We start from the raw sequence: 56,953 nt of genomic DNA on the forward strand, positions 1-56,953 counted from the left end.
TCCGCACCCCCCCCCCCCCCGCCCCCCCGACCCCCCCCCACCCCCCCCCCCCCTCCCCCCCCCCCCGGGGGGGGGGCCCCGCCCCCCGGCCCCCCCCCACTCCGCTGCCCTGCCGCCCTGCGTACGTCGTTGCCATTCCGCCGGAAGGACCGTTGTAGCTCCTGCGAAGCAACACCGAAGAACGGTGTCGCAGGACCAAGGGGAAGAACCATGGCAGCGGACCTGAACATCTCCGCACATGATCTGAGAGCCTCGGCCGGGGCGGCGGACGACCTGGTCACGGCATTGCAGCCGACGCTGCGCACGGCACTGGACGATCTGACGGCGGCTGCCGCGGCCTTTCGCCACTGGCCGGCCGGGCCCAGGATGGAGCAGACCGGCGAGGGCTGGGGAACAGCGCTCGGCATCCTGCGCGACAACCTCTCCCGGCACGCGCACGGTATGCGCATGCTGGCCAACGGCCGCGATGTCATGGAGCAGGACGTACTCGACTCCTTCCGGGGCTGGTGACGGCCGGAACCATGCCGGAGAACTTCACACGGCTCCTCACCCAGGACTTCTCGGACCTGGACGCGGCTGTCTCCTCGTGGAAAAAACTGGCCGAGACACTGGGCAGGACCCGGACGGAGAGCGACACAAGAGTCACCGGGCCACTGCGCAAAGCGGGCTGGAGCGGGATCAGTGCCGACTACGGCTTCGAGGCGATGGAAGCCACCAGCATCAAGCTCGGCACAGGACGGCTCGACACCCAGCTGATCAGCAGCACACTGGACACACTCCAGACCAGAATGCGGTCCGCCCAACGGGAGTTGCGCGACGCGGTGGCCGACGCCGAGGAGGCGGGACACCGGGTCCGGGACGACGGCTGGGTGGAACACCGACAGGTGGTGGACCCCGAGCACCACAACGACCCGGAGTACGAGACGCTCCAGCAGCGGGCCAACGCGGGCCTCGACGGCTTCCGGAGCCGTATCGAATCAGCCCTCCACAACGCCTCGACCGCCAGCTACCGAGCAGGCGAACTCCTGCACCAGATCGACCCGTTCGACCTGGACAAGCGCTACGGCGAGGCCAACGCCCGGAAGGACGCGGCCCTCGTCGCCGATTTCGCCGGGATCACCGAGAACGACATCCCCGCCAACGGAAACCCGGAGCACACGGCGGAATGGTGGGCAGCCCTGGCCCCGGACACCCAGCGCGTCTACCTGACCGCCTTCCCCGAACAGATCGGCGCGGCGGACGGCCTCCCAACAACCGTACGGGACCAGGCCAATCGGTCGGTCCTCGACATGAGACTGAACGACTACGCGCTACGGGAAAACAGCCTCGGCCACCAGGAGCGAACCCACTTCCGCTCCCTCACCCACCTCAAGGCCCGCCTGGACAGGTCAGCCCTCGGCCCCGAACAGAAACGGATGTACCTGCTCGGCCTGAGCACCAGAGGAGACGGCCGAGCGATCGTCGCCCTGGGCAACCCGGACACGGCCAAACACACGGCGGTGCAGGTGCCGGGAACGGACAACGAGTTGGAGAACTACGGAGGGCAGATCGCCCGGATCAATAAATTGCAGGACTCAGCTGCCGACTGGGCTGCGGGAACGGGCAAGGACGTTTCAGTCGTCGCCTGGCTGGGCTACGACGCTCCGGAGATCAACTTCAGCGTGACGGGCACGGGCCGAGCGATGGACGGCGCTGAAGATCTCCGTAATTTCACCCACGGCCTCCGCACATCCCATGAAGGGGAACGCGGTCATCTGACCGTCCTCGCCCACAGCTACGGCTCCACGGTGGCGGGAGCCGCGGACGCGGGAGGGAACGGTCTCGGCGCGGACGACATGGTCGTCCTGGGAAGTCCGGGACTGACCGTCGACCATGCGAGCCAGCTCCATTCCGACGCTCGCCACCTGTGGGTGGGTGCCGCCACCGACGATCCCATCTCCAACTTCACATCCGGCCTCACGCTGGGCTCCGACCCCAAAGATTCCGAGTTCGGCGCTCAGCGGATGTACGTGGATACGAGCGGCCACAGCGGCTACTGGGACGACAACAGCCAGAGTCTCGAAAATCAGGGCCGCATCATCGCGGGCAAAGCCCCTGTGAAAGAAAGCGCGGGCCGATGACTCGGAAACGACTTGCTTTCCCGTCCCTACTACTTCAGGGCACCACAGCCCTGGCTCTGGCCCTGTTTCTGGGAGGCTGCGGAATGTCCGACGATGGAATCAATGATCCCCTGCCTCGCATGAGCAAGCCCAGAGCCGAGGAATGGGCCAGGCACTGGGCCCAGTCCATGGCCCGCACCGCCAAGGCTGAGATTCAGCCCGAGACCGATCCGGAACTGCCTGCCGCACATTTCACCGAATGTATCGGCAAGAACAACGAGATCACTGACGACGGCCGGTTCACACTCCGTTACAGCGTGCGCGCCAAGCTGGCCAGGGCACAGCACGCGGATGCCATCCGCGCGATCAGGGATACCCTCGAAGAGAAGGGCTTCGAGATCGTCGGTTACCGGTCGGATCCCAGCAAGGACCCCGCCAACCTGGTGGACGCCAAGCACCCGAAGGACCGTCAGTTCGTCTCGGCCGGTGATGTGAGCGACAACCTCCTCACACTGATCGTCTCCACCCCCTGTCTCCTCCCGCCCGGCGCCGAACAGCAGCAGTGGTGATCGTGTGCTCAGTGATCAGAATCACCCGCGGCGGGGGAAACATTGAGTGTTCAAGGTTGACCGCGATGAAAGTGTCCTGAAAAAATCAAACAAATATGGACACTGTTCGTAACACTTACGGACGCAAAGCCTCCGAAGGCTTCGTGCCCTGCTCGCACCCTCGTGCCGGTGTCCAGGCACACCCCGAGTCACATCCGTCCCGTCGTCCGCCTGCCGGACGACGGGATCCCCCACCGCGCTCCCACCTGAAAGAAACACCATGCCGAAGAAGAAGTCCGCGACAAGGGCAGCAGTCGCCAAGAGCTCCGCTCTCGCAGCCGGCCTGGCGGTGGTGGCGCTCGCCGCCTCCACCAGCCCCGCATCGGCGGCCAACGGCTTCCATCAGCTCGCTCTGCGCTCCTCGACGAATGTCCAGTCCGTCTATGTGACCGGAGTGGGCATCTCCAACTGGAGGGCGGGCGGCAATCGCGGCACCATCCGCGGCCCGATCACCGTCTGCTACACGTACATCAATCGGAACAACGGCGACTGGGCGACGCTCGACACCGGCCTTCGCGCCCACACCAACGAGGCTCCCGGAAGCCAGGGAACCGGTCCGAACAACCAGATCTCCGCCGTCAACTGGTCGGACAACGTCTCGATGAACGTCATCGCCTTCACCTCGCGCGACTGCTCCAACGGAGAGGTCACCAGGCGCACCCTCACCATGCCGAACAGCCCCCTCACCAACTTCTGGCTGGACCTGAGGTAACACCGGTCACCTCTGGTTCAAGTGCTCGCGCAGCGTCTCGCCCTCGTATTCCGTGCGGAACGCGCCGCGTTCCTGGAGCAGTGGTACGACCTGGTCGGCGAAGTCGTCGATGCCGCCGGGGACGAGGTGGGGGAAGAGGACGAAGCCGTCGCAGGCATCGGTGCGGACGAATTCGACCAGTTCGTCCGCGACCCGGGCCGGGGTGCCGACGAACGACTGGCGGGCGGTGACCTGGATGACCAGTTCCCGGATGGACAGGCGTTTCTCCTCGGCCAGGGCACGCCACTTCGTGGCGATGGCGAGCGCGTCGGGTGCGTTACGGCGGATGCTGGCCCAGCCCTGTGCCCTGGTGTTCTCGCCCACCAGGGGGTCGATGCCGGGGAGCGGTCCGTCGGGGTCGTAGTCGCTCAGGTCCCGGTTCCACACCTGTTCCAGCTGCTTGATCGCGGTCGGGCCGCTGACCTGTTGACGGCGGATGTGGGCGGCGCGCTCGCGGGCCTCCGCGTCGGTGTCGCCCAGCACGAAGGCGGCCCCGGGCAGGATCTTCAGGTCGTCGGGGGCCCGGCCGTAGGCGCCCAGGCGGCGCTTGACGTCGGCGTAGAACGCCTGGCCCGCCGCCAGGGTGCCATGTCGGCAGAAGACCGCCTCGGCGGTGGAGGCGGCGAACTCCCGGCCCTCCTCCGAGTCCCCGGCCTGGAAGATCACCGGGCCGTTCTGCGGGCTGCGGGGCACATTGAAGTGGCCGCTGATGTCGAACTGCTCGGTCCGGACGGCGAATCGTCCGGGCGCCGGGAGGCCCAGGAAGGCGCCGGCCTCCTGGTCGGCCACCGGTTCGCCGACCGGCCAGGAGCCGAACAGTTCCCGGGCCGCGGCCAGGAACTGCTTGGCCCGTTGATAGCGGTCGGCCTCGGCGAGATAGCCGCCGCGCCGGAAGTTCTCGCCGGTGAAGGCGCTCCAGGAAGTGACCACGTTCCACCCCGCCCGCCCGGCGGAGAGATGGTCCAGGCTCCCGAACTGCCGGGCGACCTCGTACGGTTCGTTGAACGTCGAGTTGACCGAGGCGACCAGCCCGAGCCGGTCGGTGACGGCGGCCAGCGCGGCCAGCACGGTGAAGTTGTCGGGCCGCCCGCACACATCGAGGTCGTACAACTCCCCTGCGGCTTCCCGCAGTCGCAGATCCTCACCGAGGAACAGGAAGTCGAACCGGGCGCGTTCGGCGGTGCGGGCGATGTGCGCGAAGGAGCTGAAGGCGACCTGACTGCCCGCCTCGGGGTCACTCCACACGGTGGTGCTGTTGACAGCGGGAAAGAGGACACCGAGGTGAATCTGCTTGACGGGCTCGTTCGTCGGCTTGGCCATGGGGAATGTTTCCTTCCTGCTCGGGCGCCTGGGGAAGGTCCGGCGCCGGTCAGCGCTCGGCGTAGCGGTTGACGGGGCGCGGCAGCCCGAGGAGACCGCGCAGGGTGCCCGCGGCCGGATACGCGGTACGGAACGCACCGCGCCGTTGGAGTTCCGGCACCAGCCGCCGGGTGATCTGCTCCAGGTCGTGGGGCAGGGTGGCGGGGTGCAGGCGGAAACCGGTGAGTCCGGCGCGCTGCCGGTCGAGGAGCAGGTCGGCGAGTTGGGACGGCGTGCCGGCGAACACCGGTAGAGCGCTTGCGGCTTCGCCGTTCGCCTGTTCGTCGAGGCGCGCCCGGCGGCGGGCGGCTGCGGCGGGGCTGTCGTCGAGAAGGACGACCAGGTCGCCGAAGACGTGCACGGTGTCGTCCGCGCGACCCGCGGCGGCCTGCGCGGCACGGATGCGCGCGAGGGAAGCCGCTACGCCACCGGCGCCTGCGCCTGTGTCGGTGTCGGTGTCGGTGTCAGCGCCTGTGTCGGTGCCGGACAGCGCGACGAAGCCTATATCGGCGCAGGCGCCGACGAGTTGGGCCGCGTGGGCGTCGTGGGCGGCCACGGCGACGACGGGCTGTCCCTGGGGCGGGCGCGGGGTGATGGCGGGGCCGAGCACACTGAACCGGCTGCTCTCGAAGCGTATGTAGTGCAGTTTGTCGCGGTCGATGTAGCGGCCGGTGGCGGTGTCACGGATCTCCGCGTCGTCCTCCCAGCTGTCCCAGAGGCGGCGCAGCACCTCGACATAGTCGCCCGCCTCGCCGTACAGCTCCGCCATCGCCTCCTCGCCATGGCCGGGGGGCGTACGGCGGCCGAAGTTCCCGAACTCGTCGGTACGGTGGGAGATGCGGACCTGTACCCCGGCCCGGCCCTCACTCACGAAGTCGAGGGTGGCGACGGCCCGCGAGAGGTGGAACGGCTCGGTGTGGGTGACGACCGCGACCGGGACCAGCCCCACGTGCCGGGTCAGCGGTGCCACTCTGGAGGCGGTCAGCATGGCGTCCAGCCGCCCCCGTACCCGATCCGTACGATCGTCCGGCGCGGCGGGGTGGGTGGACTGGAGGCTCAGCGAATCCTCGACGGTGACGAAGTCCAGCAGTCCCCGCTCGGCCTCGGCCACCAGATCCGCCCAGTACCCCGCAGAGAACAACTCGCCCGGCCGGGCTCCTCGTTCACGCCAGGCGGCGGAATGCCAACCCGCACCGTCGAGAGCCACGGACAGATGAAGCGGAGGCGACGGGGACTGGAACGGGGACGGGGCCATGGGCGTGGGCATGGGCTCGGATCACTCCCTACGGGTCCGGGTCATGCGATGGCAGGGCCCTTCAGTGTGCCGAGGGGGAACAGCCCCGAACAATACGGTCGATCCCCCTAACCCACCCCTGTTCTAAGGGACTTCAACTCCTCATGCTCCGGCCGGTGGCGCGGCAGGAGCGGCAGGGGACGAGTACGACCCGCTCTCGCCACGGAACCCGGAGCAGCCGATTGCCGTGGCAGTTCCCACATACTCCGGCACCCGGCGCCACAGCGCTCTGCCGGTGAAGCCTGGCGATGGCCGCGAGCTGACGCTCCCGATCGGTCGCGGGCCGCACGGAGGTCCAACGGGACACCCAGGCAAGCCCGGTGGGGCGCTCCAGGAAGACCAGGGAACCCGCAAACCCTGTGACCCGGCCCGGCCTGTCGTACGCGCTGTCGTACACAACCATCCCGATGATCAGCCCGCCCGGGTACGCCACGCGCCCTCACCGTCCCACCGGGAACCGCGCCCACACGCACTTCCCGTACTCCAGCCCCCGGCATCCCCAGCCATCGGCCACCGCCGCGACCAACCACAGCCCACGCCCGCCCTCCCCGTCGTCGGGACACCCCTCCCCGGGCGCGGATGCCGGTCGCGGTCCGGGTCGGAGACCTCCAGCACCAGGTCGCCGTCGTCGACGCGGACACCGATCTCGATCTCCGCAAGAACCACCCGGCAGTGCACAACGGCGTTGGTGACGAGTTCGGAAGCCACCAACTCCACGTCCGGGACCAGATGTTCGAGCCCCCACCTCTCCAGCGTCTCCCTGACCCGCGCCCGCACCGCCGGCACATGCCTTCTGTGCTTCGGAATACGGAAGGTCTCACGGAGCGGCTCCGCAGAAAGGGTTACGGACATGGCGGTACCCCCAAGCTGACGCAGGTCATTTTTACACCGTGTAGCGAGACGCTCACGATGTGCCCATGAGGCTAGATCGGGCTCACCAACTTCCGCAACCCGCACTCGCTGCACAAGTGCACGGTTAGCTCTATCGTGTGACGGTCCCCCAAGAGATCTCCCGCGAGGCAGACTTGGCGGCGAACAGAGAGGGAGGCAGCAGATGCCCGCAGGTGGTAAGCCGACTGTGCGTAGCAGGCGTTTCGGCCGCAAGATGCAGCGGCACAGGCTCGGCGCGGGGTTCGACCAGTCGCAGGCAGCGGAGTTCATCTACGGGTCGAGATCCAAGATCAGCCGCATGGAGGACGGGATCACCACGGCCAAGCCCGCGGAAGTCCTGCTCCTGCTGGACTGGTACGGCGTCACGGACGAGGCCGAGCGCGGTCACCTGGTGTGGCTGGCGAAGAACTCGACTCATCGCGGCTGGTGGCTCAACTTCCCAGAACTGTCAGAGGGTTACCGCAACCACATCTCGCTGGAGGACGACGCCACCTTCATCCGCGAGTGGCAGACGGTACTGGTCCCTGGCCTTCTGCAAACGGCTGCGTACGCAGAGCAGACGTCCGTGCTCGCCCCGAAGCGCGTACCGCCCGATGTCGTGGCCCAGTTCGTCAAGGTTCGAGAGGAGCGACAGGCCAAGATCGAAGAGGGCGGCGCCCACTACTCGGCAGTGCTCTGGGAACCCATCGTGACGCTTCCGCTGGTCCCGGACGACGTACACCACGAGCAGTTGGAGCACCTGCTCAAGGCGGGGAGGCGGAACAACGTATCGCTTCAGGTGCTCCCCGTGTCCGCCGGTGTCAAGGCAGGCATCACTTACCCGTTCTCCTCGTTCTCCTTCGACAGTCATCCCACCGTGGAGGCGGTCGCGATCGACAATCTGCGAGGGGCCTCGATCCTTGAAGGCATGGACGATCTGACCGCTTACGCCAGTGTGTTCGACCGACTACGATCGGAAGCACTGTCACCGGACGCGAGCGCCCGGCTCATCCGGCGTGTACTACGAAGCAGCAAGGAAGACTCGTGAACCCTGAGGTCGTAGGCCCCTACCGGACGTCGTCCTACTCGGGCCATGACAACAACTGCGTCGAGGTGGCCCCCACCGCCAACGGCGGGCGTGCCGTACGCGACACCAAGGACCGGGTCCGCCCGGCCCTGCGCTTCGCCCCCGCCCCGTGGCAGGCGTTCCTGACCGGCGCGGCCCTCGGCCGGTTGTCCTCGTAGACGCGGCGGGCAGGCCGGACACCTCATCGGTGTCCGGCCTGCCCGGGTGCTCAGGTCATGCGCGCGGTTTCTCGGGGTCGGGGCTGCACAGCCAGCCGTTGATGGCGAAGCGGCTGTCCGCGTGTTGTCTGCTGGGGCAGTTGACCGGGCGTACCTCGTGCCAGGCGGTGGGGCGGAAGAACACGATGCTGTCGTGTTCGGGCTCCCAGTCCCGCCAGGTGCGCTCCTCCCACTTTCCGGTCGCGTCGGTGTGCAGGGGCAGCGCTACGTCGAACACACGCAGCGCGCCCCCGTCGAAGGGCCTGGGTGTGCGGTGCAGGTAGTACACGAACGTGAGCAGGCGCCGGGGGGCGAACTCGGTGCTGGTGTCCTGGTGCGGACGGTAGAAGTCGCCGTCGTTGTGCACGTTGAGGCTGTAGCTGGGTTCGGTGTGACGGCAGGAGACGCCCAGAGTGTGTTCGACCGCCTCCGCCACCTCGTCGATGGCCGCCAGCAGTTCGGGCGCGGCGAAGTCCTGGCGCGAGCGGGAGCGGCGGAAGTCGGGGTCCAGTTCCTGGTCCCGGATCATGGAGGGCTTCAGTGTGTCGTCGGTGGAGGCGATGGCGCGTTCCAGCAGGGCTCCGGAGGTTCGCCCGCCCAGGAACTGGGTGATGCGGCAGACCGTCACCGGCTGCCGCCAGATCGCGTCCGTACACACCGGTGACCGTGGGTCCGTCGCCTCGGACGGCTCCGTCGCGGTGTCAGGTCGTGCCACGGTGTCCTGCCTTCCGGATGGGTGTGTTCCCGTTCGTGGCCGCTCGCAGGCGGTCCACTTCGGCCGTGAGTTCCTCGACTCGGCGGTTCAGCGCCTGGACGCACACCAGGGCCACACCGAGGCCGTCCACGACGGGGATGGTGGTGTCGTCCCGGTTGAAGCCGAAGGCCGCCTGCCAGTCCTGGGCCATCGGCCCGAGGTGGCGTACGTCTTCGGGTTCCCAGAGGTAGCGCCAAGTGCTGACGGGCAGCGCGGCTACCGTCTCCAGGATCTCGTAGCCGTTGACCGCGCCCACCGGGGCCGCACCGGAGCCGATGCGGTCCGCGGCGCTGGGGGTGTCCGGCCTGGGGCGTCTGCGGAAGAGCCGCATCCCTACCGGCTCCAGTCGACCGGGACCACGTCCTGCTTGAGCCCCCGGTCGCTGCAGATGCTGCACGGTGCGCCCGGGACACCCGGGCCCTGGTCGATGCCGATGGTGATCGCGCCGTGGGCCCCGGCCGGGGCGTGGATTCCGTCGCCGATCATCGCGGCGTCGTAGCCGCCCAGCAGCTCCTGGAGGGTGCCGACGCCCAGGTTCTCCGGGGCGGTGATCGCGGCGATGCCGTCGTAGTCGGTGTAGGCCGCGCCCAGGGTCCGGCCGCCGATGGTGGCGAACACGATCTTCGCGCCCCGGATGGGCTCTCCGGTCACCGCGTCGACCGCCATCGCGTTGATGTTCTCCAGCTGCATCTGGGTGACGTTCAGGCTGGCCTGGCTGGTCGTGAGCCTGGTCGGCTTCAGATATACGGGGCACTCCGCCCCGATGCACGACGCGGCCGCCGGGGTGGCCGCCGTCGCGGTGGCACCGCTCCCCGCGCCGAGCGACGCCAGAGCCGCGGCCATCACCGCGACGGTCTTACGGCCTACAGAACTCATGTCCACTCCCCTGGGAACCGCCGAGCGCGCCATCCGTGCCGGTGCCGTCCCTCGGACGACGCGACCGACCGTATCCACGCCCATCCGGCCCGACCAGCCGACAATCCCGAGTTCGCGCGATCTGATGAACGGACAGCAGGATGGTGACGAACGCGATCGAGGCGGGCAAACCCATGAGCGACCACAGACAGGGGAGAGCACAGACAGGGGCGAGCACAGACAGGGGAGACCACGGACAGGGTGACCACAGACGGGGCGACCACGGAGCAGACGCCACGCAGCAGACGCCGCGCAGCCTCAGCACACGCTCCGGTAGCTCACATCCGGGATGTACGTGTTCCACTCCTCGCGGGTGATGTCCCTGCCCACCCGGGTGCACACCGAGGCCGTGAGCCGGCCCGGGGTCAGGTCGAGGGTGTGTACGCGGTCGGCGCTGAGGGTGCGCAGGGAGTCGCCGTCGAAAGACATCCCGTCGATATGACGGCCCGTCAGTTCGATCGGCTCGGGCATGGCCAACTTCTGCTGTGTGTCCCAGAGTTGTACGGAGCTGTCGCCCACGACGGTCGCGAGCAGCTTGCCGTCCCGGGAGAAGGCCAGCCCCCGCGCGCCGTCGCCGAAGTGCGAGCCGCCCTGGGCCGTACTGCTCGGCATCCGTGCCGAGCGCTCGCGCGCCTCCCCGTCCCACAGCTCGACCCAGCCGGACGCCTTGAGCACGGCGAGTGTCCGGCCGTCGGAGGAGAAGGCGAGGTCGGTGTTGGCGCCGGGGCCCAGCGCCGAGGCGCGGGTGAGGCCGGTGGTCAGGTCGAGCACATCGCCGCGGGTGGTGAGGTGGTGGCCGCTGTCGGGGCTGAACAGCCCGTACCCGTCGAGTTTCTCGTACTGGTGGATCTTCCGGTTCTCCCGCACGTCCCAGACCTGGAGTGTGCCGCCCTCCCCCGAGGCGAGGCCGGGCGCGTCGGACGAGAGCGACAGGTAACGGCCGTCCGGGGACAGTGCGATGGCGTTGACCTGGCTGTCCTCGGGGTACGGGATACGGCCCGCCTCCGCGCCCGTGCCGGTGTTCGTCACGACGATGTCCGCCGTGAACCCGCCCTCCTCGTCCCCCTTCGCCTTCAGGTCGTTGTACGCGAGGAAACGGCCCCGGTCGGAGAGCGCGCCGAGGCGGTCGCCGATCTCGGGCACGGTGTGCTGGGTGACGGATCTGCCGCGCTTGGCGCCGGTGCTCAGGTCGATGAGGCGCTGGGCGGGGTTCTCGCCGTCGCTCATCCGGAGCAGGCCGGTGCCGCCGTCCGGCGAGAGGGCGACGGCCCGCACCCCGGCGGTGGCGGGCTTTCCTTCGAGGACGGTGGTGAGGTCGAGGCGCTGGACCTGGTTGGTGCTGCCGGAGATGTACGAGAGCGTTCCGGTCTCCTCGTCCAGGGCGGCCTGGCCGATGTCGGTGCCGCTCCGGTCCGTCCGGCCGCTCCCGTGGATCCGTACGAGCGGCGCGGCGCCCGATACGGCGTCGCGCGGCCAGACCTCCAGCCCGGACGCCTCGGAGGTGCCGACGAGGTAGCCGCCCCCGGAGCTGAAGGTCACCCGGTCGAACGCGGTGTCGGGGCGGCCGACGACGTCCTTCGCGTCGAGGCCCCAGAGCGTGGGCGCGTCACCCTGCGAGGCGATGAGCAACGTCCGCCCGTCCGGGGAGAATTGGAGGGTTCCGGGGCAGCCGGCGCCCTCGGTGGTGAGGAACGGGTCGGGGGTGAACACGGGCGCCTGCGCCTGCGGCGGTGAGCCCGCGCCGTCGGAGCGGAGCGACCGTACCCGTACGCGCTTCTCCGTCCCGTCGCCGTCACCGCTCCCGTCACCGTCACCGCAGATCGCGACCGCGCGGCCGTCCGGGGAGAGGCCGGCCGTGTCGCCCCGCAGGCCGGTGAGGAGGGTGGTCCCGGACGGGTCGACCACGCGCCACCCGGCGTCGTCCGGTTCGGCCAGCAGCAGATGGCCGGTGTTCGCCATCGCCTCGGGTACGGACTCGCCGAGGTCCTCGATCACCTTGCCGACGCGCTTGCCGGTCCGGGTCGAGACACGCTGGTACGAACCGTCGCCATCCCCGTCCCCATCCCCGTCTCCGTCCTCGTCCGGGGCCAGGGCCGTGGCGCCGTCCGGGCTGATCAGCGGCTCGGTGGCGTCGCCCGGCGCGAGGGAGCGGGCCAGGGTGAGGGGCTTCCGCACGCTCCCCCGGCCCGTTCCGAGGTCCCGGAACGTGGTCTCCGAGGGTGTGTACGTGGTGACCGCGCGCCCGTCCGAGGAGAGGATCCGGCCCGCGTCGGTGCCCAGCTTCTGGTCGGGCAGCTCGATCGCCTCGCTCTCGCGCTGGGTCGCCGCCGAGCCGAGCGCGGCCCGCGACTCGGCGGTCTGCGCGATGTTCCAGGCGGCGAGGCCGAGCAGCATCGCGGTGTCCGGTTCCGTACCGCGCAGGCTGCCCGCGGCCTGCGCGACGCTCCTGGCGGTCGCCTGGTCCGCCCGCCGCCCGGCCTCGACCCCCTGCGACCAGGCGACCCCGCCCGCCGCCAGCGCGGCCACCGTCAGCGCGGCGACCCCGGCGATCAGCCTGCGACGGCGCTTGGCGCCCCGGGTGGCCTGGGCGCGGGCCGTCTCCAGGAAGCGCGTCTCCAGCGGATTGGGGCGCAGCGGGAAGGGGGCGGACCCGGCCAGCCAGTCCAGGCAGGTGCGCAGGGTGGTGCCGTGCGGCAGGTCGTCCCGGCGTTCGCCGTGGGCGTCCCAGAAGCGGGCCGCCGCGCCGATCCTGCGCAGCATGACGAGGCCCGCGCGGTCGGCGCCCGTCCACTCCCGCAGCCGCTGCCAGGCAGGCAGTACGGCGGCGCTGACCAGCCGTACGGAACCGTCGTCCGCGACGGTCAGGACCCCGGCGGCGGCGAGCCCCTCGACCGCCCGGCCGATCGCCTTCCGCTCCTCTTCGGGCCGTCCGGCGTACAGCTCGTCGGAGCTCGCGGTCCTGATGGAGTCCTCGGCGCCGTCGGGGTCCTCGCCGGGGGCGACCAGCCGTAACAGGACGTCCCTGGCCGCGTGCCGGGCGGTCGGCGGCAGCTCGACGAAGGCGGTCTCCGCCCGGTCGCCGAGGGCGGGCAGGACCATGGTGGCGGCCAGGCCGTCGGCGCGCTCCTCGGGGGTGGCGGCCCGGCGGGCGCCCGATTCGAGCAGGGCGGTCAGCGGGACGGTCCGCGGCGGCTCGACCCCGACGTCCACCGCGTCCGCCGTGTGCCAGGCGGGCACGGACGCCAACTCCCCCTCCTCCCCAATGAGTCCGGCCAGCAGCTCGAACGCGGTGGGCCGCAGCTCGGGATCCTTGGCGAGGGCGTCCGCGATCAACGATCGTACGGACAAGGGTAGTACGGACAGATCGGGGTCCACCGTGGCCGTACGGTAGGCGACTTGGCCGAGGTTCGAACCCCGGAAGGGTTCGTCGCCGGTCGCGGCGAAGACCACGACGGCCGCCCAGGCGAAGATGTCGGAGGCGGGTGTGGCGCGCTGTCCGCGGAGGACCTCGGGGGCCATGTAGCCGAGGGTGCCCATGAGCGCGCCGGTCACGGTGAGCGACATCTCGGGGGCGCGGGCGATGCCGAAGTCGATGATGCGGGGGCGGTCGGGGGCGAGCAGGATGTTGCCGGGCTTGAGGTCGCGGTGGATCACCCCGGCCTGGTGGATGGCGGCCAGGGCGGTGGCGGCGCCGGTCGCCAGCCGCAGGACCGCGTCCTTGTCGAGCGGCCCGTTCGCCCGTATCTCCTCGGCGAGGGACGGCCCGTCCACGTACTCGCTGACGAGGTACGGGACTTCCTCGTCCAGGCCCACGTCCAGGATGCGCGCGGTGCAGAAGGAGGCGACCAGACGGGCCGCGTCCGCCTCCTTGCCGAACCGCTGCCGGACGTCCGCCGAGGAGCCCTGGTGGAGCACCTTCAGCGCGACCCGGTCACCGCGCGCGTCGTACGCCTCGTACACCACGCCCTGACCGCCTGCTCCGAGGCGCGAGGCCAGCCAGTATCCGCCGACCCGCTCGGGGTCGTTCGTCGCGAGCGGGGTGCCCAATGGGGTTGCTCCTCTGCGCGGTTGCTCCGGTGTGCACCGGCCGCCACCGGAGCGGCGCCCCGGGAACGACCTCCCCCGAGGGGGGATCGTATCCGCAGCTACCGGGGGCTCCGCCCTAGGGTCCCTCCACCACCGTCGCTCCCCGCGCCGGGGAGTCCGCGACCCTGGCCGTACGGCAAGTGCCCGAGCCCAGCAGAGAGTTGGCCACCAGGGCCGCTTCGGCGGCGGACTTGACCAGGAACGCGGTGGTCGGTCCCGAGCCGGAGACCAGGGCGGCCAGCGCGCCCGCGGCGGTGCCCGCGGCGAGGGTGTCGGCCAGGGACGGGCGCAGGGCGAGGGCCGCGGGCTGGAGGTCGTTGGCGAGGGTGGCCGCGAGGGCGGTGGGGTCGCCGGCGCGCAGGGCGGCCAGGAGGGCGGGGGCGGCGGTGGGCGCCGGGATGTCCGTCCCTTCGGCGAGCCGGTCGAACTCGCGGAAGACCGTAGGGGTGGAGAGGCCGCCGTCCGCGACCGCGAAGACCCAGTGGAAGCCGCCGTCGACGTCGATCGGGGTGAGGTGTTCGCCCCGGCCGGTGCCGAGCGCGGCCCCGCCCAGCAGGCTGAACGGTACGTCACTGCCCAACTCGGCGCAGATGTCGAGGAGTTCGTCCTGCGAGGAGCCCAGCCCCCACAGGGTGTCGCAGGCCAGCAGCGCGCCCGCGCCGTCCGCGCTGCCGCCCGCCATGCCGCCCGCGACGGGGATGTCCTTGGCGATGTGGATATGGACGCGCGGGTCGATGCCGTGGCGTGCGGCCAGGGCGATGGCCGCGCGGGCCGCCAGGTTCGTCGCGTCGAGGGGGACCTGTGCGGCGTCCGGCCCTGTGCAGGTGATCCGGAGCGCGTCGGCCGGGGTCACGGTGATCTCGTCGTAGAGGCCGACCGCCAGGAAGACGTTGGCCAGGTCGTGGAAGCCGTCGGGGCGGGCCGCGCCCACCGCGAGCTGGACATTGACCTTGGCCGGGACCCGGACGGTCACGGACGCGGCGCCACCGGGCGCGCTCACGTGCCCGTCCCCTTCGGCCGGCTCCCCTTCGGCCGTCGGCACGCTCATGCCCCCGCCCCCTTCGCCTCGGCGATCCGCGCGAACTCCTCCACCGTCAGCGACTCCCCCCGCGCCTGCGGCGACACACCGGCCGCGACCAGCGCCGCCTCCGCCGCCGGGGCGGAGCCCGCCCAGCCCGCGAGAGCCGCGCGCAGGGTCTTGCGGCGCTGCGCGAAGGCCGCGTCGACGACCGCGAAGACCTCGGCCCTGGCGGCCGTCGTCTTCACCGGCTCCGTCCTGCGGACGAGCGAGACGAGCCCGGAGTCGACGTTCGGCGCGGGCCAGAAGACGGTGCGCCCGATGGCCCCGGCGCGCTTGACGTCCGCGTACCAGTTGGCCTTCACCGAGGGCACCCCGTACACCTTGCTGCCCGGCGCGGCGGCCAGCCGGTCGGCGACCTCGGCCTGGACCATGATCAGGGTCCGCTCGATGGTCGGGAAGTGCTCCAGCATGTGGAGCAGCACCGGCACGGCGACGTTGTACGGGAGGTTCGCGACCAGCGCGGTCGGCGCGGGGCCCGGCAGCTCCCGTACCCGCATCGCGTCGGAGTGCACCAGCGCGAAGCGGTCGGCGCGCTCGGGCATCCTGGCCGCGATCGTCGCGGGGAGCGCGGCGGCGAGGACGTCGTCGATCTCGACGGCCGTCACCCGGTCCGCCACCTCCAGCAGCGCCAGCGTCAGCGAGCCGAGCCCGGGGCCGATCTCCACGACGACGTCGTCGGGGCGCACCTCGGCGGTGCGGACGATCCGGCGGACGGTGTTGGCGTCGATGACGAAGTTCTGGCCGCGCTGCTTCGTGGGGCGTACACCCAGCGCCGTGGCCAGCTCACGGATGTCGGCGGGGCCGAGGAGCCCGGGGAACTCCGGCCCGGAGGTGTCGGAGGCGCCGGAGGGCGCCGCCTCGGGCTCGGCGGATACGGGCTCGGCGGACACGGCCTCGGGGGCGGGTCCTGGTGCGTCGGGGACGTCGGGGTCAGTGGTGCTCACCCGGTCAGCCTACGGCCGCAGTGCGGCCAGGGGCTCGCCCCCCGCTGTACGTAGAGCTTCTTCGCGCGGTACGTCTGCTCCCCGGCCGGGGCGTCCTGCGGGCGGCCCGCGCCGCCGAGGGAACGCCAGGTGCCGGTGTCGAACTGGTAGAGGCCGCCGTAGTTCCCCGACGGGTCCACGGCCGTGGGGCGGCCGCCCGACTCGCAGGCGGCGAGCGCGCTCCAGTCGAGGCCGTCCGCGCCCGCCACGGAGGCCGGCGCCGTCCTCGTACCGAATCTGACGCGCTGGGTGACGGGCGCGCGCAGCCTCTCCTCGGCGATCCGGCGGGGTTTCTGGCGGACGCCGTTGACGGTGCGCAGGGCGTACGTGAGCCGGCGCGCGCCCTGGACGCCGGGCCGGTCGACGATCTCGGTGCCGGTGAGGAGGGCCGCGTCGGGGGTCCTGACCGTGTCGTACGGGATGGGCTCCTCCCGTACCTCCTCGCTCTCCGTGATCCGCATGACGGTGACGGTCTGGCCGTCGCGCGGGAAGCTGTCCGGCGGTACGGAGGTGGTGTCCGCGCCGCGCAGGGTGATCCCGCTCTCGGCCAGGGCCTCGCGGACGGTCGCCGCGTTGGTGCGGACGGTGCGCTCGCGGCCGTCCGCCATGAAGGTGACGGCGCGCTCGGTCCGTACGTCCAGGGCCAGCCCGGCGCGTGGGATCGCGGTGGCGCGCGGGGCCGAGAGGAACGCGCCCTCGGCGCGCACCCCGAGCTGCTCCAGCGCGCCGTCGACCGTGCGCTCCGTCGTCCAGAGGCGGCGGCGTTCGCCGTCGAGGGTGAGGAGGACGGGGCGCCCGTGGCGGACGGTGACCTCGTCGCCGTTGGCGAGCGCCGCGCCGGGCGCCGGGGCGACCAGATCGTGGGCGCCGACCGTGACGCCTTCGTGCGCGAGCAGCTCCTCGACGTCGCCCGCGAAGGTGTGCATGGTGCGCGGTACGCCGTCGATGTCGAGGCGGACGGCCTTGTCGTGGACCACGAACGCGGAGGTGCCGCCCGCCAGCACGGCCAGGACCAGCGCCTGCGGGATCAGCCGCCGGGGGCTCTCGGGCGGCGCGGCGGAGGCTTTACGGCGCCGGCGCGACGCGTCCCGGGCCGGGGCGGCGGGGTCGGGGGCGGGGGCCACCGGGACAGGCGGTGCGGCCGGGGCTGCTGGTGCGCCCGGTGCGGCCGGGGGCGGCTCCGCCCGGCGCGGCGCCACCACCTTCGTACCACCGGCGCCGCCCCTCGCACCGTGCCGTCCGCCGCCGCGTGCGGCGCGGTGGCTGCCCTGCGCATTGCTCATGACGATGACGCTCCACGGGATCCGGTCCGGTCCGCCCCGGCGACGGGGCGGGCCCGGGGAGACTAGCGGAGCCCGGGTCACTCTCCCAAGCCGGACGGCTACCCAGCGTGGCCGAATCCCCCGTGCGGCGTCAGTAGCCGAACGCGCGTGCCGTGTTGATCGAAATCGCCTCCGCCATGGCGTCCTCGCCGATCCCCCGCACCTCGGCCATCGCACGCAGCGTGACCGGAATGAGGTACGGCGCATTGGGCCGCCCGCGGAAAGGGTCGGGAGTAAGGAATGGGGCGTCCGTCTCGACAAGGACGAGTTCCAATGGCGCTACAGTGAGCGCGTCACGCAGCAATTGAGCGTTTTTGAATGTCACATTTCCCGCGAACGACATGTAATAACCGGCCGCCGCACATACTTCGGCCATTTCCGCGTCGCCCGAATAACAGTGGAAAATCGTGCGTTCCGGCGCGCCTTCCTCGGCGAGTACGCGCAGTACGTCGGCGTGCGCCTCGCGGTCGTGGATGACCAGCGCCTTACCGTGGCGTTTGGCGATCTCGATGTGCGCGCGGAAGGAACGTTCCTGGGCGGCCATGCCCTCGGGCCCGGTCCTGAAGTGGTCGAGCCCGGTCTCCCCGACGGCCAGCACCTGCTCCAGCGCGGCCAGCCGGTCGATCTCGGCGAGCGCGTCGTCCAGCGCCGGGTCGCCGCCGCCGTTCCTGGCGCCCTGACGGGACCAGCCGTCCGGGTCGCCGTGGACGATCCGGGGCGCCTCGTTGGGGTGCAGGGCGACCGCCGCGTGGACGTTCTCGTACGTTGCGGCCGTCTCGGCGGCCCAGCGCGACCCCTTGAGGTCGCACCCCACCTGGACCACCGTCGTCACCCCGACCGAGGCCGCCTTCTCCAGGGCCTCGGCGACCGTGCCGTCCTGCATGTCCAGGTGGGTATGCGCGTCCGCCACCGCCACCCGGAGGGGCTCGGGCAACGGCGGCGGAGCTTGCTTCGCACTCATGGACGCGATCCTACGAGCCCCGCGCCCCCGGCCTCACGGGCGGGCTCAGCCGCGGTGATGGTGCTGGAAGGGGTGCAGCAGGTCCGAGAGGTGCCAGTGGTGATGCCCGGCCGGCTCCCCCGTACCGTCCGCGTCCCCGCCGGGTATCGCTCCGGTGACGGTCTTCTTCTTGCCCGCCCTGGCGGGCTTCGCGGCCTTGGCCGTCTTCGCCGGGTGGTGCTGCTCCGCCATCAGCGCCCGTACCGACGACACCTGGCCGGACCGCATGATGCGTACGACATGACCCTCGCAGTTCACACAGGTCGGGCTGGACAGCGGCGAGGGAACCCGCTCCCCGTCCGCCTTGTACACCACATGATTCCGGCCGACCCCATCGACGTAGTGCTCTATGTCGTAGGACTGCTCCCAGCCGTGCCCGCACCTCATGCAGCAAAAGGCATATGCCTCGTGGGCGACTGCCGTGCCCGTGATCTCACTCATGCCAGCTCCTCTCCACTGCCCCAGTGGACGCCTCTGCCGGCGGGAGCGCATCAGCCCTGTCGATTAATGGATCGGTCTTGGCCTTTTCATGCCCTGAAGGCCTTCATAAGACCCGCCGCGCGGTCTGCGCTTTACATTTCAAGATAGTCCTTTGCCATCGGACCGGCCGGCCGCGGCCGAAGCGCCCGGTGCCGTCCGCGCCGCGTTCTTCGCGGCGACGACCGCGTCGAACACCTCTCGCTTCGGGACGCCCGCCTCGGCGGCGACCGCCACGATGGCCTCCTTGCGTCGCTCGCCCGCCTCCTCGCGCGCCCGTACCCGTGCCACCAGCTCCGTCGCGTCCAGCTCGCCGGGGTCCGGTTCCGGGGCGCCCTCGACGACCACGGTGATCTCACCGCGTACGCCCTCGGCGGCCCAGCGCGCCAGGTCGGCCAGGCCGCCGCGCTTCACCTCTTCGTATGTCTTGGTCAGCTCGCGGCAGACGGCGGCCCTGCGGTCGGCGCCGAAGACCTCGGCCATCGCGGCGAGGGTGTCGTCCAGCCGGTGCGGGGCCTCGAAGTAGACGAGGGTGCGCCGTTCGGCCGCGACCTCGCGCAGCCGGCCGAGCCGCTCGCCCGCCTTGCGCGGCAGGAAGCCCTCGAAGCAGAAGCGGTCCACGGGCAGCCCGGAGAGCGCCAGCGCGGTCAGCACGGCGGACGGCCCCGGTACGGCGGTGACCTTGATGTCCCGTTCGACGGCCGCCGCCACCAGCCGGTAGCCCGGGTCGGAGACGGACGGCATGCCCGCGTCGGTGACGAGCAGCACCCGCGACCCGCCGGTCAGCGCCTCGACCAGCTCGGGGGTCCTGGCGCTCTCGTTGCCCTCGAAGTACGAGACGACCCGGCCCCTGGTGCGTACCCCGAGCGCCTGTGTGAGCCGGCGCAGCCGTCGGGTGTCCTCGGCGGCGATCACATCGGCGGTCTCCAGCTCGACGGAGAGCCGCGGTGGCGCGTCCGTGACATCGCCGATGGGTGTTCCGGCGAGGACGAGCGTGCCGGTCGTGCCCTGTGCCGGGGGTGTTCCTTGCGCCGTGCGCGCTGTCTGCGTTCCGTGCGTTTCCATCACACCGGCCATCCTCGCAGGGAACTCCGCTCGCGAGGGGCGCGTCCCCCGCACAGCGGTGTTCCCTACGATGGCGCGGTGACGAGTACTGCGCCAGAAGCCCTCCAGGGGCACGACGCCGGGGACAAGCCGCCCGCATGGCCTCAGCGGCTGCGCCGATTCGGGTACCGCCCGCGGCCGGTGATCGGCCTCCGCGAGCGGCTGGTGCCGCCGTACACCCGGCCCTCGGGACGGCTGTGGGACGTCCTCGGCGTGCCGCCCACGACGGCCGACCGGATCGTGCGCCGATCCGCGTGGGGCGGGCCGCTGCTGGTGGCGCTGGTCGCCGGGGTGCTGCGGTTCTGGCATCTGGGCAGCCCGCGGGCGGTGATATTCGACGAGACATATTACGCGAAGGACGCCTGGGCGCTCATCAATCAGGGGTACGAGGGCAGCTGGCCCAAGGACATCGACAAGGCGATCCTGAAGGATCCGTCGGCGGTGCCGATCCCGTCCGATCCCGGCTATGTGGTGCACCCACCGGTCGGCAAGTGGGTCATCGGGCTCGGGGAGCAGCTCTTCGGATTCGACCCGTTCGGCTGGCGTTTCATGGTGGCGCTGCTCGGCACGCTGTCGGTGCTGATGCTGTGCCGGATCGGGCGCAGGCTGTTCCGCTCGACCTTCCTGGGGTGTCTGGCGGGCGCGCTGCTCGCGGTGGACGGGCTGCACTTCGTGATGAGCCGGACGGCGCTGCTGGACATGGTGCTGTCGTTCTTCGTGCTGGCCTCGTTCGGCTGTCTGCTGGCCGACCGCGACTGGGCGCGCCGGAGACTGGCGGCGGCGCTGCCGGTGGACGCGGAGGGGGTGCTGCGCCCGGACGCCCTGGTCGCGGACCGGCTGCGGCTGGGGTGGCGGCCCTGGCGGCTGGCGGCCGGGGTGACGCTGGGGCTGGCCTTCGGGACGAAGTGGAACGGGCTGTACATCCTGGCCGCCTTCGCGCTCATGGCGGTGCTCTGGGATGTGGGCGCGCGCCGGACGGCGGGGGCGGTGGCGCCGTACCGGGTGGTGCTGAAGCGGGATGTCCTGCCGGCCTTCGTCTCGACGGTCCCGGTCGCGATCGTCACGTACGTCGCCTCGTGGACCGGCTGGATCGTCACCGACCGGGGGTACTTCCGGAACTGGGCGGCGACGGCGGGGCAGGGCGGCAGCTGGACCTGGCTGCCGGACTGGGTGCGCAGTCTGTGGCACTACGAGTACGAGGTCTACCAGTTCCATCTGAATCTGACCTCGGGCCACACGTACCAGTCGAACCCGTGGAGCTGGATCGTCCTGGGCCGCCCGGTCTCGTACTTCTACGAGGACCCGGCGGCCGGTACGGACGGCTGCCCGGCGGACACGGTCGGCAAGTGCGCGCGCGAGGTGCTGGCGATCGGCACCCCGCTGCTGTGGTGGACGGGCGCGTTCGCGCTCTGTTACGTGCTGTGGCGCTGGTTCTTCCGCCGTGACTGGCGTGCGGGCGCCATCGCGTGCGCGGTGGCGGCGGGCTGGGGGCCGTGGTTCCTGTACCAGCACCGGACGATCTTCCTCTTCTACGCGGTCGTCTTCGTCCCGTACCTCTGTCTGGCCGTGTCGATGATGGTCGGCGCGATCCTGGGCCCGCCCGGCTCCGACGAGCGCCGCCGTACGGTGGGCGCGGTCGCGGCGGGGGTACTGGTGCTGCTGATCATCTGGAACTTCATCTACTTCTGGCCGCTGTACACCGGCACCCCGATCCCGCTGGACTCGTGGCGGTCGCGGATGTGGCTGGATACGTGGGTGTGAGGGCGTGGGGCGGGCCGGAAGTGGCGCGTGTCGCAGTCCGGTAACTCCCGGCCCGCCGGACACATGGGTCCCGTAGAGTGCGGCAGGCCATGACTGACCGTGTTTCCGGATCGTCAGGGTGGTCACGGAGGCCCTGGGGAGGGGAACTGCACTCATGCGCAGTGGAGCGAAAACCGCCGTCATAGGCGGAGTGTTTCTCGTGGTCGCGGGCGGAGTGGGATACGGCGCGTACACCGGTCTCGTCGGCCCCGGTGCCCCCAACACCTCCGCCGAGGTCAGGACCGGACCGCTGACCGCCGAGGAGGTCGACGGCGCCGCGAAGGAGTTCCTCACCCAGTGGGCGAGCGGGAAGGACGCGTCCGCCGTCGGGCAGTTGACCACCGACGCGACCGCCGCCGCCTCGTACATCAACAGCTTCCGCGAGGAGGCCCGGGTCACCTCCCCTGTGATCACTCCGGGGGTGGCGGTCGGGACGAGGGTGCCGTTCACCGTCAGCGCGACCGTCACGTTCGAGGGAAAGTCCGCGCCCTGGGAGTACGGCTCCGAGCTGACCGTCGTCCGCGGGCAGACCACCGGGCGGCCGGTCGTCGCCTGGACGCCCTCGGTGCTCTACCCGAAGCTGACGACGGCCACCCGCCTGGTCACCGGCGAGGCGTCGGCGCCGCAGATCGACGCCGTCGACCGCAACGGCGTGGAGCTGACCGCCGAGAAGTACCCGTCGCTCGGGCCGATCCTGAACGAGCTGCGCGAGAAGTACGGCAAGGACGCGGGCGGTTCCCCGGGCATCGAGCTGGCGCTGAAGGCCGACGAGTCGGCGGCCGGCGCGGCCGACCAACCCGCTGATCAGACGCTGGTCCAGCTCGCCGAGGGCATTCCGGGGAAGCTGACGACCACGCTGGACGCCACTGTGCAGGGGGCCGCCGAGCGTTCGGTGAAGACCTTCAGCGAGGCGTCGGTCGCGGCCGTCAAACCGAGTACGGGTGAGATCCTGGCCATCGCCAACAACCGCGCGGACGGCTTCAACGCGGCGATGCTCGGCAAGCAGGCGCCCGGCTCCACGATGAAGATCGTGACGGCGGCGCTGCTGCTGGAGAAGGGGCTCATCGGCGCGGACAAGGCCGCCGAGTGCCCGAAGGACGCGTCGTACATGGGCCGCGGCTTCACCAACCTCAACGGGTTCTCGCTGGACGACCAGCCGTTCTCGACGAGCTTCGCGCGCTCCTGCAACACCGCTTTCATCAAGCTGATCGACGATGTCGGCGACGACTCCGCGCTCGGCAAGGAGGCGGCGGAGGTCTTCGGCATCGGCCTCGACAACTGGAAGACCGGCGTCCCGACCTTCGACGGCAGTGTGCCCGCGACGGCCGGCGGCGAGGCGGCGGCGCAGTACATCGGGCAGGGTACGGTCCAGATGAACGTCCTCAACATGGCGTCCATCACGGCCACCGTCAAGGACGGCGCGTTCAAGCAGCCGGTCCTCGTGGCGCCCACCCTCGACAACCGGCAGACCGCCACCGCCGCGCGCACGCTCTCGCCCGCGGTGGCCCAGCAACTGCGCCGGATGATGCGGATCACCGCGACCAGCGGCACGGCCGCGACCGCGATGTCCGGGCTCGGCGGCGACAAGGGCGCGAAGACCGGCTCGGCGGAGGTCGACGGGCAGGAGACGTCCAACAGCTGGTTCGCCGGCTACCGCGACGACCTGGCCGCCGCCGCGGTCGTCCAGGCCGGCGGCCACGGCGGCGACGCGGCGGGCCCGGTCGTGGCGGCGGTGCTGGGCGCGGGGTGAGCCCGGCGCCGGTGATGCGACCGACGCCGGTCGGATGACGTGCCGGCGGTACGTACGTCCGCGCGCCAGGGTCCGCCGCGCTAGGCGCCTTCCGGGGTCACCGTGCTCCGTACCGCGCGTACCAGCGCCTGGGCGCGGGGGTCGGCCGTGACGCCCTTGCGCATGCCGTTGGTGACGTACCCGAGGGCGATGCCCGATTCGGGGTCGGCGAAGCCCAGCGAGCCGCCCCGGCCCGGGTGGCCGAAGGAGCCGGGGGCGAGGAGCGGGGCGGCCGGGCCGTGGAGCATGAAGCCGAGGCCGAAACGGGTGGCGACGACCAGGACGCGGTCCGGGCCCGCGGACTCCTCCGTACGGGCGAGGGTGAGCGTGGCCGGGGCGAAGAGCCGGTGGCCGTCGACCGGTCCGATCATCGCCGCGTAGCAGCGGGCCAGCGCGCGGGCGGTCGAGATGCCGGCGGAGGCGGGGAGTTCGGCGGCGCGGTAGGCCGGGGCGTTCTCGTCGGGCGGCGGGTCGATCGTGCCGAAGGCCCGGCGGGTGAGCGACTCCGGGTCCTGGTACGCCTGGGAGACGGAGCGCTTGGGCCGCATCCGCAACTCGCCTCCCACCGTGGGCGGTTCGGGGAGCGGGCCGATCCGGCCGACCCGGTGCGCCTCCTCGGCGGGCAGTCCGATCCAGAAGTCGAGGCCGAGCGGCCGGGCGATCTCCTCGGCGACCCAGCGGCCGATGGTCCGGCCCGTGACCCGCTTGACCAGTTCGGCGACGAGCCAGCTGTAGGTGTGCACGTGATAGCCGTGGTCGGTGCCCGGCTCCCACGCGGGCCGCTGGGCGGCCAGCGCCCGCGCGCCCGACTCGCCGTCGACGGCCTCGGCGGGGGTGAGCGGCCGGTCGAGCACGGGCAGCCCGGCGCGATGCGCCAGCAGGTGCCGTACGAGCACGCGTTCCTTGCCCGCGGCCTTGAACTCCGGCCAGTACGTGCCGACCGGCGCGTCCAGGTCGATCTGCCCGCGCTGGTGCAGCAGCAGCGGTACGGCGGCGGCGATGCCCTTCGTCGCCGACCGTACGACCTGCGCGGTGTCCAGCGCCCAGGGCGCGGCGGCCCCGGCGGCGGCCGCCGAGGTGCCCGCGTCGACGTCCCGGGTGCCCGCCCACAGGTCGACGACCTTGCGGCCGTCCCGGTACACGGCCACCGCCGCGCCCTGTTCCCCGAGGCGCTCGAAGTTGCGTACGAAGGCGTCCCGCACCGGCTCGAAGCCCGCCTCCACCGTGCCCTGGACGTCCACGCCCGTACCCCCGCTCCTCGTCCCGTGCCGCACCGGCAGGGCGGCCCCTCCCATGGTGCAGCATGCGGGGCGCGGCACAGGCCCGGACCGCCGGTGAGCGCGCCGCCCGTCATGGTTCCGGCCGTCCACCGGGGAGGTGCTTGACCTGGCCATGTCATAACGCCAGGATGACCCCAACTCCCCACCCCTGGAGGCTTCATGCGACTCCGAACACGCGCGAGCGGCGGCAGGATCACCAGCCGCAGACGGACAGGAACCCTGGCCGCCCTGCTGGTGCTGGCCCTGGGCCTCACCGCCACCGCCACCAACGCCGACTCCCTCTCCCCGTCCCGGGCCGCGTCCGCCGAGGACGCCGAGCAGGAACGGGCCCAGGACGAGAACATCAGGCAGTACGAGATCCATCTGCGCTCCACCTCCGCGACGCGCACCGCGCTCGCCAGGACGGGCGTGACGGTCGACGAGGCGGACAGCGAGAGCGTCGTCGTCTCCGCCGACCCCGCGCAGGTCAAGAAGTTGACCGCGCTCGGCTACGCCCCCACACCGCTGGGCGCCGTTCCGGACCGTACGGTCAACGGTGTGGACATCACACCGTTCGACTTCCCGTCGGCCGACTCGAAATACCACAACTACGCGGAGATGACGAGCGAGATCGACTCCGTCATCGCGGCCAACCCCGGCATCGTGAGCCGGCGGGTCATCGGCACCTCGTACCAGGGCCGCGACATCGTCGCCCTGAAGATCAGCGACAACGCCGCCACCGACGAGGCCGAGCCCGAGGTCCTCTTCACCCACCACCAGCACGCGCGCGAGCACCTCACCGTCGAGATGGCGCTGTACCTGCTCAAGGAGCTGACCTCCTCCTACGGCACCGACTCACGCGTCACGAACCTCGTCGACAACCGCGAGATCTGGATCATCCCGGACCTCAACCCGGACGGCGGCGAGTACGACATCGCCACCGGCGCCTACCGCAGCTGGCGCAAGAACCGCCAGCCCAACTCCGGTTCCAGCGCGATCGGTACGGACCTCAACCGCAACTGGGCCTACCGCTGGGGCTGTTGCAACGGCTCCTCCACCAGCCCCTCCTCGGACACCTACCGGGGCCCGGCCGCCGAGTCCGCGCCCGAGGTGAAGGTCGTGGCGGACTTCGTGCGCAGCCGGGTCATCGGCGGTACGCAGCAGATCAAGGCCGCGATCGACTTCCACACCTACAGCGAGCTGGTCCTCTGGCCGTTCGGCTACACCACGGCCGACACCACCACCGGGATGACCGCCGACGACCGCAACGCCTTCGCCTCGGTCGGCGGGAAGATGGCCGCCAGCAACGGCTACACGGCCGAGCAGTCCAGCGACCTCTATGTCACGGACGGCTCGATCGACGACTGGCTGTGGGGCTCGCACAAGATCTTCGCGTACACCTTCGAGATGTACCCGAGGACGAGTTCGGGCGGCGGCTTCTACCCGCCCGACGAGGTGATCACCCGCGAGACCAGCAGGAACCGCGACGCGGTGCTCCAGCTGCTGGAGAACGCGGATTGCATGTACCGGTCCATCGGCAAGCAGGCACAGTACTGCTGACGCATCGTCAGCAGTGCGTGGCTCCGGGGGCGCCCTCCGTCGCCCCAGCCGTACGCGGCTCCGGGGGCGCCCCCCGTCGCCCATCACGGACGGGGGGCGCCTCGCGCGCGACCGGGGCGGGCGCTCTCGAACGCGTTCGTCATCCGACCTACTGACAGTTCATCAGATCGCGCTAACTCGCGGCCCGTTCACGGTAGGGCCGGACGGGTGACCCTACGCTCCTTGACGTCGCCCGGAAGAGGGCGGCATTCGTCGCGTGCCGCACGCGCGGGCAGTGTCAGTGGGGAAATCGGGGAGTGGACATGGCTTCTTCGGGTCGTAAAACCGTCACGACAGGTCGCAAAACCATCACAGCAGGCCGTAAAACCGTCACGGTGGTAGCGGCGGCTCTGGCGTCGCTGGGCATGGGCGGCGGCGCCGTCGCGTCAGCGGCCACCTCGCCGGCCCCGCCGTGCAGCGGGGTGGAGTGCCCCAGCCTCCGGCCGGTCAACATCGCTGCCACGCAAGGCACGTTGAACGTCACGCAGTTGCAGCTGGAGAACCTCGGCGCGCTCGTCGTCGACGCCGTCACCGGACAGCCCATCCGGGGTGTGCTGGTCCAGTTCTACACCGCGGGCGGCCGGCTGCTCGGGGCCGCCCACACCAACCACAACGGCGTCGCCGGGGTCGCCGCACCGGAGAACCTCGGCCCCGGCACGGTCCAGGAGCTGCTGTCCGGCTATGACGCCGTGCTGCTCGGGGACGGCATCCACACCCCGGCGACCGCCCACGGAGCGATCACCGTCGGAACCGACTGGGTGCCCCTCGGGAGCACGCTCTTCAGCGACCGTACGCTCAAGCGGGACGTGACCCCGGTCGACTGGACCCGGTAGCCGGACGCGTATCGGTGCCGGACGCGTATCGGTGCCGGACGCGCAGCCGGCCCCGTCCCGGCCGGCCATGCCTCGACCGGCCCCGTCCCGGCCGAGGCGCCTCGGCCGGTCGCATGGCCGGTCACGTCGCCTCGGTCGGCCGTACCACCGCCACCGCCGCCCCCGCCCCCGGCGCCGACACCGCCCCCGGGTCGAATCCGAACGGCAGCTCCAGCCGGTGCGCGGCCATCAGCGCCTCGTCTCGCAGCAGTTGACCGGTCGGGCCGTCCGCCACGATGACCCCGTCGCTCAGGATCACCGCACGCGGGCAGAGTTCGAGTGCGTAGGGCAGATCGTGCGTCACCATCAGCACGGTGATGTCCAACGACCTCAGGATATAGGCGAGTTCGCGCCGGGACGCCGGGTCCAGATTGGACGAGGGCTCGTCGAGTACGAGGATCTCGGGCTCCATCGCCAGTACGGTCGCCACCGCGACCCGGCGCCGCTGCCCGAAGGAGAGGTGGTGCGGCGGCCGGTCCGCGTACCCCGCCATCCCGACCAGCTCCAGCGCGGCCACGACCCGCGCCTCCAGCTCGGGTCCGCGCAGCCCGGCGGCGGCCGGGCCGAAGGCCACGTCCTCCCGTACGGTCGGCATGAACAGCTGGTCGTCCGGGTCCTGGAAGACGATGCCGACCCGGCGCCGGATCTCCGCCAGATCGCGCCGGGCGACCGGCAGTCCGGCGACCGCGACCGTCCCGGCGCCGGCCGTCAGGATGCCGTTGAGGTGCAGGACGAGTGTGGTCTTGCCCGCACCGTTGGGGCCGAGCAGCGCGACCCGCTCGCCGCGCGGGACGGTCAGGTCGACACCGAAGAGGGCCTGGTGGCCGTCCGGGTAGGCGTAGGCGAGCCCCCGCACATCGAGGGAGGCCGGAGGGAGAACGGGATCGGCCGCGGGGTCCAGGAGATCGGTCACAGGGTCCAGCCAAGCAGACACACCACGAGCGCCGACAGCGGGAGGGCGGCGGCGTACGTCCACTGCGCGCGGGAGGCGGTCACCTCGTCGATGACCGGCATGGCGCCCGCGTACCCCCGGCTCACCATCGCCAGATGCACACGCTCACCCCGTTCGTACGACCGGATGAAGAGCGCGCCCGCCGACTTGCCCAGGACGCCCCAGTGCCGTGGGCCGCGCGCCTCGAAGCCGCGCGAGCGGCGGGCGATGGACATGCGGCGCAGCTCGTCGGTGATCACATCGCCGTAGCGGATCATGAACGACGCGATCTGGACCAGCAGCGGAGGCAGCCGCAGCCGCTGGAGGCCGAGCAGCAGCGCGCGCAGCTCGGTGGTGGAGGCGAGGAGGACGGAGGCGGCGACCCCGAGGGTGCCCTTGGCCAGTACGTTCCAGGCGCCCCAGAGCCCGGGGACGCTGAGCTGCGCACCGGCCACGGCGATCCGCTCACCGGGCACGACGAACGGCATCAGCACGGCGAACGCCACGAACGGGACCTCGATCAGCAGCCGCCGCAGCAGGACCCCTGCGGGGATCCGGGCCACCCCCGCGACCGCCGCGAGCAGCACGCCGTACAGCGCGAAGGCCCACATCGCCTCGCGCGGGGTGGAGACCACCACGACGACGAAGCAGAAGACGGCGGCCAGCTTGCAGTGCGGGGGCAGCCGGTGGACCGGCGAGTCACCGGCCCGGTAGAGCCGGTGGGCATGGCCCGCGCCCATGTCAGACGCCCCCGGAGATCGCGGTTTCCGCAGGTTGGGCAGTACGGCGGCGGCGTACCGCCCAGAAGACCCCGCTGCCCACCGCGACCGTGGCGCCCACCCCGATGACCCCGGCGAGGCCACCGGAGAGCCGGGCGTCGGAGACGTCCTTGACGCCGTAGTCGGCGAGCGGCGAGTCCCCGGTGTGGTGCGGCTCGGTCTTCCGGTCGATGCCCTGGTCGGCGGCGACCTTCTCCAGTCCGTCGGGGCTGGCGGAGGCGTAGTACGAGACGAACCCGGCCAGGACGAGCGCGGTGACCAGCCCGGCCGCCCAGAACCCGCGGTTCGACCGCGCCGGGGCAGGGGCCGGGGCGGCAAGCTGCGGGTCGGCCGGCTCCCCGCCGACCCGCAGCTTGAGCGGGGCGGTCAGCCCGCGCGCGCCGTACACGAGGTCGGGGCGTACGGCGATGACGGCGCCCACCGTCAGCGCGGTGATCGCCGCCTCGCCGATCCCGATGAGGACATGGACGCCGACCATCGCGCTCAGCACCCGGCCGAGGGGGATGTCGGTGGTCCCGCCGACCGCGTACATCAGCGTGAAGGCGAACGCGGCGGCGGGCACGGAGACCAGCGCCGCGACGAAGGACGACACGGTCACGGAGCGGCGCGTACGGGGCAGGACCCGGACCAGGCCGCGGAAGAGGACGTACGAGACGACGGTGGTGACCACCCCCATGTTGGTGATGTTCACCCCGAGCGCGGTGAGCCCGCCGTCCGCGAAGAGGATGCCCTGCATCAGCAGGACGACGGATATGCACAGGACGCCGGTGTACGGGCCGACGAGTATCGCCGCCAGCGCCCCGCCGAGCAGATGGCCGCTGGTCCCGGCGGCCACGGGGAAGTTCAGCATCTGTACGGCGAAGACGAAGGCGGCGACCAGCCCGGCGAGCGGCGCGGTCCGCTCGTCCAGCTCCCGGCGCGCGCCCCGGAGACTGACCGCGACGGCGCCCGCCGCGACGGCGCCGGTGGCGAGGGAGACGGGCACATCGATGAAACCGTCGGGGACATGCATGGCGGGGCTCCGCTTCAGGGCCGTTCTGGGCTGTTCGGGGGCTTCGGGGATCTTCAGGTGCGGTAAGAGCCGTCTGATGATGAGCCCTCTTGCAAAGAGTTCGCAAGAGCATGTGCCCCGCAACCCACTCCACCCCTGTCCAAATTAATATGATTTACACTACAAACAGCTGAGAGATCGATAAGAATTCGAGGGAGCCAGCCGATGCCACCCGTCCTCGAACAGTCCGCCACGGCCCGCCTCATCACCGACGCCCCCCACCCGAGGACGGTCTCCGTCACTCTCCGCTACGACGGAACCGATCCGCTGGCCATGCGCATCGTCTTCCCGCCCGAGGTCTCCGCCGACCGCGGCGAAGTGATCTGGGCCTTCGCCCGCGACCTCCTGGAATCCGGCCTACGGCTCCCGTCCGGCTACGGCGACGTACAGGTCTGGCCCTGCGGCCGGGCGCAGACCGTGCTGGAGTTCCACTCCCCGGACGGCGTAGCGATGGTCCAGTTCGACTCGGCCCCCCTGCGCCGCTTCCTGCGCAACTCGTACGCGGTGGTCCCGGCGGGCGAGGAACGGCACGACATCGAGGTGGAGACGGAGCTGAGCAAACTGCTCCACCGGAGCTGAGCGCCGCCCGCTGTCGCCCGGTAGCAAGCAGGCAGAGGAACGCAGAAAGGCTGCCGCTCGCCTCATGAACGTCCCGAACGGCTGACACTGCACCACGGATCCCTCGCGCTCGCCGCCCAACAGGGCTGCGGGCCTGACGCGACACGTTCGTCAACGACCACCGCGAAGCCATCCTCACCATCCTGGCCTGGCTGGACCGGTGGCGGGAGAAGACCGGCCAAGGCGAAGCGTGGCCCTACTGGGTTACACGAGACGGTGCTCCCAGCGCAGGGCTGGGTTGTCTCCGATCTTGTACGTGTGCGTCCTGTCGGTGATGTGGAGTTGTACGGCGGTGATGTCGGGGCTTCCCGCGTCCTGCCAGGCGGTGAGGGCCTGTTCGATGTCGTCCCACAGGGCTACGGGGCCGCCCTGGCGGACGGTCCAGCCGTCGCCGTTGCGGTCGGCCGTGAACGCGGCGAAGGATTCGTGTCCGGAGTCGAAGACGTACAGGAGCCGGGTACCGTCAACTGCGGTGGCCCGGACGAACTGTGCTCCAGGTGCCGCGAGTTGGGCGAAGAAGGCAGACGTCCACTCCTCCAGCATCAGCGGTGACAGCTTGGCCGTACGCTCGCTGTCGGCGTAGGCCGTACGGGCGGACAGGTCCCCGGCAACGGGCACGGTGGCCTGGGAGCGGGCCTGCATGAACGAGGCTCGGCCGGTGATCCTGCCTTCGGCGGTGCCATTCTCTGTCACGGTGACTTTGGCGAGGCCGGTGCCGTAGGGCCAGGTGCCGAGGGTGGCCAGGATGATGCCGCCCGGCCTGGTCTGGCGGATCCAGGTGTGGGGGATTCGGCGGACGGCGCAGGTGGCGATGGTCCGGTCGTACGGGGCGCGGCGGGGGTGGCCGAGGAGTCCGTCCCCGGTCACGCTCCAGGTCGAGAATCCGGCTGTTTCCAGTGCGGTGTCCGCGCGGGCCGCTACGTGGGGGTCCACTTCGACGGTGGTGACGTTGTCCTCGCCGAGTCGGTGGCACAGCAGGGCCGAGGAGTAGCCGGTGCCCGTGCCGATCTCCAGCACCTGGTGCCCGTCCTGCACGTCCAGTTCTTCGATCATGCCGAGCACAGTGACCGGGGTGGTGGACGACGATGTGGGCACGCCCGTCACCAGGCTCGGGGCCTGGTCGGCGGTGCGGTGGCCGTCGAGCTGGGTGGTCAGGGTCTGGTCGCTGTAGGCGATTTCCGCCCACTCCACGGGGTCGGCTCCGGCTGCGGTGACCGGTCGCCAGCGGCCGTCATCCGTGGGCAGGAACACCCCGGGTTTCAGGAACAGTTCACGCGGTACGGCCTCCACCGCGGCCCGCCAGCAGGGGGTCGTCAGGACACCGGCTTTCTCCAACCGGTCGGCGAGGGCACGCCGGGCGGGCGCGGTATCGGTCATGGAGCTTCTCCTTGTACAGCAGGGTCGGCAGATCAACAAGTCAGCAGGTCGGCGAAGGCGGCGGACATCTCCAGCCCGGTCTTCTCCTCCAGCCACCCCCATTGGCCGTTGGGGTTCAGCTCCAGCCACCAGTAATCACCCGCCCGGTCCACGGCGAGGTCGAAGCTCCCGGACACCAGTCCGAAGTGGTCCAGGCAGGCGAGGAGTGCCTTATTCACCTGGCCGGGCAGGGCGATCACGGTGTAGGAGTGGGCGGCGTAGTCCTTGCGCCAGTCCAGCAGGCCGGAGTCGATCCGTACGGCGAACAGCTTCCCGCCTGCCACCAACACCCGCACATCGGCGGCCTTGTCCACACGGGCCTGGAACAGGTGTGGTGTCACGCGCACACTGTCATCGATCTCGGCGGCGGTCACCGGGTCCGCCCACCCCGTCACGGGAACTCCGTCTCGCTCGTACGGGGTCCACCGCAGCGTCTTGTGGATCACCTGACCATGAACGGTAATGAACTCCCGTGCCATGTCAGGATTGTTGGTCACGAGTGTCGGCGGAACGGCGAGGCCGATCCGCTGGGCGCAGGCGAGTTGGGCGGGCTTGTAGTCGGCTGCGGCGTTACGGAGCGGGTGGTTGACCCACTGCGGCCCGTCGAGGGCGTACAGGATGCCCCCGAGTCCGTACCGGACCTGCGCCGCCGCGAATCGGGCGTCGCCGTCGCTCAGGTGCGGGAAGGCGGGCCAGACGGGGCGGCGCCAGTACACCGCCCGCACTCTGGTCAGGTCGATGTCTCTCGACAGGGTACGTACCTGTCCGGCCACCGGGGCCAGGCAGGTACCGAACCGGGCCGAGACCGTCAAGTCTGTGCCAATGTCGGCGGGGTTGAACCTGACCACCGGCACACTCCGCCGGTTGAGCTGAGTGATCACCATGTCGGCGGTGACATCGTCCGCCTCGGTGGCCACCAGCACCGGCCTCTCCTCGGTCACCGGCATCAGTCCTGCTGACTGTCCTGGTCGTGCCCCTGGTCGTTCTGCGAATCCGAATTCGTGGTGGTGGACGTCTCGGTGCCGGAGCTGGTGCCGTGCTTGCCCATCTCGACCACCCGGCCGAACCGGTCCCGGAACATACCGAGTTGGGTAACCGGATCGACGGCGACCGTGGCATGCGGACGGCGGACGGTGGTCGGATACGGCGCGAGCCGCCCGACACCCCACGGACGACCGGAGGTGAGGTACGGAGCGGAGGTGGCGTTCTCGGGTTCGACGGGCGCGGCCATACCGCGTCTCCTTGTCTCTTGCCGGTCCCGGCCCGACCGGGCGCGGGAGGTGCGTGTTCGTCGCCACGGATCGGACTCGGGCGACGTGGCAACCGTGCCGGTGAACGTGAGCTGTCAGCAACGAAGTTGCGACTAATTGCGCACGTTCACCCGAGGTGGGTGAAAGCCGATTGGATCAACTGCTTTGCGCTGCCGCCATAGACAGCCATCCGGCCCAAGTTCCGGAACGCCTTGGAGTAATCGGCGATCTCTCCGGGCTGCCTGACATTGATCTCGGCCGTCAGCGTCTCGACCACCACATGCCGGTCATCGAACATGTAGAACCCCTCCAGCGGCCAGATCACACGCTGCGCGGTGAAGGGGATCACCCCCAGGGAAACGCTGGCCAGCGGTATCACCGAAAGAAGGTGGGTGAGCTGATCGGCCATGACCCCGGCATCACCGACCCGGGCACGCAATACCCACTCCTCCAGGAGCACCACGAAGCGGTGATTTCCCTGGTACAGGAAGCGGCTGCGGGCCACCCGGGCGGCAACCGCGTCGGCGACGTCGTCGGGTGTCCCCTGGAACTCGGTGATCCGGCGCATGAGCGCGGTGGCGTAGGCGGGGGTCTGGAAGAACCCCGGGACACCGTTGGAGGCGTACACGCGGCACACTTCGGCGTTCTCGTGCAGCGTGTAGAAATCCTCCTGGACCTTGCGCATTCCGTTGCGGTGCAGACGGCGCCACTCCATGTACATGGAGTCGACCGCCCGAGCGGTGGCGATCAGGTCTTCCGTCTGGTCCAGGGCTCCGCAGGCGGCACACCATGCGCGGATGTCGGCGTCGGTGGGTGCGGCCGTACCTTTTTGGATGCGGGTCGTCTTCGCGGGATGCCAGCCGCACCGGGTGGACAGTTCCTTACCGGTCAGGCCGGCATCCTTACGGATGTGAGCCAGGCGTACGGCGAGGGCCTCGCGGGCAGCCTGAGCGCTGGACGACGGGGACGATGGCATGGGCCGTGCGAGCGGGATCAGACGGTGAATTTCTCGTGGTCGGTGGCTCGTTCCCACACGGCTTCGAACGCCGAGGCGCAGAGCTTCACCGCGGCTGGGTCTTCGCTGAACGCGTGTCCGGCCCAGTCACCCTCACCGGTGAAGTGATGGAAGAGGACCAGCCTGTCGTCGATCAGCCAGAAGTCGTTACCGGGCAGAGCAACATCCGACGCATGACAGCGTGCCAGCCAGCGCACCTGTTCACCGATCGCGACGTTGACCGGGGTGAGCGCGTGCTCGTACCGGATGTAGTCGGTGACCGGCTCGGAGACGATCCGGGCCCGGCGCATGATCACTCCCCGCGCCACGGCCTCGCGTACCAACGGGGTCCAGCCCTGCCACTGCGGCGAGCCGGGATCGAGATCGGCTTCACCTGTCCGGAGGAAACGCTCGTAGGTCTCCACCTCGTCACCGACGCTGTAGACATCACGCATCTCCAGATGCACAGCGGTGTTCCGCGCGGACCTGAGCAACTCAGCGAAGTCCGGTACGCCGTTCTGCGACATCACACGCCTCCCTCAGAATCGGCACCATACGCGCCGGAATACGGATGACCGTCTCATGCCCCGGAATACCCGGGTCATGGCCGGTTACCCACTCGGTCCCGCCGATCTGGGCCTTCAGTAACTCGTTGGCTTCTTCGCCCTGGAGGAGCAGGTCGGCCGTCTCCTCATGCACCCAGACGGTCGGTGAACCGCCCCCGGTGGTCTCCGGATCGATCCCGATGAAGGTCAGATCCACAATGCCCTCCCGCAGCAAGCCAGTTGTGTCTTCTTGCGTGCGACACTTCCCGAATGCCTGCGTCGGCGTCAAGGACGGCACGCTCTCCGCACCGAATTGGCCTGATGACACAGCAGAGCCGTCAGAGGGTGCCGGACCGGAGCGCCTCGATCATCGGGGCGCCGAAGCGACGCGGCACGCAATGGCCGGCGTCGGCGCGCGGAGTGTGTTCCGGTGCCTGCGGGCCGTCGGCGATCGAGGCCGCCGGCCCGCCTACGTCTTCGCCTACGGGAAGACGGTAACAACCGGACACGGCCCGGTGGGTGGTGGTTGTCGGCCGGTCAGCGGTTGTCCCCCAGTTCCTGGTGCATCTGGGGCTGGTCGTCCTCGTTGTGCGTCAGGGCGTGGCGTTCGACGTCGTTGAACGCCTTCGAGGCGATGCCGAGCACCTCCTTGTACGGGTTGACGCCGACCACCTTCTTGGCGGCGCCGCCGAGCAATCCGCCCGCGGTGCCGCTGAACAGGCCGTGGCCGGCAGCGAGGGGCTTGCCGGCCGCGTCCAGGATGCTGCGCTTGAGGCCGGCCATATCGGCGTACTTGTCGGTCAGCGCGGTGCGGACCATCGCGACGTACGCGTCGTGGATGCCGGGAGGCAGGAACTTCTTGTAGAAGTTGATGGCCTGCTCGGTCATGAAGACGCCGTCGTCGGTCTTGACCCACTCCCTGTCCCGTTCCTGGTTCCAGATCGCCTCGACCTCGTCGGCGTTCTTCGGCAGCAGCCACTTCTCGGGGGTGCCGAGGTAGTGGCTGACGTAGTGCCAGGCCCCGACGAAGCCGTGGGCGTCTTCGCGGGAGACGTCCAGGCCCAGGTTCCGCATCGCCTGGAGGATCTGGGTACTGAAGACGCAGGCGGCGCCGGTGGTGTACTTCTGGGAGACGGGCTCGCCCCACTTCTCGTAGTCCCACACACCGCTCTTCTTGTGCAGTTGCCGCACGGAGGCGTGGACCAGGCGGACCTTGGTGACGGTCGCGGCCAGACTGCCGTCCCGCAGAGCGTTCTTGTCACCCATGTCGAGGAACAGCCGCGAGGACTGCGACAGCCGGCGCCCCGGGCCTTCGACCCCGCCGAGGCGGCCGGTGGAACGCAGCGTGAACGCCCCGGTGGGAGAGAGATAGGTGCCGATCAGGCCGACGGTGCCCTGGAGCATGGACGCCTCGCCGTGGTGGTGCGCGAAGAACCCCTCGGCCGCCTTGACGTCCGCCTCGCTCCAGTCCGGCGGCGGGGCCTGCGCCTCCCGCATGAACTGCGCCAGTCGCTCCGGGAGTTGTGACAGGTCCTGGCCCGGACCCAGCTTGTTGATCGTCCGGAACAGCGCGTTGACCCCGTCGACCTCCTGGTGGGCGATCAGGTCGGACACGAGCGTATCGGCGACCGGATCCCCGACCGCGTTCGCGGCTTCCAGCTCCGCTCGGGCCGATGCCTTCGTCAACGCCACAGGAACACTCCTTCGTCTCTCGTGGCCGGGACCGACCGGGGCCGCCACCGGCCCCGTCCACCCCGAACACACTTCGTCCCGCCCGGACCGCGGATCGGCCGGGCAGGATGAAAACGCCTCAGGAGGACCGGAGTTGCGCCGGATCGCGGCGAACCACCCGAAGGGGGATGGCCACGGCTCAGTACCTGGTCGCGGCCGACCGCGGGCACAGCACGGTACGACAGGCACGGGGCATCCCGATGACCGGCACCGCGGACTTCCAGCTCTCCGCACGGTCCGACGCACGGTCCGACGCGCAGTCCGACGCGCAGTCCGACGCACGGTCCGACGCGCAGTCCGACGCACGGTCCGACGCGCAGTCCGACGCAGGATCCGACGCGGGCGTGGAGCCGGACACCCCCGACGGCGTACACGCACAGCCCCGGCCGTGGCGGAGGACAAGCGCTCGCGTATCCGAGGATCACACCACCGGGTGCCGGACGGTGTCCGCGTCGGGGGCTTCCCGGCCGGCCCCCACCACACCGCTTGCCGGAGGAAGGCACAGCGTGATGCCGCCCCGGGTTCGAGCTGTTCGGAGAGTTGCGGTACCCGACTGCGCCATTACCGCAGACAGCGGCCCGGTCCGCGCGCTCCCCAGGAGGTGCGCGGGCCGGGCCGCCGTGTCGCTCCGGGTCCCGTCCCCACGGTGCCGAAGCGTTCCGGGGCCGCGCCCACTCAAGCGGGCCCCGGGGTCGGAAGGTCAGACGCGGGCCAGTTCGCGGTCCTCGCCCGAGCCGTTGCCGGACGGGGAGTCGGCCGCCAGGGTCTTCTGGAGCGCCTCGCCCTCGACGTCGACGTTGGGCAGCGCCTTGTCGAGCCACTTCGGCAGCCACCACGCCTTGTCCCCGAGGAGCGCGAGTACGGCGGGCACGATGGTCATCCGGACGACGAACGCGTCGAAGAGGACCGCGACGGCGAGCCCGAAGCCGATCATCTTGATCATCGAGTCGCCGGCACCGATGAAGCCCGCGAAGACGGCGATCATGATCACCGCGGCGGCCACGACCACCCGCGCCCCGTGCTTGAAGCCGGTGACGACAGCCTCGTCGGGGCGCTCGCCGTGGACGTACGCCTCACGCATCCGGGTGACGAGGAAGACCTCGTAGTCCATGGCCAGACCGAAGACCACACCCACCATGAAGATCGGCATCATCGACATGATCGGACCGGTCTGCTCCACACCGAACAGGCCGCCGAGCCAGCCCCACTGGAAGACCGCGACGACCGCGCCGAGCGCGGCGAAGACGGAGAGCAGGAAGCCGAGCGCTGCCTTGAGCGGCACCAGGATCGACCGGAAGACCAGCATCAGCAGCAGGAACGCGAGGCCGACGACGAGCGCCAGGTAGGGCATCAGCGCGTCGTTCATCTTCTGCGAGAAGTCGATGTTCATCGCGGTGGCGCCGGTGACCAGGATCTCGGCCCCGTCCTCCGACGCGATCTCGCGGCCCGTGTCACGGATGGAGTGGACCAACTCCTCGGTCTTGATCGAGGAGGGGCGGTCCTTGGGGATCACGGTGATGGTCGCGGTGTCGCCCGCCTTGTTGAGCGTGGCGGGGGTGACGACGGCGACATCGTCCAGCTTCTTCACCGTGTCGGTGACCTTGGTGGCGGCCGCCCTGGCGTTGTTGTCGGCCTTGCCGTCGACGACGACCACCAGCGGTCCGTTGAAGCCGGGGCCGAAGCCCTCGGAGAGGAGGTCGTACGCCTTGCGCTGGGTGGTGCTGGTCGGCTGCGAACCGTCGTCGGGCAGGCCCAGCTCCAGCGAGGCGGCCGGGACGGCTATGACGCCGAGACCGACGACCGCGGTGAGCAGTACGGTGACGGGCTTGCGCAGCACGAACCGCGCCCAGCGCGTCCCCATGTTGGGCTTGATGCTCTTGCCGGTGCTCTCGTCGGCCAGCGCGGCACGGCCCTTGCGGCCGTGGACGCGCTTGCCCGCGAAGCCGAGCATCGCCGGGATCAGGGTCAGCGCGATCAGTACGGCGATCACGACCGTACCGGCGGCGGCCAGGCCCATCTTGGTGAGCATCGGGATGTTCACGACGGACAGACCGGCGAGGGCGATCACCACGGTCAGACCGGCGAAGACCACGGCGGAGCCCGCCGTACCGACGGCCCGTCCGGCGGCGTCCTCGCGCTCCCGGCCCTCGGCCAGCTCATTGCGGTAGCGGGAGACGATGAACAGCGCGTAGTCGATACCGACCGCCAGTCCGATCATCATGGCGAGGGTCGAGGTGGTCGAGCCCAGCTCCAGCACATTGGCGAGCGCGGTGATCGTGGAGATACCGACGCCGACCCCGATGAGCGCGGTGAGCAGCGGCAGCCCGGCCGCGACCAGCGAACCGAAGGTGATCACGAGCACGATGGCCGCGATGACCACCCCGATGATCTCGGCGGACCCCATCTCCGGCACCGTCTTGAGCGCGTCACCGCCGATCTCGACGGTCAGCCCCTTGGCGTCCGCGTCCTTGGCGGTGTCTTCGAGCGCCGTACGGGTCGGGTCCGTCAGCTGCATCGAGCTGACCTTGTACGACACCTGGATGTACGCCGTCGTGCCGTCCTGCGAGACACCGTTCGCAAGGTACGGGTCGGTCACCGAGGCGACCTGCGTCGAGCCGTCCTTCAGCTCCTTGACGATCTTGCCGACCTCGGCCTTGTGGCCGGCGTCGGTCACCTTCTCCCCCGACGGGGCCTTGAAGACGACCCGCGCCGTGGCGCCGCCCGTACTACCCGCGGGGAAGCGCTGCTCCAGCAGGTCGAAGGCCTTCTGCGCCTCCGTACCGGGTATGGAGAACGAGGTGGAGGTGGCGGTGGACGCGGAGGCGGCTCCGACCCCGGCGAGCGCCAGCAGCGCCACCCATACCAGGGCGACGTAGTTGCGGCGCCGGAAGGCGAACCGTCCGAGCTTGTAGAGGAACGTGGCCACGAGGGCGTCTCCCGGAATCTATGGAGGGAAGGGGCAGGGGGAGCCGGCCCGACGGCAGAGCGGTACGCGTCAGGTGGTTGCGGGTGGTGCGGTGGTGAGCGGGCGAGCGCTCGTCGGTCCCGGGGCCCGAGCGGTTACGTACCGCTGAGGTCGGGCCGGATGCCGAGGGCGGGGAGGACCACGGCATCGATGTACTCGGCGAGGAAGGCCCGGTTCGGCGACCGGTCCTCGATCAGCTGCCGGGCGACGAAGGCGCCGACCAGCATGTGGGTGACATAGCCCAGCGCGGGGTTGTCCGCGGCGACCTCGCCACGCTCCACGGCCCGGTCGAGCAGCTGATCGAGCCCGCTGACCTCCGGCTCGATCAGCAGCTCGCGCAGCGCCTGGTGGAGGTCGGGGTTGGTGTGTACGGCATGCATCAGACCCCGCATCAGCGCGGTGTCCTTCTCCATCTGGCAGTCATCGGTGTGCCCCACCATGGTGAGGAAATCGCCGCGCAGGGAACCGGTGTCGCACTCCCCGACCCCGTGCGGCTTGGTGCTCCGCATCGCCCGCACGACCAGCTCCGGCTTGCTCCCCCACTGGCGGTAGAGGGTGGCCTTGCTGGACCGCGTACGAGCGGCGACGGCGTCCATGGTGAGGGCGTCGTACCCGACCTCGCGCAGCAGATCGAGCACGGCGGCGTACAGCTCGGCCTCGCGTTCGGGCGTGAGCCTGGTGCGTGCCATGTCCGGCCTCCCGTCAATCCGAACGAAACGGTTTCGTACAGTACGAAGATAACCCCGGCACCCAACGAAACGAAACCGTTTCGCTTGTGGCCCGCGCCACACTCGCCCGTGCCGAGCACCCGGATACGGCCCCCGCCCGGTAACGGCATGGCGCGGTGCGGTGCGCGAGCCGCTCGAACGCGGGATCGCACGGCGGCGGGGGACCGGGCATGCCCGGTCCCCCGCCGAGGAAGTGTCGTCACACGCTGAAAACGCGGCCTACGGGAGCCGCGCCAGTACCTCTTCCGCCGAACCGCAGACGATGACGCGGTCCAGGTCGCCCGGGCGCAGGAAGCCCTCGTCCCTGGCGTGGGCCAGGAAGCTCAGCAGCGGGCGGTAGAAACCGTCCGGGTCGAGGAGGAGGCAGGGTTTGTCGTGGATGCCCAGCTGCGACCAGGTGAGCACCTCGAACAGCTCCTCCGCCGTGCCGAAGCCTCCCGGCAGCGCGACAAAGGCATCGCCCAACTCGGCCATGCGCGCCTTGCGTTGATGCATATCGGCCACGGTTTCGAGGACGGTGAGGCCCTGGTGGGCGATCTCGTACGGCAGCAACTGGCGCGGGATGACACCGGTCACCTCGCCCCCGGCGGCCAGCGCGGCGTCCGCGACGGCGCCCATGAGACCGATCGACGCGCCGCCGTAGACCAGCCGCCGGCCCGCGCCCGCCAGCGCGGTGCCGAGTGCGGTGGCGGTACGGAGATGGCCGGGGGCGCGCCCCGGGGAGGCGCCGCAGAAGACGGTCACGCCCCTGGTCCGGACGTTCACCGCGGGCCCGTTCGCGCCCCCCGCGTTCACAGCCCCTGGCCCGGGGTGAGGACGCGGTGCGGGTCGTGGGTCTCCTTCGCCCGTACGATCCCGGGCCAGGCCGGGCCGTAGTGGGCCCGCCAGTCCTGCGGGGACATCGGCAGGGCGCCGCCGGGCAGGACGACCGCGCCGAGGGCGACGGCCCGTTCGTACACCGCGCGGTTGGCCGCGACCAGCTGCCCGGCGGCGGCCGGGGCCACGGAGGGGTCCGGGGCCGTACGCATCAGGGAGAGCAGGTACAGCAGCTCGCCCGAGGGCTTGCGCAGCAGCGGCAACCCCAGCGACGCGGCCCGCAGCGGCTGGATCCCGACCACCCCGCAGGTGCGCAGCCCGCACTGGGCCCGGTCCGTGAGGATGGCGTCCACCAGCGCGGGCGCGGTCGCCTCCGGCAGGAGAAGGCTCAGCCAGGGGTGCGGATGGCGCCATTCGCCGGTGGCCCGCAGGAGGCGTTCCTCGCGGTCCGCGCGGTGGACGTACTCCTGGTACGTGAAGTCCTCGATCTCCTGGGTGTCACGGTCATGACCGAGGTCGCCGAGGAGCCGCTCGTCCAGCGCCCGGCCCTCGGGCGTCCGGTTGCCGGTGATCTCCTCCGCCGAGAGGTGGACCACCGCCTCGGCCATCCGGTGCCAGCCGTCACCGACGACCGGCCGCACCCGGCCGTCCAGCTGGTCGAACCTGCCGTCGAGCACCAGCCGCCGCTGGTCGGCGAAGTACCGGTCCTGGTCCTGGTAGTACAGCCGGTACCGGCGTACGCGGGCGGGCGCGGGCACCAGCCGCAGGGTGGCCCGTACGATCAGCGCGCACCGGCCGAGACCCGCCAGCACGGCGTGGAACAGGTCCCGGTTCCGGTCGGGCGAGCAGGTCAGCTCCTCCCCCGCGCCGGTGACGACGTCCAGCTCCAGGACCGTGTCGGCCACCGAGCCGTACCGGTGGCTCGTACCGCCGATGCCGCCCTCGCTCAGGACGCCGCCGACGCTGGCGCCCAGATGGCCGGTGAGGACGGGCGGCGTCAGCCCTTCGGCCAGCGTGGCCCGTACGACATCGGCCCAGGACGCCCCCGCCCCGACCACGGCCCGCGCACCATCGGCGCCCTCTTCGACCCACACCTCGTCCAGCGCGGCCATGTCGACGACGAGTCCGCCACCGGCCTGCCCCTGTCCGTACAGCGCGTAGCCGCCGCCACGCGCCGCCACCGGTACCCCGCGCGGACCGGCGAAGCGGGCCGCTTCCGCGATCTCCCACGCGGACCGGGGGCGCAGGACCCCCAGCGGGGAGGCCGAGACGATGTGACCGAAATCGGTCGAAGCCCGCGCGATGTCCCCGGGGTCGACCGTCACCATTCCCGCAAATCCGGCGAAAGCTTCGGAGCTGGATAGAATAGTTTCGGTCACGCCGCACTCCTCAGAATTGCGAGGTCGGCCGGATCCTTTTCAAAGATCTCGGCGAAAACCCGATGCTGAAGAACTCCGTGCTCCGCGTGACGTTCGCCGATAAGAGAGGCGAACCTTTCCATGACATGGCTGGAAATCTCTTTCCGGTGAACTGTGTGAACATCAATTGAATACTTCGCACAGCATTCGAGAACGGCCTCGAAGCCATTGACGGAAGCAACGAAGTAGCGCTGACCGGGGTCCTGCCACAGCGTCGCCAGCTCGTCGAGCAGACTCCGGTCGGTGGACACGGACGGCGCGAGCATGGTCCGCGCCCGACGGGTCAGCGCGGCCACGTACTCCCCGATCGGAGGAATCGCAAGCAGCTGCACGGTCAACTCCCAGCCCAGCTCCGGCAGCCGCGCCGCGAAGAGCCGGAGCAGCGAAATGGAGCCACCCTCCACTATCACGAATGAATGGTCCATGCCAAGTCGCTGCACCGTCTTGACCAGCGCGTCCGTCGCCTCCGCAGCCGACAGATCGCCATCGGCCACCGTCCGGTCACCCAGCCAGTGCCGCTCGACACCCGGGTCCTCGGCACCCGCTCGGGCACTGGTCGTGGCGATGTCCGTGAAGCACTGGAGCCGGTCGGCCACGACGACCGGAGCACCGGTGGCCCTGGCCAGCTCCGTCGCCGTCGCGCTCTTGCCCACCCCGGTCGGCCCGGCGATCAGATGGACCCTGAGTCGCTGGACGATTCGGTCGTTTCCGCTCATGCGCTGCCCGCACTCCATAGTGCGCACCCCCATCGAGGCACATTCGTCGGTTGATGTTTGATCTTGAAGAAGATACCCTCGGCATCGTAAAGTGAACACCATTTACCCACCCGGGTGAGGCAAAAAAATAAACCTTCCAGCTTTTACGCCGGTAAAGATTTTGAGTCACCAAAGTTATTTCGCTTTGCCCCCGGGTAGGTTCAATACCCACTGCGATATATTTCAACGCATCCCAGGGGGACCCTTCATGCCTGCCGACACGACCGTCGACGACACGACCACGACCGCCGTCATACCCACCGGCACGGCCGCCCCGCCCGCCGGCATGCTGCTCGCCCTCGCCGGGACCGCCCCCGAGCTGATGACCTGCCGGCCGGGCCGCGCCCGGGAACAGGGACCGGACCCCGAAGGCACCCTCCTGATCGGTTACGGCGACTCGGCCGAAGTCGCCCAGTACGGCGCCCGCCCCGGCTGGGCCGTCCACGCCCCCGGCCACCCCGACGAGGTCCGGCGGATCCTGCTGCGCTCGGCGGCCGACGGGGAGCGCGCGTACATCCATGTGTCGGCGCGGTCCAACGCCGAGCCGCACGCCACCACCACCGAAGGCTTCGAGGTCGTACGCGAGGGCCGGGCCGGTGTGGTCATCGCGGTCGGCGCCACCCTCGACCCCGTACTGCGGGCCACCGCCGGGTTCGACCTCACCGTCCTCTACGCCGTCACCATCCGCCCCTTCGACACGATCGGGCTGCGCACGGCGGTCCTCGCGGCGGAACACCCGGACGTCATCCTCGTCGAGCCGTACCCGCACAGCGCCTCCGCGCACAGCGTCGCCGAGACCCTCACCCATGTCCCGCACCGGCTGCTCACCCTGGGCGGCGGCCCGGACGAGACAAGCATCGCCGCCCGGGTCCGCAACTTCATGCGCTGACCTCCACGTACCGAACCGCCGACCTCCACCTACCGAACCACTGACCTTCACGCATCGAACCACTGACCTTCACCTACCGAACCACTGACCTCCACGCACCGAACCGCACGCCGATGTCAAGACCGCCTCTCGCCGCGTCCCGGAGGCGGAGCCCGCCCGCAAGGGTCAGCATTGGGGGGTGAGTGACGAGACCGCGTATCTCCGCTTCCCGCACCTGCACGACGACGCGCTGTGCTTCGTCGCCGAGGACGATCTCTGGGTCGCCCCGCTCGTACCGGCCGGGCAGGAGCCGGGACGGGCGTGGCGGGTGACCGTGGACCGGACCAGGATCGGTCACCCCCGGTTCTCGCCGGACGGCACCCTGATCGCGTACACGACCTGGCGCAGCCTCGACCCCGAGATCCACCTCGCCCCGGTGGCCGGGGGGCCGTCGCGGCGGCTGACGTACTGGGGCGCCACCGACACCCGGGTCTGCGGCTGGGCGCCCCCCAACGACGAGGACGGCGAGCCACAGATCCTCGCCGTCTCCTCGCACGCCCGGCCGTTCTCGTACTTCTCCTGGGCGTACGCCCTCCCCACCGACGGCTCCCCCGGCGGGGCGCTGCCCTGGGGCCCGGTCGCGGACATCGCCGTAGCGGACCTGGACGGTACGGAGGGAACGGAGCGGCGCACCCTCCTGCTCACCGGCAAGCCGCCGCACGAGCCCGCCGCCTGGAAGCGCTACCGGGGCGGCGCGACCGGGCGGCTCTGGCTGCACGGGGAACGGCTGCTGCCGGATCTGAACGGGCACCTCGACTCCCCGATGTTCGTCGGCGGCCGGATCGCGTTTCTCTCCGACCACGAGGGCGTCGGCAACCTCTACTCCTGTCTGCCCGACGGCACGGGCCTCACCCGCCACACCGACCACGACGCCTTCTACGCCCGCCACGCCTCCTCCGACGGGCGCCGGGTCGTCTACCAGTGCGCGGGCGATCTCTGGCTGGTCGACGCGCTGACCCCCGACTCGGTCCCGCGCAAGCTGGCCGTACGGCTCGGCGGCCCCCGCGCCGGACGGCGCGGCTACCAGGTCCCGGCCTCCCGCCACATCGACGGCATCTCCGTGGACCTGACCGGCCGGGCGAGCGCCGTCTCCGTACGCGGCAGCCTCTACTGGCTCACCCACCGCGACGGCCCCGCCCGTACGATCGCGGACACCCCGGGGGTCCGCGTCCGCAACCCCGTGATGCTCGGCAGCGGCGGCCAGGTCGCCTACGTCACCGACGCGGAGGGCGAGGACGCCATCGAGATCGCGTACCTCCCCCGCGCGACCGGCGACCGCGCCCCCCGACGGCTTGCCTCTGGTCGGCTGGGCCGCGTCCTGGAGATGGTCGCGGACCAGGACGGCGAGCGGATCGCGGTCGCGTCGCACGACGGCAGGCTGCTGCTGATCGATGTGACGGAGGAGGAAGAGGAAGAGGAAGAGGAAGAGGAAGAGGAAGAGGAAGAAGACACAGGTACGGGTACGGAGACGGCTGAGCCGGAGAGCAAACCGGAACCCACCGGACCGGAGCCCACGGAAACCGCCCCGGACCCCGCCCCGGAAACCGGGCCCGCCACCGACCCCCTCGTCACCGAACTCATCCGCTCCATCAACGGCCCCGTCACCGACCTCGCCTTCTCCCCCGACGGCGGCTGGCTCACCTGGTCCCATCCCGGCATCGGCCGCTCGCTCCGCCAGATCAAGCTGGCCAAGATCGCGGGCAGCTTCGCCCGTACCGTCGTCGATGTCACCAACGGCCGCTTCGAGGACGAGAACCCGGTCTTCACCAGCGACGGCCGCTATCTCGCCTTCCTCTCCTGGCGCGGCTTCGACCCGGTGTACGACGTCCACACCGGCGACCTCTCCTTCCCGCTGGGCTGCCGCCCCTATCTCGTACCTCTGTCGTCCGCGACCCCGTCGCCCTTCGCGCTCTCCCCCGACGGCAGACCGGCCGCGGGCGGGCTGGATCCGACGCTGGGCGAGGCGGGGGACGGCACGGTCACGGTGGAGGTGGAGGGGCTGGCCGACCGGGTCACGCCGTTCCCGGTGACCGCGTCGAAGTACTCGGCGCTGCGTCCGGTGACCGGGGGCGGGCTGGTCTGGCTGCGCTGGCCGATCTCCGGGGCGCTCGGCGAGACGTTCGCCAACCCGTCCGACATGTCGGGGCGGCCGACGCTCGAACACTTCGACATCACGAAGGCGCGCAAGAGCGAGCTGGTCGCGCATCTGGACTGGTTCGCGACGAGCGGTGACGGCAGCAGGCTGGTGGTCGTGGACGACGGCGAGTTGAGGGCCGTGCCCTCGACCGAGCTGGGGGACCTCGACTCGACGGTCTTCCTGGACCCGCGCCGCATCCTGCACGATGTCGACCCGGAGGCGGAGTGGCGCCAGGCGTACGAGGAGGCGGGCCGGATCATCCGCGCCTACTTCTGGGAGCCGGGGCTGTGCGGCATCGACTGGGACGGGATCCTCGACCAGTACCGGCCACTGCTCCCCCGGGTCGCCTCCCCCGACGAGTTCGCGGATCTGCTGCGCGAGGTCCTCGGCGAACTGGGCACCTCGCACGCGTACGTCACCCCCGCCCGCCGCAACGAGGGCCCGGCGCACTACCAGCGCGCGATGGGGCTGCTCGGCGCCAATCTGGTCTGCCGGGACGGCGAGTGGATGGTCAAGCGCATCCTGCCCGGCGACTCCTCCGACTCGAAGGCCCGCTCGCCCCTGGCCGGTACGGGGATCCGCGAGGGCTCGGTGCTCACCCATGTCGACGGGCGGCCCGTCGACCCGGTGACCGGGCCGTACCCCCTGCTGTCGGCGGCGGGCGGCACCACGGTCGAGCTGACGTTCCGGCCCTCGGGCAGCGGGGCCGGATCCCGCCGGGTCGCGGTCGTCCCGCTGATCGACGAACGGCCGCTGCGCTACCAGGACTGGGTGGCCAAACGCCGGGAGGCCGTACGCGAGATCAGCGGCGGCCGGTGCGGCTACCTGCACATCCCGGACATGGGCGGCTCGGGCTGGGCCCAGTTCAACCGGGACCTGCGGCTGGAGGTCTCGCGTCCGGCACTGATCGTGGACGTACGGGGAAACGCGGGCGGCCACATCAGCGAGCTGGTCGTCGAGAAGCTGAGCCGCCGCATCCTCGGCTGGGACCTGACGCGCGACGCCCAGCCCGTGTCGTACGCCTCGAACGCCCCGCGCGGCCCGGTCGTCGCGCTGGCGGACGAGGCGACCTCCTCCGACGGCGACATGATCACCGCGGCGTTCAAGCTGCTGAACCTGGGCCCGGTCGTCGGGCAGCGCACCTGGGGCGGGGTGGTCGGCATGACCGGACGGCACCGGCTCGGCGACGGCACGGTGATCACGGTGCCGATGAACGCGGCCTGGTTCGACGCGTACGGCTGGTCCATCGAGAACCACGGCGTCGCCCCGGACATCGAGGCCCTGCGCACCCCCCTCGACTGGGCGGAGGGCCGCCACGCCCAGCTCGACGACGCGGTCTGGGTCGCCCTCGACCTCCTGGCGGGCCACCCGGCCGCGGCGCCCCCGGACTACAGCGCGGTCCCCGATCTGAGCCGCCCGAAACTGCCGCCGCGCGGGTGAGGGCCGGAAGGCGTGGTGCGGATGTCGGCCTGGCGGGCAGCGCCTTCGCGGCGGCCCCGGCCCCACTTCCCTGGCAGGCCTCCGCCTTCCAGGACAAGTACCAGCCGCTGCTCTGCTACGACCACGACGGCTGCTACCCCTCCTCCGCCGTCGACCCGACCGGCTGGCTCAACGGCGGCCTCCGGACGGTGGGCGACCCCGGCGGCGACTGCCGGCACCTGGGCAGGGCCGACACCTATGCCCGCACCGCCTGCGACCCCACCTGGTGCGCGTACGTCTACGCCGTCTACTTCGAGAAGGACCAGGGCCCCATCGCCGACCACCGCCACGACTGGGAGTCCGTGGTGGTCCGGCAGCGACGCGGCCAGGAGCAGCCCTCGTACGTGTCCGCCTCCGCGCACGGCCAGTACGACACCAGGCCGTTCAACTCGATCGAGCACGACGGCAACCGCGCCAATCGTCTACCACCTGGACGGCATCAAGACCCACTCCTTCCGCTTCGCCGAACGGGCGAGCGGCCGGAAGCCTGGGGCAAGGGCGCAGGCTGGGACCGCCCCGCCCTGGTGAGCATGGAGAAGCTCAGGAACAGCGACGGCAAGGCATACAACGCGCTGAAGAACTCCGAGTGGGGCAACGCCAACTTCCCGATCCAGGACAAGGGCGACCGCTTCTGGACCTCGATGAGCAGGGCCAAGCCCTCCGGCATCTCCTTCAGCCCCACGTACGACCACCTCTGATCCGCACCACCCCCCTGATCCTTTTCTCCCCCGGGGCCCGCACCACGGCCGCCGACACGGACTCCCCCTCCGCGTCGGCGGCCGTTCGGCTGGGGGCGGGAGGTGGCCGTCTCCCTCCGAGCCCGTACGCGAGATTCCCCGGCCCCGGCTCCGCCATGTCGTACCACTGGTACGGGTTGTCATCGCCAGGCCGTCCCCCGTCACCACCAGGGCCGCACGCACCCCGATCGGGTGAGTCAGGAACCACCACCAGCCCGACAGGACATCAGCTCATTAGACTCCCGGAAGGCCCTGCGCCCAGGACAGATGGAGAGCACGACTGGATTATCAGGTACACGAGATATCTCTCATGAAAACCATCCGCCCCTCTATCACCGCCTTCTGCATCTCGGAGAGAACCCCAGTCCCGCCGCCATCGAAATGTCCCGCGCGCACCGGTGAACCGGCCGAGAAAGCGGAACTGATCCTCGGAGAATCCAGCGGCCATTTCGCGGCCGGTAAACACGGGCTGATCATCGCCCGACACCACCTCGGATATCAACTACCGTCGACCGACAGTGAATCCACCCTCCAGTCCGCCGAGAACTCCGGCAATCACGCACTTTTGATCATAAGTTGATTACGAGCGGATAACATTCACCAAGAGGAGCTTCCGGGCGATCCGACCCACAGGTGAGACTTGAACGTCTTCTCCGGGTCGTACTCCCGGAGAAAACGGCGAGATCTATCGGGACTCGCGAACGCCCTCACCTCAGGAGTGATCAATGCGTTCATCTCCCAGTACGTTAAAGGCCGCAGCAGTCGTAGCATGCGCCGCCCTGCTGCCGCTCGTCGTCGCACCTGCCGCGTCCGCCGAGGATGCCCCGGGGGGAAAGGAGGGGGGAATCTCGATCATGGCTATCGACAGCAGCCTCTCGGCTGTTCTGCCCGGCTTCAAGTCGAGGAAGACCGACATCGGGACAGCCCCGACGATCATCGACTTCTACAACTGCAGAACCACGGACCACGGTTCCGTCACCGAGTCGACCAAGGTTCAGTTGATCAACTACAATTACACCACTCCGAACGAATACTGGGAGACAAAGACCTTCACCGCCTGTTTCAGTGGCGGCAAGTCCCACGGGTCGTGGACCGGACGCAAGGGCGATGACCTCTTCTTCCAGATCAAGGCGGTGAACTCAAGCACCAGCAGTTCCAACGGACCTGTGCTGTCTGCCAAACGAGTCCACATGTGGTGATCCGAGGCAATTCCGGGCCCGTACCCAACAGGTGCGGGCTTGGACCGTTCGGTCTTACCCACCTCGTCAGAAAGTGCGCACCATGCCCATCGGCTTCCATTCTGCCGCGTTCGGCTACCGCCGCCGCAGTTCGGTCATCCAGGACTTCACCTTCGCCTTTCCACCCGGCCGGACCGTGTTCCTCGGGCCCAACGGCGCAGGGAAGTCAACGGTCCTGTCGTTGGCCGCTTCCGTACTACAGCCACAGGCCGGCACCGTTGCGTACGGGAGGCGGACGACTGCCCAGCGAGCCGGTATTGCCGAATACCGCCGCTGCGTCGCCTGGTTACCGCAGCACATCGAATCGGTTGCCCGGCTGACCGCCCGCGAGCAGGTGGCCTACGTCGGCTGGCTGAAAGGCATGAACCGTCGGGACGCCTGGGATGCCTCTCTTGGCGCTCTTGAGCGTGTCGAGCTCGCCGACATGGCCGACCGGAAGGTCCGCCGGATGTCCGGCGGGCAGCAGCGCCGGGTTGGCGTTGCCCAATCGCTGGTGCACGCGGCCGAGGTCCTTCTGCTCGACGAGCCGACAGCCGGGATGGACCCGCGCCAGCGACGCGTTTTCCACGAGATCCTCGGCGGGCTCGATCAGCACGTGCTGCTCTCCACTCACGATGTCGCGGACCTGGAGGACGCCTACGACCACGTCGTCGTGCTCAACGACGGGGTTATCCGCTTCGCCGGTGCGGTACGCGAGTTCCATGCCCTGGCCCCGGCCGGCACCGCGCCGGGCCGCCTGGCCGAAGCCGCCTACTACGCCACCGTCCAGGAGGAGCCGGCGTGCGCTTAGCAACGGCACTGCGCACCACCAGCGTTGTCTGGATCGCTCCGCTGGTCCTCGCATGGGTGTGGCTGGTCACCAGCCATGAGGCGGCGAACGAACCCGCCTACTGGGCCGGTAACACCGCTCTGGTCGGACACACTCTCCCCTTTTACGCCCCCGCTTGCGCGGCCTTCGCGGCGTGGGAGGCCGGGCGACTGAGAAAAGCCGGGATCCACCAACTGGCGCCGGTACGGAGCAGATACGCGATCGCGATCAGCGCATTGTGGCCCGTGGTGCTCCTCGGAGTGGCGGCGGTCGTGGTGTGTCTGCTGACCGTGCGCCTGGCGACCGGCACGGCACACGACTGGCCGCACCTGGGCGTACTGGCCATGGCCGGGTACCTCATCACCGTTCACACCGTCCTCGGTTACGGGCTCGGCATGCTGCTGCCCCGCATTCTGGCCGCGCCCCTGATCCTCGTCGTCGACTACCTGTGCCTGGTGATGCCCGTCACGGTCGTCGACCCGATGTGGCTGCGGGAACTCACCGGATGGCTCGACGCCCCCTACGGAGACGTCACCATCACCATCAACCCGGTGGCGCTCGCCGTACCGATGTTGCTGGCCACGGGCATCCTGGCCGCTGTCCTGGTCAGCGCGGAGATCGCCCGGTGGCGGCGCCACCGCCTCGTACGCGCCGGCGCCGCAGCCGCCGCATCCCTGGTCTGCCTGAGCGTGTTCACCGTCTCGGCCATTCTGCCGGTACGCGACTGGAACGGTGACCCGCCACTGCGCGCCCGCACCGACCCTCCCGTGTGCACCGGCGATTCCCCCAGGATCTGCGTCCCCCTGGAGGCCACCGGCCGTCTGGACCAGCTGGCAGCTTCCGCGAAGGAGATCGTGCCCCGCCTCGTCGACGCGGGCCTGGAACCACCGGAGCAGCTCGCGTTCGTCTCCGAGGCAGCCGACACCGATGCGCGGACCTGGCGGCTGTTCCTCCACCGGGACATGGGCGATGTGGATGTGAAGGCGAGCATCGCGGCGTCGGCTCTGCCGCTGATCCCGCCCTGCCCCACCACATCCGACACCCTCACCGGCAACGTGGGCACGCTCGCTGCCTGGCTCATGGTCAAGGCCGGCATGAACGTTGCCGAGATCCAGAGCCAGTACGGCCAGAAGCTCGCCGCCGACCCCCAACTGATGCCCGTGGTGGACAGGGAGACGAAGCTGTCGCCCGACGAGCAGTTGTCGTGGTACACCCGCAACGTCACACTACTTCAGCAGTGCAAACCCGCTCCCGAGACCATGCCGACCGTCCCTGAGACGGAAGGGTGATCCGGATTGCTCATCTGGTTGAAAACGCGGCGGATCCCGGTCCTCGCCGCCGCTCTCGCGGCCTACGCGGCGCTGACCGCAGCGGCCGGGGACACACTCGTCAATCTTCCTTCCCTGGGCAGCGACGCCGCCCGGCCTCTGGTTCTCTTCGCCCCGCTCCTGGCCTGTACGGGGCTCGCGCTCTCCCTCAGCAGCAGGCTGCCCGCCGCCGAGGCGTCGGGCAGCCGTCCCATTGCCCGCTTCGACCAGGCACTCGTCCTGGCCACCGTCCTGGCGACGGTCGCCGTGTCGTACGCCGTCTCGGTGCTCCTCAACGCCGAGAGCGCGAACATGGCCGGCCGCAATACCGCGTTCCTGGCCGGACTGATGCTGTGCGCCCGCCGGATAGCAGGCCATCAGGTGGCCGCCATCGCTCCGGTCGCGTGGGTGATCACGATGATGCTCATCGGCAACTCGGGCAGCAATGGTCAGCCTTATCCATGGACGGTCATCCTCATGCCCCCCGACCACATCCCTGCCGCACTCGCAGCCATCGCGATGCTGACCCTCGGCACAGCCTCGTCCCCGGCCGCCCCGATGCTCCGCGACGCGAGCTGAGCCGTAAGGGGGCATGTCGTCACGGACCTCTCCGTTCAGCGTGACCGCCCGGCGGATGCTGAACGGAAAATCCACGCGTTGGAGAACCACCCACCCCTGCGGCGCACTTCGCTGCGGGAACATCGTCATCCTGGGCGATGTCGACGGCACACAGCACCGTGACCTGATGGCGTGGCCGCACTGGACGCTCAAGGACCTGTAGGGCCGGTGGGCTTCCTCCCCGGCGTAGAAGCGGACCGCGCGGGGACCGAATCCCCCGGCCCCGTTTCGTTCATGTCAGTACGGCCCGTTGTCCATACACGCGACCCCCGTTTCCTCCGGGGCACCCCGGATCTGGCTGACGCGCTCGCCGTAGCGGTCGACGACGGCCGCGATGTATTCGCCCACCTCCCCTACGACTGGAAGGCGGTACGGACATGGTCCCGGACGCTGCTCCCCCCTGTCCCCGCGCAGCGCTGAAAGTCGCCGAGTCCGCGTGTGGCGGCCCGCTGGAGCCGAAGGAGATCAGCGACCGGCGCGGGTCCACCGTGTGGAAGGCCGCCGGGCCGGACGGCGCGGTCGCGGTGAAGACCGGATCCGGTGACGGTGCCTCGGTCACCATCCGTGAAGCCGCTGTCCTCGCCGCGCTCGACATCCCCGGCTACGCGCTCGGCTCCGGACGCGACGACGGCGTTTCCTGGCTCGTCACCCGCTGGCCCACCGGTCCGTCGACCTGGAAGTCATTCGAGCCCGTACGCAGGAGCACGGGTGGCCACAACGCTGCCCTGGCCAGGGCAGCGGCCCTGTGCCGCGCGGTCGCCGAACTGCACGCCTCGGGCTGGGCCTCCAGCCCTCCCACGGCATCCGCGCCGACAACGGGGGCGGCTCATCGACTTCGCGTGGTCGTGGCGGCCCGGCATGGAACCGCCGAACGACTTCCGTGGCGCCATCGTGCACCTCACAGCCCCCGAGCCGGCCGCCTCCATCAGCGTCGGCATCCAGCCCCACAGCACCCTCCAGCATGTCCGCCGAGGTGTCCGCGCTCGCCGGAACCCTGTGGACCTGCGTCACAGGCCTCTGGCCCCTCGACTACCACGCGGCCGGACTCGACCGGGCGACCACCTTGGCACAGCGGCGTGCCGCCATCGCCAACCGCCGTGTCCCCCCCTGACGCCGCGACACCGTGGCCCGCGCTTCAGCACATCCTGCGCCCCGTCCTTCTCACCTCGCGCAACAACCGCCCCACCGCCGCCGAACTGGCCGGCACCCTGGGCACGTTGTGATCGCACTCCGGGACCTGACCATGGACGATGCCCCATCGGTCCGGCGTATCGGCCGTGTCCTGGCGAAGCCCGGGTTCTCCCGCACGGGACTCGACGACGGCTTCGTGACGTACGAATTCAGCCGGGCAGGACACAACCGCTCCCACCGACGGGAGTGCCTGGAGGCGAGCCGTGAACACAGCGTACGTACCGCATTGACCTTCGCCGGGGACCCAGAGGCATCGGCCCGCCGATGGGGCGAGATCCTGGGCGCTCCGGTCGGCCCGCGGTCACCTGCTGAGCCAGCAGCAGCGCCAGAGGACCGCCCTGGAGCAGGAAGCGTCCCTGGGTGGCGGCCCGGATCGCGTCGGCCATCGGCCACCACATCAGTTCGAAGTCCGCTTCGCCGGCCGTGAGCTGCTGCGGGCCGCAAGTGAGCCCTTCGGCCAGGAAAAGATGGATACGGGCTGGGGAGTTCAGGGTGATGGCGTACGACCCTAGGGGCCGCCAGGCGTCAGCGGCCACGCCCGCTTCCTCTCGCAACTCACGCCGCGCACACGCCTCCGGCGTCTCACCGTCCTCCCGGCGGCCCCCGGGCAGGAACACGTACGCGCCGCCGTGCCGGGGGAATCCGGCGGTCAAGACGGCGACCATGCCGTCCGCGCCCCGGGCCACGACGACGGAGGCGTCACGCACCGACCCTTGCCGGGATGTATCGGTCACACCCGGGAGGGTAGCCGCCCACGTCTCCATGCTCGCCGGGCCGCAGGAACGCCGGGTCGACGCAGTGGCCGCGTACGGCAAGACCGACCGGGGATCCGCCCTGACCCACGCGGGCAGCCGCGACGCCATCGAGCGCGTGACCACACCGCAAAGGCGCCCCCCGGCGATCATCACCGAGGGGCGCCTTCCGCGATCCGGTTCAGGAGTCGAAACGGTCGCGTACCTTGTCCGCCGCGTCCTGCGCCTTGGACTTCGCCTTGTCAGCGGCGTCGCGCGCGCGGTCCTTCGCGTTCGGGTCCTTCTTCTCGTCCATCTTGGACTTCGCCTGGTCGGCGAGTTCCTGCGCCTTGTCCTTGAACTGGTCCGCGATTCCCATGGAATGTCACTCCTGGTGAGGTTCGAGAGGGGGCCCTTGGTGGCCTCGACCAGACTGACACGCTCGGACATTCATCGCATTTCGATCAGTTACTGAATGAAATCGGCTACGGAGCGGAGTCGGCCGCCGACGCCGAGCGCTCCCGTTCGTCCGCCTCGCCGCCCGCGCCCACCAGGCCCTGTGGTGTGCCCGTGAACCTCGGTTCGATCCGGCGCATCTCGCGCCGTCCGACCGTGGCGATCAGGCCCGGGAGGCAGCCGCGTACCGACTGCGTACCGCGCAACCACCACTGCGCGTACACATGCGGGGAGCGGCGTTCTATCCCGGCGACGATCCGGTCGACGGCGGGGCCCAGGGGGTACGTACGGTTCGTCGGCCAGGGCAGGCGTTCGCGCAGCTCGCGCATCGCCTCGGTGCGGTCCGCGCCCCGCACCATGTCGGTGTCCGTCCAGGACAGATAGCCGATGCCGACGCGCACCCCATGGTGGGCGACCTCGGCGCGCAGGCTGTGGGCGAACGCCTCGGCGCCGGATTTGGAGGCACAGTACGCGGTCATCATCGGCCCCGGGACGATCGCGGCCAGCGACGCTATCTGGAGGAAGTAGCCGCGGTTCTTCCGCAGCGCGGGCAGGAAGGCCCGCGCGGTCACGGCGCCGCCGATCAGGTTGACCTCGATGACCCTGCGCCACGCGTCGGGGTCCGAGTCCGCGAACGGCCCGCCGGACGCCACGCCCGCGTTGGCGACGACGATGTCGACCCGGCCGAAGCGCTCCTCGGCCTCCCGGGCGACCCGGGCCATGGCCGCGTCGTCGGTGACGTCGGCGTGCCACTGGGCGCAGTCGGTGTGCAGCCGGCCCGCGACCCGTTTCAGCTCGTCCTCCTCCAAGCCGACGAGCGCCACCCGCACCCCGCGCGCGGAGAGCTTGCGCGCCAGCGCCTCGCCGACGCCACGGGCCGCACCGGTGACGACCGCGACCTGCCCGTCGAGGTTGCGGAAGCCTCGGTTACGGGATCCGGAGGTACGGAAGCCAGGGGTACCGTAGTCAGAAGTGCCGGAGTCAGAAGTGCCGGAGCCAGGGGCCCCGGAGCCAGGGGCCCCGGAGCCAGGGGTACGGAAGCCGGCGGTACGGGAGCCCCCGCGCCCGGCGACCCCTCTCACGCCGCCCCCTCCCGCCCGCCGGCATACGCGGCGGCCAGCTCGCGGATCCTGGCCGTGACGAACTCCGGCGCCTCGACCGGGGACATGTGCCCCACCCCCGTCAGCACGTCCAGCCGTACGAGAGCGGGCAGCGCCGCCGCCAGTTCGCGGGACATCACGGCCGGGGTCAGCCGGTCGTCGGTGCCGACGAGGACGGCGGTGGGCACGGTCAACTCCCTTACCTCCGCGTCGAGATCCAGCTCGCCGAGGACGTTCCCCCAGCCCACCCGGGCGGGCGGCGGGCACGCGTGGACGATGCGGGCACACCGCTCGACGCGGTCGGGCGCGGCGCCGGTGCCCATCGTCGCGTACCGCAGGATCCGTTTCGAGACCGGTGTGACGGGGCCGAGCGGGGCGCGGGTTCCGAGGATGCCGAGGGTGATCCCGGTCCGCAGCCGACCGGGGCGTATCGGCACCACGCTCGCCTCGGCGGCCAGCCGTGAGCTGCCGGTGCTGCACAGCAGGGCCGCCGCCGCGTGCTCCCGGAACGCGGGCCTGCGGGCGGCGGCCATCAGGGTCATGCCGCCCATGGAGTGCCCGGCGAGCACCGCCTTCTCCCCCGGCTCCAGGGTCGTGGTGAGCACGGCCTCCAGATCGTCCGCGAGGGCGTCGGTGGAGTAGCCGCCGGGGCCCGCCAGCGGCGAGCGGCCGTGTCCGCGCTGGTCGTAGACGATCACCCGGTGGTCGGTGGCGAGGTCCGCGAGCTGCGCGGCCCAGAAGCGGGTGGAGCAGGTCCAGCCGTGGGCGAGTACGACAGTGGGGCGGCCCGCGTCCCCGTGGATCTCGGTGTGGATACGGGATCCGTCCGTGGAGACCACGGACACTTCGCGTTCCCTGGGCGGCTGCCTCATCGGACGGCCTCCTTCTCGTTGTCCAGTTGGTTTCCCGGTGCGGCGGCC

The 56,953-nt window shown here is 70.5% G+C and carries 55 protein-coding genes (1 of these 55 only partly in view); 21 read left to right on the top strand and 34 right to left on the bottom strand.

Annotation, left to right across the window (positions count from 1 at the left end):
- Nucleotides 1-210 precede the first annotated feature (210 nt).
- The 4 genes from ACIP8W_RS15875 (at nt 211) to ACIP8W_RS15890 (ending at nt 3,419) form a co-directional block, all read left to right on the top strand.
- Complete coding sequence (locus tag ACIP8W_RS15875; protein ID WP_402203363.1) at nt 211-510, top strand: hypothetical protein; 300 nt, start codon at nt 211-213, stop codon at nt 508-510.
- A gap of 11 nt (nt 511-521) precedes the next feature.
- Nucleotides 522-2,120, top strand: coding sequence for an alpha/beta hydrolase (locus tag ACIP8W_RS15880; protein WP_402203365.1), 1,599 nt, complete (start codon nt 522-524; stop codon nt 2,118-2,120).
- Between the two features lie 119 nt (nt 2,121-2,239).
- Complete coding sequence (locus ACIP8W_RS15885; RefSeq protein WP_402203367.1) at nt 2,240-2,668, top strand: hypothetical protein; 429 nt, start codon at nt 2,240-2,242, stop codon at nt 2,666-2,668.
- A gap of 259 nt (nt 2,669-2,927) precedes the next feature.
- Nucleotides 2,928-3,419 carry a hypothetical protein gene (locus ACIP8W_RS15890; protein WP_401958816.1) on the top strand — a complete coding sequence of 164 codons (492 nt, stop codon included), beginning with the start codon at nt 2,928-2,930 and terminating at the stop codon, nt 3,417-3,419.
- Nucleotides 3,420-3,425: 6 nt separating this feature from the next.
- Here the strand turns inward: ACIP8W_RS15890 and ACIP8W_RS15895 are convergent, their stop codons facing one another.
- From ACIP8W_RS15895 to ACIP8W_RS15905, 3 genes are all read right to left on the bottom strand, one after another.
- The gene (locus ACIP8W_RS15895) at nt 3,426-4,778 is read right to left on the bottom strand and encodes an NtaA/DmoA family FMN-dependent monooxygenase (protein ID WP_401958818.1); all 1,353 of its coding nucleotides are present in this window, start codon (nt 4,776-4,778) and stop codon (nt 3,426-3,428) included.
- A 49-nt stretch (nt 4,779-4,827) separates the two neighbouring features.
- Nucleotides 4,828-6,072 (bottom strand): LLM class flavin-dependent oxidoreductase, encoded by a 1,245-nt coding sequence (locus tag ACIP8W_RS15900; RefSeq protein WP_402203475.1) that lies wholly within the window; start codon nt 6,070-6,072, stop codon nt 4,828-4,830.
- Between the two features lie 450 nt (nt 6,073-6,522).
- Nucleotides 6,523-6,963, bottom strand: a complete 441-nt coding sequence (locus ACIP8W_RS15905) for an ATP-binding protein (RefSeq protein ID WP_402203370.1) — start codon at nt 6,961-6,963, stop codon at nt 6,523-6,525.
- Between the two features lie 202 nt (nt 6,964-7,165).
- Here ACIP8W_RS15905 and ACIP8W_RS15910 point away from each other — a divergent pair, with 202 nt between their 5' ends.
- Together ACIP8W_RS15910 and ACIP8W_RS15915 are read left to right on the top strand one after the other, a co-directional pair.
- Entirely contained in the window at nt 7,166-8,029 is an 864-nt protein-coding gene (locus tag ACIP8W_RS15910) for a helix-turn-helix domain-containing protein (RefSeq protein ID WP_402203372.1), read from the top strand.
- Nucleotides 8,026-8,226 carry a DUF397 domain-containing protein gene (locus tag ACIP8W_RS15915; RefSeq protein WP_402203374.1) on the top strand — a complete coding sequence of 67 codons (201 nt, stop codon included), beginning with the start codon at nt 8,026-8,028 and terminating at the stop codon, nt 8,224-8,226. The genes ACIP8W_RS15910 and ACIP8W_RS15915 overlap by 4 nt, the downstream gene beginning before the upstream one ends.
- A gap of 55 nt (nt 8,227-8,281) precedes the next feature.
- On the opposite strand, the gene ACIP8W_RS15920 is transcribed toward ACIP8W_RS15915, so the two are convergent.
- The 10 genes from ACIP8W_RS15920 to rsmI all read right to left on the bottom strand — a co-directional run bounded on the left by ACIP8W_RS15920 (nt 8,282) and on the right by rsmI (nt 19,948).
- A complete protein-coding gene (locus ACIP8W_RS15920) occupies nt 8,282-8,980 on the bottom strand; it encodes a 2OG-Fe(II) oxygenase (protein ID WP_401951253.1) in 699 nt (232 codons plus the stop codon).
- Entirely contained in the window at nt 8,967-9,350 is a 384-nt protein-coding gene (locus tag ACIP8W_RS15925; RefSeq protein WP_401951251.1) for a tail fiber domain-containing protein, read from the bottom strand. The genes ACIP8W_RS15920 and ACIP8W_RS15925 overlap by 14 nt, the downstream gene beginning before the upstream one ends.
- Nucleotides 9,351-9,352: 2 nt before the next feature.
- A complete protein-coding gene (locus ACIP8W_RS15930; RefSeq protein WP_401951248.1) occupies nt 9,353-9,895 on the bottom strand; it encodes a hypothetical protein in 543 nt (180 codons plus the stop codon).
- A 297-nt stretch (nt 9,896-10,192) separates the two neighbouring features.
- A complete protein-coding gene (locus ACIP8W_RS15935; RefSeq protein WP_402203376.1) occupies nt 10,193-13,981 on the bottom strand; it encodes a protein kinase in 3,789 nt (1,262 codons plus the stop codon).
- 115 nt (nt 13,982-14,096) lie between these two features.
- Nucleotides 14,097-15,068, bottom strand: a complete 972-nt coding sequence (locus ACIP8W_RS15940) for a 4-(cytidine 5'-diphospho)-2-C-methyl-D-erythritol kinase (protein WP_402203378.1) — start codon at nt 15,066-15,068, stop codon at nt 14,097-14,099.
- Entirely contained in the window at nt 15,065-15,892 is an 828-nt protein-coding gene (rsmA, locus tag ACIP8W_RS15945; RefSeq protein WP_401951337.1) for a 16S rRNA (adenine(1518)-N(6)/adenine(1519)-N(6))-dimethyltransferase RsmA, read from the bottom strand. The genes ACIP8W_RS15940 and rsmA overlap by 4 nt, the downstream gene beginning before the upstream one ends.
- A gap of 149 nt (nt 15,893-16,041) precedes the next feature.
- Nucleotides 16,042-17,367, bottom strand: a complete 1,326-nt coding sequence (locus tag ACIP8W_RS15950; RefSeq protein WP_402203380.1) for a ubiquitin-like domain-containing protein — start codon at nt 17,365-17,367, stop codon at nt 16,042-16,044.
- Between the two features lie 130 nt (nt 17,368-17,497).
- Nucleotides 17,498-18,367 carry a TatD family hydrolase gene (locus ACIP8W_RS15955; protein ID WP_401951238.1) on the bottom strand — a complete coding sequence of 290 codons (870 nt, stop codon included), beginning with the start codon at nt 18,365-18,367 and terminating at the stop codon, nt 17,498-17,500.
- Between the two features lie 45 nt (nt 18,368-18,412).
- A complete protein-coding gene (locus ACIP8W_RS15960; RefSeq protein ID WP_401951235.1) occupies nt 18,413-18,847 on the bottom strand; it encodes a hypothetical protein in 435 nt (144 codons plus the stop codon).
- Between the two features lie 138 nt (nt 18,848-18,985).
- The gene (rsmI, locus tag ACIP8W_RS15965; RefSeq protein ID WP_401951233.1) at nt 18,986-19,948 is read right to left on the bottom strand and encodes a 16S rRNA (cytidine(1402)-2'-O)-methyltransferase; all 963 of its coding nucleotides are present in this window, start codon (nt 19,946-19,948) and stop codon (nt 18,986-18,988) included.
- Between the two features lie 78 nt (nt 19,949-20,026).
- Between rsmI and ACIP8W_RS15970 the strand changes: the two genes are divergently transcribed.
- Entirely contained in the window at nt 20,027-21,748 is a 1,722-nt protein-coding gene (locus ACIP8W_RS15970) for a dolichyl-phosphate-mannose--protein mannosyltransferase (protein WP_401951230.1), read from the top strand.
- 154 nt (nt 21,749-21,902) lie between these two features.
- Nucleotides 21,903-23,537, top strand: coding sequence for a penicillin-binding transpeptidase domain-containing protein (locus ACIP8W_RS15975; RefSeq protein WP_402203383.1), 1,635 nt, complete (start codon nt 21,903-21,905; stop codon nt 23,535-23,537).
- Between the two features lie 80 nt (nt 23,538-23,617).
- Here ACIP8W_RS15975 and ACIP8W_RS15980 read toward each other — a convergent pair whose 3' ends face one another.
- Nucleotides 23,618-24,817 (bottom strand): serine hydrolase domain-containing protein, encoded by a 1,200-nt coding sequence (locus ACIP8W_RS15980; protein ID WP_402203385.1) that lies wholly within the window; start codon nt 24,815-24,817, stop codon nt 23,618-23,620.
- Between the two features lie 198 nt (nt 24,818-25,015).
- Here ACIP8W_RS15980 and ACIP8W_RS15985 point away from each other — a divergent pair, with 198 nt between their 5' ends.
- Together ACIP8W_RS15985 and ACIP8W_RS15990 are read left to right on the top strand one after the other, a co-directional pair.
- A complete protein-coding gene (locus ACIP8W_RS15985; RefSeq protein WP_401951221.1) occupies nt 25,016-26,395 on the top strand; it encodes a M14 family metallopeptidase in 1,380 nt (459 codons plus the stop codon).
- A gap of 302 nt (nt 26,396-26,697) precedes the next feature.
- Nucleotides 26,698-27,267, top strand: a complete 570-nt coding sequence (locus ACIP8W_RS15990; protein WP_401951218.1) for a hypothetical protein — start codon at nt 26,698-26,700, stop codon at nt 27,265-27,267.
- Between the two features lie 121 nt (nt 27,268-27,388).
- Here ACIP8W_RS15990 and ACIP8W_RS15995 read toward each other — a convergent pair whose 3' ends face one another.
- The 3 genes from ACIP8W_RS15995 to ACIP8W_RS16005 are packed head-to-tail and all read right to left on the bottom strand — an operon-like array spanning nt 27,389 to nt 30,028.
- On the bottom strand, nt 27,389-28,219 hold the full coding sequence (locus ACIP8W_RS15995) for an energy-coupling factor ABC transporter ATP-binding protein (RefSeq protein ID WP_402203387.1): 831 nt from the start codon (nt 28,217-28,219) through the stop codon (nt 27,389-27,391).
- The gene (gene cbiQ, locus ACIP8W_RS16000) at nt 28,216-28,977 is read right to left on the bottom strand and encodes a cobalt ECF transporter T component CbiQ (protein WP_401951212.1); all 762 of its coding nucleotides are present in this window, start codon (nt 28,975-28,977) and stop codon (nt 28,216-28,218) included. Before cbiQ ends, ACIP8W_RS15995 begins: the two co-directional genes overlap by 4 nt.
- A gap of 1 nt (nt 28,978) precedes the next feature.
- Nucleotides 28,979-30,028 carry an energy-coupling factor ABC transporter permease gene (locus tag ACIP8W_RS16005; protein ID WP_402203389.1) on the bottom strand — a complete coding sequence of 350 codons (1,050 nt, stop codon included), beginning with the start codon at nt 30,026-30,028 and terminating at the stop codon, nt 28,979-28,981.
- A 204-nt stretch (nt 30,029-30,232) separates the two neighbouring features.
- Between ACIP8W_RS16005 and ACIP8W_RS16010 the strand changes: the two genes are divergently transcribed.
- Nucleotides 30,233-30,646: an SsgA family sporulation/cell division regulator gene (locus ACIP8W_RS16010; protein WP_401951206.1), complete on the top strand. Its 414-nt coding sequence runs from the start codon at nt 30,233-30,235 to the stop codon at nt 30,644-30,646.
- A 243-nt stretch (nt 30,647-30,889) separates the two neighbouring features.
- On the opposite strand, the gene tgmC is transcribed toward ACIP8W_RS16010, so the two are convergent.
- The 12 genes from tgmC to ACIP8W_RS16070 form a co-directional block, all read right to left on the bottom strand.
- On the bottom strand, nt 30,890-32,062 hold the full coding sequence (gene tgmC / locus ACIP8W_RS16015) for an ATP-grasp peptide maturase system methyltransferase (protein WP_402203391.1): 1,173 nt from the start codon (nt 32,060-32,062) through the stop codon (nt 30,890-30,892).
- Between the two features lie 32 nt (nt 32,063-32,094).
- On the bottom strand, nt 32,095-33,042 hold the full coding sequence (gene tgmB / locus ACIP8W_RS16020) for an ATP-grasp ribosomal peptide maturase (RefSeq protein ID WP_402203393.1): 948 nt from the start codon (nt 33,040-33,042) through the stop codon (nt 32,095-32,097).
- A gap of 5 nt (nt 33,043-33,047) precedes the next feature.
- Nucleotides 33,048-33,332, bottom strand: a complete 285-nt coding sequence (gene tgmA / locus ACIP8W_RS16025; protein ID WP_402203395.1) for a putative ATP-grasp-modified RiPP — start codon at nt 33,330-33,332, stop codon at nt 33,048-33,050.
- A 146-nt stretch (nt 33,333-33,478) separates the two neighbouring features.
- Nucleotides 33,479-34,327 (bottom strand): helix-turn-helix domain-containing protein, encoded by an 849-nt coding sequence (locus ACIP8W_RS16030; RefSeq protein WP_402203397.1) that lies wholly within the window; start codon nt 34,325-34,327, stop codon nt 33,479-33,481.
- A gap of 17 nt (nt 34,328-34,344) precedes the next feature.
- Entirely contained in the window at nt 34,345-34,872 is a 528-nt protein-coding gene (locus tag ACIP8W_RS16035) for a DUF6879 family protein (protein WP_402203398.1), read from the bottom strand.
- Nucleotides 34,841-35,107, bottom strand: coding sequence for a hypothetical protein (locus ACIP8W_RS16040; RefSeq protein WP_402203400.1), 267 nt, complete (start codon nt 35,105-35,107; stop codon nt 34,841-34,843). Before ACIP8W_RS16040 ends, ACIP8W_RS16035 begins: the two co-directional genes overlap by 32 nt.
- A gap of 320 nt (nt 35,108-35,427) precedes the next feature.
- Nucleotides 35,428-36,582 (bottom strand): oxygenase MpaB family protein, encoded by a 1,155-nt coding sequence (locus tag ACIP8W_RS16045; RefSeq protein ID WP_401951185.1) that lies wholly within the window; start codon nt 36,580-36,582, stop codon nt 35,428-35,430.
- Between the two features lie 739 nt (nt 36,583-37,321).
- Nucleotides 37,322-39,547, bottom strand: a complete 2,226-nt coding sequence (locus ACIP8W_RS16050) for an MMPL family transporter (protein WP_401951182.1) — start codon at nt 39,545-39,547, stop codon at nt 37,322-37,324.
- Between the two features lie 134 nt (nt 39,548-39,681).
- Nucleotides 39,682-40,275 (bottom strand): TetR/AcrR family transcriptional regulator, encoded by a 594-nt coding sequence (locus tag ACIP8W_RS16055; RefSeq protein WP_401951180.1) that lies wholly within the window; start codon nt 40,273-40,275, stop codon nt 39,682-39,684.
- A gap of 258 nt (nt 40,276-40,533) precedes the next feature.
- The gene (locus tag ACIP8W_RS16060) at nt 40,534-41,058 is read right to left on the bottom strand and encodes a TIGR00730 family Rossman fold protein (RefSeq protein ID WP_401951177.1); all 525 of its coding nucleotides are present in this window, start codon (nt 41,056-41,058) and stop codon (nt 40,534-40,536) included.
- Nucleotides 41,059-41,105: 47 nt separating this feature from the next.
- A complete protein-coding gene (locus ACIP8W_RS16065) occupies nt 41,106-42,458 on the bottom strand; it encodes an FAD-binding protein (RefSeq protein ID WP_401951174.1) in 1,353 nt (450 codons plus the stop codon).
- A gap of 47 nt (nt 42,459-42,505) precedes the next feature.
- Nucleotides 42,506-43,264, bottom strand: a complete 759-nt coding sequence (locus ACIP8W_RS16070; RefSeq protein ID WP_402203403.1) for an isopentenyl transferase family protein — start codon at nt 43,262-43,264, stop codon at nt 42,506-42,508.
- 247 nt (nt 43,265-43,511) lie between these two features.
- Here ACIP8W_RS16070 and ACIP8W_RS16075 point away from each other — a divergent pair, with 247 nt between their 5' ends.
- The 10 genes from ACIP8W_RS16075 to ACIP8W_RS16120 all read left to right on the top strand — a co-directional run bounded on the left by ACIP8W_RS16075 (nt 43,512) and on the right by ACIP8W_RS16120 (nt 53,778).
- Entirely contained in the window at nt 43,512-44,192 is a 681-nt protein-coding gene (locus ACIP8W_RS16075) for a transketolase (RefSeq protein ID WP_402203405.1), read from the top strand.
- A 178-nt stretch (nt 44,193-44,370) separates the two neighbouring features.
- On the top strand, nt 44,371-47,808 hold the full coding sequence (locus tag ACIP8W_RS16080) for a S41 family peptidase (protein WP_402203406.1): 3,438 nt from the start codon (nt 44,371-44,373) through the stop codon (nt 47,806-47,808).
- Nucleotides 47,805-48,545 (top strand): NPP1 family protein, encoded by a 741-nt coding sequence (locus ACIP8W_RS16085; RefSeq protein ID WP_402203408.1) that lies wholly within the window; start codon nt 47,805-47,807, stop codon nt 48,543-48,545. The genes ACIP8W_RS16080 and ACIP8W_RS16085 overlap by 4 nt, the downstream gene beginning before the upstream one ends.
- Nucleotides 48,546-48,894: 349 nt before the next feature.
- Nucleotides 48,895-49,164, top strand: a complete 270-nt coding sequence (locus tag ACIP8W_RS16090) for a hypothetical protein (protein WP_402203410.1) — start codon at nt 48,895-48,897, stop codon at nt 49,162-49,164.
- Between the two features lie 145 nt (nt 49,165-49,309).
- Nucleotides 49,310-49,783 carry a hypothetical protein gene (locus ACIP8W_RS16095; protein WP_401951158.1) on the top strand — a complete coding sequence of 158 codons (474 nt, stop codon included), beginning with the start codon at nt 49,310-49,312 and terminating at the stop codon, nt 49,781-49,783.
- Between the two features lie 82 nt (nt 49,784-49,865).
- Nucleotides 49,866-50,612, top strand: coding sequence for an ABC transporter ATP-binding protein (locus tag ACIP8W_RS16100; RefSeq protein WP_402203412.1), 747 nt, complete (start codon nt 49,866-49,868; stop codon nt 50,610-50,612).
- Nucleotides 50,603-51,919, top strand: coding sequence for a hypothetical protein (locus tag ACIP8W_RS16105; RefSeq protein WP_401951154.1), 1,317 nt, complete (start codon nt 50,603-50,605; stop codon nt 51,917-51,919). The genes ACIP8W_RS16100 and ACIP8W_RS16105 overlap by 10 nt, the downstream gene beginning before the upstream one ends.
- A 6-nt stretch (nt 51,920-51,925) precedes the next feature.
- Nucleotides 51,926-52,516, top strand: coding sequence for a hypothetical protein (locus ACIP8W_RS16110; RefSeq protein ID WP_401951151.1), 591 nt, complete (start codon nt 51,926-51,928; stop codon nt 52,514-52,516).
- A 13-nt stretch (nt 52,517-52,529) separates the two neighbouring features.
- Nucleotides 52,530-52,718: a hypothetical protein gene (locus ACIP8W_RS16115; protein WP_401951149.1), complete on the top strand. Its 189-nt coding sequence runs from the start codon at nt 52,530-52,532 to the stop codon at nt 52,716-52,718.
- A 934-nt stretch (nt 52,719-53,652) separates the two neighbouring features.
- On the top strand, nt 53,653-53,778 hold the full coding sequence (locus tag ACIP8W_RS16120) for a hypothetical protein (protein WP_402203414.1): 126 nt from the start codon (nt 53,653-53,655) through the stop codon (nt 53,776-53,778).
- Nucleotides 53,779-53,895: 117 nt separating this feature from the next.
- On the opposite strand, the gene ACIP8W_RS16125 is transcribed toward ACIP8W_RS16120, so the two are convergent.
- The 5 genes from ACIP8W_RS16125 to ACIP8W_RS16145 form a co-directional block, all read right to left on the bottom strand.
- The gene (locus ACIP8W_RS16125) at nt 53,896-54,480 is read right to left on the bottom strand and encodes an NUDIX hydrolase (protein ID WP_402203416.1); all 585 of its coding nucleotides are present in this window, start codon (nt 54,478-54,480) and stop codon (nt 53,896-53,898) included.
- Nucleotides 54,481-54,679: 199 nt separating this feature from the next.
- Nucleotides 54,680-54,856, bottom strand: a complete 177-nt coding sequence (locus ACIP8W_RS16130; protein ID WP_401951140.1) for a hypothetical protein — start codon at nt 54,854-54,856, stop codon at nt 54,680-54,682.
- 106 nt (nt 54,857-54,962) lie between these two features.
- A complete protein-coding gene (locus ACIP8W_RS16135; RefSeq protein ID WP_402203418.1) occupies nt 54,963-56,015 on the bottom strand; it encodes an SDR family oxidoreductase in 1,053 nt (350 codons plus the stop codon).
- The gene (locus ACIP8W_RS16140) at nt 56,012-56,905 is read right to left on the bottom strand and encodes an alpha/beta fold hydrolase (RefSeq protein WP_401951134.1); all 894 of its coding nucleotides are present in this window, start codon (nt 56,903-56,905) and stop codon (nt 56,012-56,014) included. Before ACIP8W_RS16140 ends, ACIP8W_RS16135 begins: the two co-directional genes overlap by 4 nt.
- Nucleotides 56,902-56,953: the end of a flavin-containing monooxygenase gene (locus ACIP8W_RS16145; RefSeq protein ID WP_401951331.1), read on the bottom strand. 1,457 nt of this gene lie beyond the right edge of the window; 52 of the gene's 1,509 nt are visible here — the last part of the coding sequence; its start codon lies beyond the right edge, outside the window; its stop codon occupies nt 56,902-56,904. Before ACIP8W_RS16145 ends, ACIP8W_RS16140 begins: the two co-directional genes overlap by 4 nt.

Source organism: Streptomyces sp. NPDC088554, from assembly GCF_044752945.1.
Lineage (GTDB): Bacteria > Actinomycetota > Actinomycetes > Streptomycetales > Streptomycetaceae > Streptomyces.

Coding starts and splice junctions, on each gene's coding strand:
- ACIP8W_RS15875 (WP_402203363.1), top strand. CDS start 211: ATGGCAGCGGACCTGAACATCTCCGCACATGATCTGAGAGCCTCGGCC.
- ACIP8W_RS15880 (WP_402203365.1), top strand. CDS start 522: ATGCCGGAGAACTTCACACGGCTCCTCACCCAGGACTTCTCGGACCTG.
- ACIP8W_RS15885 (WP_402203367.1), top strand. CDS start 2,240: ATGAGCAAGCCCAGAGCCGAGGAATGGGCCAGGCACTGGGCCCAGTCC.
- ACIP8W_RS15890 (WP_401958816.1), top strand. CDS start 2,928: ATGCCGAAGAAGAAGTCCGCGACAAGGGCAGCAGTCGCCAAGAGCTCC.
- ACIP8W_RS15895 (WP_401958818.1), bottom strand. CDS start 4,778: ATGGCCAAGCCGACGAACGAGCCCGTCAAGCAGATTCACCTCGGTGTC.
- ACIP8W_RS15900 (WP_402203475.1), bottom strand. CDS start 6,072: ATGGCCCCGTCCCCGTTCCAGTCCCCGTCGCCTCCGCTTCATCTGTCC.
- ACIP8W_RS15905 (WP_402203370.1), bottom strand. CDS start 6,963: ATGTCCGTAACCCTTTCTGCGGAGCCGCTCCGTGAGACCTTCCGTATT.
- ACIP8W_RS15910 (WP_402203372.1), top strand. CDS start 7,166: ATGCCCGCAGGTGGTAAGCCGACTGTGCGTAGCAGGCGTTTCGGCCGC.
- ACIP8W_RS15925 (WP_401951251.1), bottom strand. CDS start 9,350: ATGCGGCTCTTCCGCAGACGCCCCAGGCCGGACACCCCCAGCGCCGCG.
- ACIP8W_RS15930 (WP_401951248.1), bottom strand. CDS start 9,895: ATGAGTTCTGTAGGCCGTAAGACCGTCGCGGTGATGGCCGCGGCTCTG.
- ACIP8W_RS15940 (WP_402203378.1), bottom strand. CDS start 15,068: ATGAGCGTGCCGACGGCCGAAGGGGAGCCGGCCGAAGGGGACGGGCAC.
- ACIP8W_RS15950 (WP_402203380.1), bottom strand. CDS start 17,367: ATGAGCAATGCGCAGGGCAGCCACCGCGCCGCACGCGGCGGCGGACGG.
- ACIP8W_RS15955 (WP_401951238.1), bottom strand. CDS start 18,367: ATGAGTGCGAAGCAAGCTCCGCCGCCGTTGCCCGAGCCCCTCCGGGTG.
- ACIP8W_RS15960 (WP_401951235.1), bottom strand. CDS start 18,847: ATGAGTGAGATCACGGGCACGGCAGTCGCCCACGAGGCATATGCCTTT.
- rsmI (WP_401951233.1), bottom strand. CDS start 19,948: ATGGAAACGCACGGAACGCAGACAGCGCGCACGGCGCAAGGAACACCC.
- ACIP8W_RS15975 (WP_402203383.1), top strand. CDS start 21,903: ATGCGCAGTGGAGCGAAAACCGCCGTCATAGGCGGAGTGTTTCTCGTG.
- ACIP8W_RS15985 (WP_401951221.1), top strand. CDS start 25,016: ATGCGACTCCGAACACGCGCGAGCGGCGGCAGGATCACCAGCCGCAGA.
- ACIP8W_RS15990 (WP_401951218.1), top strand. CDS start 26,698: ATGGCTTCTTCGGGTCGTAAAACCGTCACGACAGGTCGCAAAACCATC.
- cbiQ (WP_401951212.1), bottom strand. CDS start 28,977: ATGGGCGCGGGCCATGCCCACCGGCTCTACCGGGCCGGTGACTCGCCG.
- ACIP8W_RS16005 (WP_402203389.1), bottom strand. CDS start 30,028: ATGCATGTCCCCGACGGTTTCATCGATGTGCCCGTCTCCCTCGCCACC.
- ACIP8W_RS16010 (WP_401951206.1), top strand. CDS start 30,233: ATGCCACCCGTCCTCGAACAGTCCGCCACGGCCCGCCTCATCACCGAC.
- tgmC (WP_402203391.1), bottom strand. CDS start 32,062: ATGACCGATACCGCGCCCGCCCGGCGTGCCCTCGCCGACCGGTTGGAG.
- tgmA (WP_402203395.1), bottom strand. CDS start 33,332: ATGGCCGCGCCCGTCGAACCCGAGAACGCCACCTCCGCTCCGTACCTC.
- ACIP8W_RS16030 (WP_402203397.1), bottom strand. CDS start 34,327: ATGCCATCGTCCCCGTCGTCCAGCGCTCAGGCTGCCCGCGAGGCCCTC.
- ACIP8W_RS16035 (WP_402203398.1), bottom strand. CDS start 34,872: ATGTCGCAGAACGGCGTACCGGACTTCGCTGAGTTGCTCAGGTCCGCG.
- ACIP8W_RS16055 (WP_401951180.1), bottom strand. CDS start 40,275: ATGGCACGCACCAGGCTCACGCCCGAACGCGAGGCCGAGCTGTACGCC.
- ACIP8W_RS16065 (WP_401951174.1), bottom strand. CDS start 42,458: ATGGTGACGGTCGACCCCGGGGACATCGCGCGGGCTTCGACCGATTTC.
- ACIP8W_RS16070 (WP_402203403.1), bottom strand. CDS start 43,264: ATGAGCGGAAACGACCGAATCGTCCAGCGACTCAGGGTCCATCTGATC.
- ACIP8W_RS16075 (WP_402203405.1), top strand. CDS start 43,512: ATGCCTGCCGACACGACCGTCGACGACACGACCACGACCGCCGTCATA.
- ACIP8W_RS16090 (WP_402203410.1), top strand. CDS start 48,895: ATGAAAACCATCCGCCCCTCTATCACCGCCTTCTGCATCTCGGAGAGA.
- ACIP8W_RS16095 (WP_401951158.1), top strand. CDS start 49,310: ATGCGTTCATCTCCCAGTACGTTAAAGGCCGCAGCAGTCGTAGCATGC.
- ACIP8W_RS16100 (WP_402203412.1), top strand. CDS start 49,866: ATGCCCATCGGCTTCCATTCTGCCGCGTTCGGCTACCGCCGCCGCAGT.
- ACIP8W_RS16115 (WP_401951149.1), top strand. CDS start 52,530: ATGTCGTCACGGACCTCTCCGTTCAGCGTGACCGCCCGGCGGATGCTG.
- ACIP8W_RS16130 (WP_401951140.1), bottom strand. CDS start 54,856: ATGGGAATCGCGGACCAGTTCAAGGACAAGGCGCAGGAACTCGCCGAC.
- ACIP8W_RS16140 (WP_401951134.1), bottom strand. CDS start 56,905: ATGAGGCAGCCGCCCAGGGAACGCGAAGTGTCCGTGGTCTCCACGGAC.